Origin of the sequence: Roseovarius sp. D22-M7, assembly GCF_037083785.1 — a bacterium.
Lineage (GTDB): Bacteria > Pseudomonadota > Alphaproteobacteria > Rhodobacterales > Rhodobacteraceae > Roseovarius.
Window position 1 is genome coordinate 1 of record NZ_JBAPKY010000022.1, and the last position, 55,587, is coordinate 55,587.

Sequence of the window (55,587 nt, forward strand, 5' to 3'; positions counted from 1 at the left end):
ATCGACGGTCGCCGCCCAAGTCACCACCGGCCGCGCGCTGCGCTACGCCGGGGGCTCGGCGCGCGGCCTCCTACACCAATCGTTGGGACACTGCCGCGATAACTTGTTCAAGGTTCCGATTTCCGAAGAGACGATCGGACGCTCTAATGGTCTCTGAAACACCGATCAGGCGCGTTGCCTGGAGCTGAGAGCCAAATGTTGGATGGTTCCGTGAGAAGACTCACAACCGGTGTTCAGAGGAAAAGAGGTTCAACGAACCTTTTGCCCAGTTGGTAGAAATCCGTTAAGTATTTTAAATCGTTGGTAGGCCCGGAGGGACTCGAACCCCCAACCAAAGCGTTATGAGCGCTCTGCTCTGACCAATTGAGCTACAGGCCCGACCGAGATTACTGGTACGTGCCGCCTTGCGGCAGGTCAAGGCTTTGACATTGCGCGGCTTGGGGGGATGGTCTAACGCGGGGCGTATCTGAAAACCGGGGGTGCCATGACCGAAACGCGTGACGGGATCACCTATGCCGAGGCCGGGGTCGATATCGACGCGGGCAACGCGCTCGTCGAGCGGATCAAGCCGGCGGCCAAGCGCACGCGGCGCGCGGGCGTAATGGCGGGGCTCGGCGGGTTTGGCGGGCTCTTCGATCTCAGGGCCGCCGGCTACGACGACCCGGTGCTGGTCGCCGCGACCGATGGCGTCGGCACCAAGCTGCGCATCGCCATCGATACCGGTCATGTCGAGGGCGTGGGCGTCGATCTGGTGGCGATGTGCGTCAACGACCTCGTCTGCCAGGGCGCAGAGCCGCTGTTCTTTCTCGACTATTTCGCGACCGGCAAGCTCGATCTCGACCGGGCGACGCGGATCATCGAGGGTATCGCGCGGGGCTGCGAGGAGGCGGGCTGCGCCTTGATCGGCGGCGAGACGGCCGAGATGCCGGGCATGTATCCGGCCGGCGATTTCGACCTCGCGGGCTTTGCCGTCGGCGCGATGGAACGGGGCGCGGCCCTGCCGGCGGACGTGGCGGCGGGCGATGTGCTGCTCGGGCTCGCCTCGGACGGGGTGCATTCGAACGGCTATTCGCTGGTCCGGCGGATCGTGGATCGATCGGGCCTCGACTGGGATGCCGCGTGTCCGTGGGGCGCGGGGACGTTGGGCGAGGTGCTGCTTGCGCCGACGCGGCTTTACGTGCGCCCCGTGCTGGGGGCGATCGCGGCGGGGGGCGTGCATGGGCTTGCGCATATCACCGGCGGTGGGCTGACAGAGAACGTGCCGCGGATCCTGCCCGACGGCCCCGGCGCCGAGATCGACCTTGGCGCATGGGACTTGCCGGGCGTGTTTCGCTGGCTGGCCGAGACGGGCGGCATGGCCGAGGCCGAACTTCTCAAGACCTTCAACGCGGGCATCGGCATGGTGATGGCGGTGGCCCCGGATCGGGCGGCGGAGATCACGCGATCCCTGCAGGCAGCCGGCGAGCGCGTGCAGCGGATCGGCGAGGTCACCCACGGCGATGGCGCCGTCCGCTATACCGGGCAGCTCTTGTGACGAAACGGGTCGCGATCTTCATCTCCGGGGCTGGGTCGAACATGCGCGCGCTGGTCGAGGACATGACCGGCGACCATCCCGCGCGGCCCGCGCTGGTCCTGTCGAACAATGCCGAGGCTGCCGGCATTTCCTGGGCGCGGCAGCGCGGGCTTCACACCGAGATCGTGGATCATCGCGCGCATGGCGCCGACCGGGCCGGGTTCGATGCCGAGATCGCGGCACGGCTGGCGCCTTACGCGGTCGACATCATCTGCCTTGCCGGGTTCATGCGCGTTCTGCCGGACGACTTCGTGACGCACTGGCATGGGCGGATGATCAACATCCATCCGTCGCTCTTGCCCAAATATCGCGGGCTGCACACCCATGCCCGTGCGCTGGCCGCCGGGGACCGCGAGGCGGGCTGCACCGTGCACGAGGTCACGGCGGAACTCGACGGCGGGCCGATCCTGGGGCAGGCGCGGGTCGCGGTGCACCCCGACGACACGCCCGAAACCCTCGCCGCGCGGGTGCTGGCACGGGAACATGTGCTTTACCCCACCGTGCTGCGGCGCTTCGCGGCCGGTGATCGCCGCAAGGTTGCGCTTTGACAGGCGTCGCACGTTGGCATTGCCCGGGATCTGCGCTATGCGACAGGATACCGGGATCGCCGGAATTCACAGAAAGACGAAATCGATCCTCATGAAAACACTCACGACGACAGACGAGCTTGCCGCGTTCTGCGCCAAGGCGCGAACCTATCCGTACGTGACCGTGGACACCGAATTCCTGCGCGAGCGGACCTATTATTCCAAGCTGTGTCTGGTGCAGCTTGCGGTGCCTGACGAGGGTGACGACAGCGCCGTCCTCGTCGATCCGCTGGCCGGCGAGGGCCTGTCGATGTCGCCGCTTTACGAGCTCTTCCGCGACACGTCTGTGGTCAAGGTGTTCCACGCGGCGCGCCAGGACCTCGAGATCTTCCATGTCGATGCCGGGGTGATCCCCGCGCCGCTTTTCGACACGCAGGTCGCGGCGATGGTCTGCGGGTTCGGCGAGCAGGCAGGCTACGAGACGCTGGTCAAGAAGATCACCAAGGGTTCGGTCGATAAAAGCTCGCGTTTCACCGACTGGTCGCGGCGACCGCTCAGCGATGCGCAGAAAAGCTATGCGCTGGCCGACGTGACGCATCTGCGCGACATCTACGAGCATCTTGCCCGCAAGCTGCAAAGCACCGGGCGCGCGAAATGGGTCGAGGAGGAACTGAGCGTCCTCACCGACCCCGAAACCTACCGCGCCGATCCCGAAGAGGCGTGGCGCCGGGTCAAGACGCGCAACACCGCGCCGCGTTTCCTCGGTATCGTGCGCGAACTGGCGCGGTTCCGCGAGCAACACGCGCAGGCCCGCGACATCCCGCGCAGCCGGATCTACAAGGATGACGCGCTGGTCGAGATCGCCGCGACCAAGCCGCAGACTGCGCAGGACCTGGGCCGCGCCCGCCTGCTGATGCGCGAGGCGCGCAAGGGCGAGATCGCCGACGGCATCCTGGCGGCGGTCAAGGCCGGGCTCGACTGTCCCGAGGCGAGCTTGCCGCAGCCCGACAGGACGCTTGACCGTCAGCAGGTGAACCCGGCGCTGGCCGATCTGTTGCGCGTGCTTCTGAAGGCGAAAAGCGAGACCTACGATGTCGCGTCGAAGCTGATCGCGAGTGCTGCCGATCTCGATGCGATCGCCGGCGGTGCGCGCAATGTGCAGGCCCTGCGCGGCTGGCGGCGCGACGTGTTCGGCGCCGATGCGGAGCGGCTGTGCGAAGGCGAGATCGGTCTGGCCGTGCGGGGCACGGCGGTCGAGCCGGTGGAGATTTGAGGCGGTCGCCCCGGCGATCCCTCACCGGTCTGGCCGGTCAGCGGCTGCTGACGCGCTCGTTGCGCAGGCCGCGCACGCGGACACGGGTCGCGCGTTCGATATCCTCTCTGGACACGAAGACGGCCGCATGCACCTGCCGGGTGCGCGGCGGTCCCTGCGGCGTGTCCGAAGGCTGAAGCGCCCGAAGCTCGTAGGACAGAACGCCGCCGGGGGCGTCCTCGGGGCGTTCCGGGACGAGGCGCACGTCGAACGCACCCTGTTGCAGGGTCTGCCCGGTCACACGGATGATCGCGCCTTCGCTGGTACGCTCGACCGACAATTCGGTGATCTGGTCGACGGGGGTGCCCTCGTAGACCTCCGCGCGGGGGGCGCGCCGGAAAATGCTGTCCTCACGCTCGGGGATCAGCGGATTGCCGCCCTCTGCGGTGCTGGCGGCCGCTGTGCGGGGACGCGCGGTGCTGCGCCCGAACCAGTTGCGGGGATTGATCCGCGAGTCGCGGAAACCGCCGCACCCAGACAGGGCGAACGCCCCGGCCATCGATAGGAATACGCGCCTGTGCATGCCGTCTGCCCTCTTGTCTGCCCCTCACGTCGGTAGCGCATCGCGGTCCGCTTGAAAAGGTGCAAGCCGGGGCTGGACCTTTGCCGCCCTGCTGCCTACCTCAAAGGCAAGGATCAAGGAGTACCGCATGGCAAACGCAGCGTTCGAAGAGATCGTCGAGGATTTCGAGTTTCTCGAGGACTGGGAAGACCGGTACCGCTTCGTGATTGATCACGGCAAGGCGATGGAGCCTCTCGATGACGCGCTCAAGGTGCCCGCGACCAAGGTCGACGGGTGCGCCAGCCAAGTCTGGCTGCACCCGCGGATAGAGAATGGCTATTTCACTTTCGACGGCGACAGCGACGCGATCATCGTGCGCGGGCTGATCTCGGTGCTGCGCGATCTCTACAACGGCCTGCCCGTGTCGGAAGTGCCGAGGGTCGACGCCCCGGCCGAGCTTGCACGGCTTGGGCTGCACGATCACCTGTCCGCGCAACGCTCCAACGGGCTGCGCGCCATGATCGAGCGTATCCGGTCGGTCGCCGCCGAAGCCGCGTGACCTCAGCCGCCGGTATGGCTCATGTGGCGGGTGACGCGGCCATCGACTGACTGGCGTGAATAGTCGAAATCGTGACCCTTGGGCTTGCGCCCGATCGCCTCGCGGATCGCCTCCTGAAGCGGCGCGTCATTGCCCGGATTGTTGCGCAGCGGCGCGCGCAAGTCGGCCATGTCCTCTTGACCGAGGCACATATACAACTCGCCCGTGCAGGTCAGGCGCACGCGGTTGCAGCTTTCGCAGAAATTATGCGTCAGCGGCGTGATGAAGCCGATCTTCTGGCCGGTTTCCTCCAGCCTCGCATAGCGCGCCGGGCCGCCGCTGCTCTCGGCCAGTTCGGTCAGCGTGTACTCTTCAGCTAACCGCGCGCGCAGGTCCGACAGTTTCCAGTACTGGTCAAGCCGGTCCTCGTTGCCGATATCGCCCATCGGCATCACCTCGATGAAGGTGAGATCCATGTCGCGGCTGCGGCACCATTCCACGAGCGTGAAAAGCTCATCCTCGTTGAACCCTTTCAGGGCCACGGTGTTGATCTTGATCCGCAGACCCGCAGCCTGGGCGGCGTCGATACCGCGCAGGACCTGCGGCAGGCGCCCCCATCGGGTGATGTCGGCGAATTTCTGCTCGTCGAGCGTGTCGAGCGAGACGTTCACCCGGCGCACGCCGGCGGCGTAAAGCGCCTCCGAGAACCGCTCAAGCTGGCTGCCATTGGTGGTCAGCGTCAACTCCTTCAGATCGCCCGAGTCCAGATGCCGGCCCATGGCGTCGAAGAACGTCATGATTCCCTTGCGCACCAGTGGCTCGCCGCCGGTGATGCGCAGCTTTTCGACACCCATCTGCACGAAGGTGGTGCACATGCGGTCAAGTTCTTCCAGCGTCAGAAGCTCCTTCTTCGGCAGGAAGGTCATGTTTTCGGACATGCAGTAGACGCAGCGAAAATCGCAGCGATCGGTGACGGAGACGCGCAGATACGAGATCGCGCGCTGGAACGGATCGATCAATGGTGCATTCATATTGACAACCTACGTCTGGCTTTCGCCTCGGGCAAGGGCCTTCTCGACAGATTGTCCTTTGCGCGGGGTTCGCGTTAAGGTCTCGACATGTTGAACCAAATCAGACTTCTCGCCCTCTGCGCGCTGCTGGCTGGCTGCGCGCAACCGCAACAGACCCCCGCACCCGACGCCCGACCCTCCGGCGCGCCAGCCACCACGCCAGAGCCCGCCGAGGCCGCACCGGCACGCGCCGACGCGTCCCCCGCGACCGGCGATCTCGGGCTGACCGTCGCCTCGCTCGGCTCGGCCAGGGAACCGGGTCTTTGGCTGAAAACCCCGCTTGTCGCCGCGCCGGGGCGGGGGCGCCTGACCGATCCCGGCTCCGGGCGCTCCGTCGAGGTGGAGCTGATGCCCCTCGACGCCGCGCCCGGCGCGGGCAGCCGGTTGTCGCTGCAAGGCTACCAGGCGCTCGGCCTCTCGCCTACCGCCTTGCCACAGCTTCGCGTCATCGGGCTCGGGGCGTGATCCGTCGATTTCCACGTGTCATTCGCCGCCGGGTCGCGTAAAGCCCTGCGACGACGACGGCGGATGAAGGACAGCACGATGCGCACGGTGGTTTTCGATCTCGACGGCACGCTGGCCGATACCAGCGGCGATCTGATCGCCGCCGCGAACGTGTGTTTCGCGGAGATGGGTGCGCCCGATCTGCTCGATCCGGTGGCGGATGCGGGGGTGGCCCTGCGCGGCGGGCGTGCGATGCTGACCCTCGGCCTGGGGCGGCTGGGGCGTGCCGAGGACAGTGCCGAGATCGACCGTCACTATCCCCTCCTGCTCGAGGCCTATGCCGACGCGATCGCCGTGCACACCACGCTTTATCCCGGCGCGATGGCCGCGGTGGAACGCCTCAGCGCGGATGGCTACAGCGTCGCGATCTGCACCAACAAGCCCGAGCGGCTGGCGCGCCTGCTGATGCAGCGCCTCGGCGTGCTCGATGCCTTCGCGGCGCTCACCGGGGCCGACACGCTGGCGGTGCGCAAGCCTGATCCCGAACATCTGCGCGAGACCGTGCGTCGTGCGGGCGGCGATCCGGTCCGGTCGCTGCTGGTCGGCGATACCGCGACGGATCGCGACACGGCGCGCGCCGCGGGCGTGCCGTCGGTGCTTGTCGGGTTCGGCCCGAATGGCGGGTCTGTCGCCGATCTCGCCCCCGAGGCGGTGATCGGGCATTATGACGAATTGCGCGACGTGGTCACGCGGTTGATCGGCTGAAGGCCCCCCCGCGCCGCGCAGGAAAACATTGACGCGCGCCGCACGGCCCATCAGAACACAGGCCATGACAGAGGTCTTTACCGGCAGTTTCACCCAGCAGGAACCGATCCCCGACGACGGCATCGCGGCGGCGATGGACGTGCTGCGCTCGGGTCGGCTGCACCGCTACAATCTTGCCGGCGACGAGACCGGCGAGGTGGCGCTGCTGGAGCGCGAATTCGCCACGTATACCGGCGCGCGCTACGCGCTTGCGGTGACCTCGGGCGGGTACGCCATGGGATGCGCCCTGCGCGCGCTCGGCGTGGGGCCGGGCGACCGCGTTCTGACCAATGCCTTCACCCTCGCGCCCGTGCCCGGCGCGATCGCCAGTGTCGGCGCCGTGCCGGTCTTCGTCGGCGTGACTCAAGGATTGACCATCGACCTCGACGATCTGGCCGAGAAGGCCGATGAGGCCGGCATCCTGATGCTCAGCCACATGCGCGGACACCTCGCGGACATGGACCGGCTGATGGCGATCTGCGAGGCAAATGGCATCACCGTCATCGAGGATTGCGCGCATACGATGGGCGCGGCGTGGCGCGGAATCCCATCGGGCCGGTGGGGCAGGGTGGGGTGCTATTCGACCCAGACCTACAAGCACATGAACTCGGGCGAGGGCGGGTTGCTGGTCACCGACGACGACGCGGTGATGGCGCGGGCCACGCTGCTGTCGGGGTCCTACATGTTGTATGCGCGGCACGGCACGGTGCCGCCGGAGACGACGTTCGACGCGGTGAAATACGACACGCCCAATGTCTCGGGCCGCATGGATCATCTGCGCGCGGCCATCCTGCGCCCGCAACTGCGCAATCTCGACGCGCAACGTGCGCGCTGGAACGACCGCTACCGCGTGGTCGAGGACGGCCTGCGCGGCACGCCAGGCCTGACCGTGGTCGAGCGCGCCGCCGAGGAAACCTTCGTCGGCTCGTCCATCCAGTTCCTGCTGCTGGACTGGCCGGCGTCGCAGATCGCCGAGGTGCTGACGCGCTGCCGCGCCCGCGGGGTCGAGTTGAAATGGTTCGGAGGGGCCGAGCCGGTGGGCTTCACCAGCCGTTACGACAGTTGGCACTACGCCCCGAGCGACCCGATGCCGGCTACCGATCGGATCCTGCGCGGCACCCTTGACATGCGTCTGCCGCTGACCTTCAGCTTGGCGGATTGCGCGCAGATCGCGCGGATCATCCGATCCGAGGTCGGCGCGGTGTTCCAGGCCGAGGGCTGAGGCGGCGGCGCGGTCACTCGCTCAGGTAGCGCTTCAGCACGACCTTCGGCATCGCCCCGCGCAGCATCCGGTCGCGCATCACGTAACTTGGCGCCATGTCCAGCCCGAGGTCACGGGCGAGATCGGCGTGCTCCGCGATATCGAGGACAGTTGCGCGAAAGCCCAGCCTGTCGGCGAGACCGCGCAGATCCGCGATGGCATCCGCGCAGTCGGGACAGCCGTCGCGGGTGAAGATCGCGATCCGGATCGGCGCGCCCTCGGGGCCGATGCCGGGATGTTTCGGATCGAACAGACGCGGGGCCGTGCGGTCCAGCAGATCGAGGTCGCGCGCGGTATCCTCGGCATAAAGGTCGATGGGCGCGGACGCCGCGCCGGTTAGTCCCGTCAGCACCTCCGGCGTCGCGATCAGCGTCTCGCGGATCGCCTCGCCCAAGGGCGTCCGGGATTGCGGGCCGGCGTCTTGGGCCGCCGCGTCAAGCGACAACGCCAGAAGACAGCCCGCGCCAAGCCACGCGTGCGGTCTCACTCGGTCGCGCGGATCTCGGCGACGACCTGCGCCATCGCGTTCTGCGGGACGAAGCCGCGCACCATCTGGTCGCCGATCACGAAGGACGGCGTGCCGCTGATCTCGAGCCGCCGTGCCAGCGCATGATTGGCGGCGATCACGTCTGACACGCTGTCGCTGTCCATTTCCGCGAGGATCGCGTTGGCATCGAGCCCGAGCGAGTCGGCGAGCCGCGTGAACCCGGCCTCGTTCATGCTGCCGCTATAGTTCATCAGCGCGTCGTGCACCGCCTTGTAGGCGTCGTCGCCCGCGACCTGAAGCGTGGCGATGGCAAAGCGCGAGGCACGCAGCGAGTCCTCGCCGAGGATCGGGAATTCCTTGACGACAAAGCGGATATCGCCGTCCTCCTCCAGCAGGCCTTTCACCTCAGCCGCGGCGCGACGGCAATAGCCGCAGCGGTAATCCATGAACTCGACCAGCGTCACGTCGCCCTCGGGGTTGCCGCCGACCCAGGAATGCCCGTCATCGAAGATCGCCTCGGCGTTGTCGCGTACCAGCGCCACGTCGGCCTGTGCCTGCCCCTGGCTCTGGCGTTCTTCCAGCACCGCGACGGCTTCCATGATCACCTCCGGATTTTCCAGAAGATAGGCGCGGATCTCGTCGTGCAGCGTGGCGCGCTCTGCCTCGCTGAGATTGTCGAGATCGAGCGCATGGGCGGGTAGGGCCAGCCCAACGGCCAGCGCGGCGGCGGTCACAAGGGGTCGAATCACTTTCTAGTTCTCCCGTTTTTCGGCAAGTTTCGCTGCGTTTAGCACATCCTGCGCGCGTTGCCATGCCGCCGATCCGCGCGGCAGCAGATCCGAGGCCCGCTCGGCATGGATTTTCGCATCCTTCAGGCGGCCCTGCATCGCGTAACGCTCTGCCGTCAGCACAGATGCCTGCCCGTTATTGCCCAGCCGGGCCTGCGCCTGCGCCAGGTCGCGCAGGACGCGCGCATCGCGCCCGTCCCGGCTGCGCGCGGATTCAAGGAATTGCGCGGCTTTTTGAACCTGCCCGTCGGCCAGCAGCGCCCGCCCGTAGGATCCGAGGATCAGGGCATTGTTCGAGGATCGGTTGACGGCGCGCGCGTAGGCGTTGACCGCCGCCTTGATCTGCCGGCCTTCCATCAGGATCTGGCCGCGCAGCTCGTGCAGGTAGGGATCGTCGGGGCGCCGCGCGATCGCCCCGTCGATGTCCGACAGCGCCCTCGAAAGATCGGCGCGGCGGTGATGGGCGATGGCCTGGCGCATCAGCCGGACATCGTCGTAGCCGTGCTCGCCGGCGCGCGTCAGCGTCCAGCTGGGCGAGCGTTGAAAGGCCGAAAGCTTGCCCTTGGCGCGGGCGAACCAGTACCGCGCATCGGGGTCGGGCGCGACTGACCGCGATTGCGACTGCGCCAGCGCCCGGACCCGGCGAAATCGGTCGCGCGACAGCGGATGGGTGCGCGCATAGGCGTCCTGGCGCGACAGCGATAGCGATTCCTGCCCGCGAAAGAGGTCCATCACCTGCACCATGCCCGAGAGGTCGATCCCGGCACTGTTGAGAAACCGCGCGCCGCTGGTGTCGGCGGCGTTTTCCTCGGCGCGGGTATGGGCGAAGAAACTGCGCATCGCAGCACCCTGGATGCCGGCGGCGGCCCCGGCCGCGAACTCGCCGCTGCCCGCGGCGATCCCGGCCGCAGCGGCCAGCGCGGTGCCGAGGGCCGCGGCATTACGCGCATTGCGCGCGTTGATGGGGCGGCGCATCAGGTGGCCGTTGGCGATATGCGCGGCCTCGTGCGCGATCACCGATTGCAGCATCTCGGGGTTGTCCATGCGCAGGATCAGGCCGGAATGGATGAAGATGCTGCCCGCGTCCACGACGAAGGCGTTCATGCTGGCATCGTCGATCACCATGATATCCACCCGGTCGGGGTTGAGCCCCGCCGCGCGCAGCACCGGCGCCCCGAGCTGGCGCAGCGCATGCTCGATATCCGGGTCGCGCAGCAGCGTCACCGCCCTTGCAGGGGCGGCCAGCGTCAGGCCGAGGACCAGTGCGATCGCGAAAAATCGAAGAAGCTGCATTGACCTGTCCTGCCATTCGACGTGAAGAAGAAGACCGTGTCTGTCGACAAGGACAAGTGTAATGCGGAACTCCAACCGATCCAAGGTCGCGCCGTTCATCGTGATGGACGTGATGGAGGCTGCGCGCCGCGCCGAGGCGGCGGGGCGCCACATCGTCCACATGGAGGTCGGCCAGCCCGGCACGCCAGCCCCCGAAGGCGCGCGCGCCGCGCTGACCGACGCGATGGCGCGGCAGTCGATGGGCTACACCGTGGCGCTTGGCCTGCCCGAGCTTCGCGCGCGGATCGCGCGGCTTTACCGCGACTGGTATGGGCTCGATCTCGACCCAGACCGCGTGGTGATCACGCCGGGCTCGTCGGGGGCGTTCATCCTTGCCTTCACCGCGCTTTTCGATGCCGGCGACCGGGTGGGGATCGGCGCGCCGGGCTATCCCAGCTATCGCCAGATCCTGCGCGCGCTCGATCTGGTGCCGGTGGATATCGAGACGGCGGCGGAAAACCGCCTGCAGCCCGTGCCGGGCGATCTGGCCGGGCGCGCCTTGAGCGGGCTGCTGGTGGCCAGCCCGGCGAACCCCACCGGCACGATGCTGGGCCGCGACGACCTGTCCGCGCTGGTCGACGCGAGCCGCGCCGCGGGCGCGCGGTTCATCAGCGACGAGATCTATCACGGCATCGAATACGAGGCGAAGGCGGTCAGCGCGCTGGAGGTCACCGATGACTGCTACGTCATCAATTCGTTTTCCAAGTATTTCTCGATGACCGGCTGGCGCGTCGGCTGGATGGTGGTGCCTGAGGACCACGTGCGCATCGTCGAGCGGCTGGCGCAGAACCTCTTCATCTGCCCGCCCCATGCCAGCCAGGTGGCGGCGCTTGCCGCGATGGACTGCGGCGCGGAGCTCGAGGCGAACATGGCGGTCTACCGCCGCAACCGGGCGCTGATGCTCGACGGGCTGCCGCGCGCGGGCTTCGACCGCATCGCGCCGCCCGACGGCGCCTTTTACGTCTATGCCGATGTCAGCCACCTGACCGAGGACAGCCGCGCCTTTGCCGCCGAGATCCTCGAGACGGCCGGCGTCGCGGTGACGCCGGGTCTGGATTTCGACCCGGCGCGCGGGGGCGGGACGCTGCGCTTTTCCTATGCCCGCGCCACCGCCGATATCGAAGAGGGGCTGGCCCGGCTCGCGCGGTTCATGGCGGCGCGCTGACCCGCCGCGACCGCGACGACACGGTCGGATTTTTTTGCACCACTCGCGTTTTGACAAGCCCCGGCAGAGCGGATAGTCACCTTGTGCAACGGGGTTTGGGACTGGATTTGATAGATGGATGACTGGCGCGCAGGCGGGGTGATGCGAAAGCGCGTCGCGACGGCCCTTTGCAGCTTTCTGGTGATGCTGACGGCGGTGGCGGTGCTGGGGCTGCCCGACAGGGCGGTGGCCCAGACCTACCGCTTCGACGCCGTCACGATCGAGGGCAACCAGCGCATCGAGGCTGGCACCATCCTGTCCTATGCCGGGATCGCGCGCGGCGAGACGGTGAACGCTGGGCAGCTCAACGACGCCTACCAGTCGATCCTCGACTCGGGCCTCTTCGAGGAGGTCGAGATCGAGCCGCAGGGCAATCGCCTCGTGATCCGTGTGACGGAATTTCCGACGATCAACCGCATCGCGTTCGAGGGCAACAGCAAGCTTGCCGATGACGATCTGGAGGGCTTCATACAGAGCAGTCCGCGCCAGGTCTTCAGCCCCACGCAGGCCGAGCGCGACGCGGCCACGATCACCGAGGCCTACGCGCAGAACGGCCGCATCGCGGCCCGCGTCAATCCCAAGGTGATCCGCCGCAGCGACAACCGCGTCGACCTGGTGTTCGAGATCTTCGAGGGCGACAATATCGAGGTCCAGCGCATCGGCTTCGTGGGCAACCGCGCCTATTCCGACCGCCGCCTGCGCCGGGTGATCGAAAGCAAGCAGGCCGGCCTGCTGCGCGCGCTGATCGAACGGGACACCTTCGTCGAGGACCGCATCGATTTCGACCGGCAGTTGCTGACCGATTTCTACAATTCGCGGGGCTACGTGGATTTCCGCGTGACTGGCCTCAACGCCGAACTGGCGCGCGAACGCGACGCGTATTTCGTCACCTTCCAGGTGCAGGAAGGCCAGCAGTTCCGCTTTGGCGAGATCACCACCGTCAGCAATTACCAGGGTGTCGAGGCGGAACCCTACCAGGACGCGCTCAAGGTCACGCCCGGCACGGTCTATTCGCCGACGCTGGTCGAGAATTCCATCGCCCGGATGGAGCGGCTGGCGATCCGCAACGGCGTCGATTTCCTGCGGGTCGAGCCGCGCGTCACCCGCAACGACCGCGAACTGACGCTGGATGTCGAATTCGTGCTGCAGCGCGGGCCGCGGGTGTTCGTCGAACGCATCGACATCGAGGGCAACACCACCACGCTCGACCGGGTGATCCGGCGGCAGTTCGACATCGTCGAGGGCGATCCCTTCAACCCGCGCGCCATCCGCCAGGCCGCCGAACGCATCCGCGCGCTGCGCTATTTCGAGAATGTGGACGTGAACGCCCGCGAAGGCTCGCGCCCCGACCAGGTGGTGATCGAGACCGATGTCGAGGAAACCACCACGGGCAGCGTTTCGGTCGGTGCCAGCTTCTCGACCAATACCGGCCTCGGGGTGCAGCTCGGCTTTTCCGAGCGCAACTTCATCGGTCGCGGGCAGCAGCTTTCTGCCAACATTCTCGCCACCAGCGAGACGATCAATTACAGCCTCGGCTTCGTAGAGCCGGCGTTCCTGGGCCGCGACGTGGCCCTCGGTCTGGATTTCGCATTCCGCGAGACCGAAACCGACAACAGCCTTTTTGACACCGCGATCGGCACCTTCCGGCCCAGCCTGACCTTTCCGATCGGCGAGAACAGCCGCCTCGGCGTGTTCTACAATGCCCGCTACGAGGACATGTCGAGCTATCGCGGCAATTCCGGGATCCTGCAGCGCGAGGTGGATCAGGGCGATCTCTGGAGCAGCGGCGTGGGCTACGAGTACTCGTATGACACGCGCCGCACCGGCCTCGATCCCACTGCCGGGGTGCTGCTGTCGTTCCAGCAGGAGTTCGCGGGCCTCGGCGGTGACAACGAGTTCATCAAGACCACGGCGCGCATCGTCGGCCAGAGAACGATCCTCAACGAGGAGGTCACCTTGCGCGCCATTCTGGAAGGCGGCGCGATCCAGTTCGCGGACGGGCAGAACAGCCGCTTCATCAACCGCTTCAACAACCAGGTGATCCGCGGGTTCGAACCCAACGGCATGGGACCCATCGAGGGGGATGAACATCTGGGCGGCGACTATTTCGCGGCCCTCAAGATGGAGGCCGAGTTCCCCCTCGGCCTGCCCGACGAATACGGCATCACCGGCGGGGCGTTCTACGACATCGGCTCGATCTGGGGGATCGACAACAAGGATGCGGCGACCGGCTCGCTCAACTCGACCGGTTTCGAGCCGCGCCACGTGATCGGCCTGTCGATCTTCTGGAGCTCGCCCTTCGGCCCGATCCGCATGAACTTTTCCGAGGCCCTCCAGTCAGAGCCGGGTGACGAGGAACAACAGTTCAACCTGACGGTCCGAACGGACTTCTGATCATGCGCGCGATCCTCGCTCTGACCGGGCTGCTGGCGGCGCTCGCGCTTGGCGGCCCCGATACCGCCCGCGCGCAACAGCTTGGCGTGGTGACCAGCGACATCGTCGTGATCGACACCGAGCGGCTGCTGACGGAAACCGAGTACGGCAAGCGCCTGCAACAGGAGATCCAGGCGGCCCGCGACCGGCTCGTCGCCCGGAACGACCGCATTGCCTCGGAACTCGAGGCCGAGGAGCAGGCCCTGACCGATCGCCGCGCCGACACGCCCCCGGACGAGTTTCGCGAAATGGCGGACGCCTTCGATACCAAGGTCACCCGCCTGCGCAACGAGGCCGAGCGCAACTCGCAACAGCTCGAACGCCGCCGCGAAAGGGCGCCGCTGCAATTCATGCGGGTGGTGCAGCCGGTGCTGTCCGGCCTGCTGGACGAGGCCGAGGCCGTGGTCATGCTCGACCTGCGCAGCACGCTTCTGCATGACAATGTCGCGGACGTCACCGATCTTGCGATCATGCGCATCAATGAAAGCGTCGGCGCGGGGCCCGACACCCTGCCGGAGACCGAAAGCGGCCCGCGCGACGGCGCAGAACTGCCCGACATGCCGGTGCCACAGGATCCGCAGGCGGCCGACGACTGACCCGACCCCCCGGGGGGGCGGCCGACTTGCCCTGCATCCGCGCACTTGCTAAGAGCGCCCGCACGACTGCAAAGGACCTGCCATGACAGAGCCGCTCCGATCCGCGGATATCCACCTGATCCAGCGGCTCATCCCGCACCGCTACCCGTTCCTGCTGGTGGACAAGGTCGTCGATATCGACGACTACGCAAGCGCGCGCGGCATCAAGAACGTGACCTTCAACGAGCCGCATTTCCAGGGCCACTTTCCGGGGCGTCCGATCATGCCCGGCGTCACCATCGTCGAGGCGATGGCGCAGACCGCGGCAGTGATGGTGGGCACGGCCCTCGGGATGGAGGATCGCAACATGCTGGTCTATTTCATGGCCATCGACCGCGCCAAGTTCCGCCGCATGGTGCAGCCCGGCGACGTGCTGGAAATGCGGCTCGAGACGCTGCGCGGCAAGCCCGGCGGCAAGGTCTGGAAATTCTCCGGCGTGGCCGAGGTTGCGGGCGACATGGCCGCCGAGGCCGAGTTCACCGCGATGATGGATCTGCCGAAAGCCTAGCGTCATGCCCGAAACTCCGCTTCTCACCGGTGATAGCGCCGTGCCGATGGATGTCGGGCCATGACGCTGGCGCTGGTCGCCGGGCCGGGCGAGGTGCCGCCGCACCTTGTCAGGACCTGTCTGGCGCGGGGCGAGGTGCCGCTGATCTGTGAACTGGACGGCGACCCGTCCGACATCCTCGGTGACCTGCCACGGCAGCGCTTCCGGTTCGAGACCTTCGGCAGCCTGTTGCACGACCTGACCGCGCGCGGGATCACCCGGCTTTGCATCGCTGGGCACATGGCGCGACCCGGCGTGGATCCGGCGCGGATCGATGCCGCGACGGCGCGTTTCCTGCCGCGCCTGCAGGCTGCTCTCGGCCAAGGCGATGACGCGGTTCGGCGCGAGATCGTCACGATCATCGAAGAGGCCGGGATCGAGGTCGTGGCCGCGCCCGACATCGCCGCGGACCTGCTGCCCGCGCCGGGCGTGCTGACCGGCGCGGTGCCCGACGGGGTCGCCGCGGATCTCGCAACCGCGCAGGCGGAAATGGCGCGCACCGATACAGGGCAAGCGGTCGTGGTGCGCGGCGGGCATGTCGTGGCCAGCGCCGGGGCGCGCGGCACCGACGCGATGCTGCACGACCTCGCGACCCCCGGGGACACGGGCGCGGGCTGGACGCTCGACCCGTTCGACGTCGCCGACCAGCTAATCGGCGGCGCGGCCGACTGGCTGAGCGCGCAGGACGGTGCCGGCGACGAGACCGGCGGCATTTTCTACATCGCGCCGCGCCGCGGACAGGATCCTCGCACCGACCTGCCGGTGATCGACGCGAGTACCGCGCGGTGCGCCACCCATGCGCGGCTTGACGGTATCGTCATCGGCGAGGGGGCCGCCATGCTGCTTGCCCCTGATGACGTGCGCGACATTCTGACCGCCGCCGGCCTTTTCCTGTGGGTGCGCCCCGCCGGGGGCTGAGCGCGCTTGAACCCCCTCGGTGGGGTTGCTATCAGCGGGCGTCCAAGCCCGAGCAAATCTCTCGGAAAGTCAGCAAGAGGCCCTGTGTGCAAACCGCCATTCCCCGGCTTGAAATCAGGGACCTGACGCGTCGCTATGACGGGCGCGTGGTCGTCGAGAACGTGTCGCTGCGCGTCATGCCGGGGCAGGTGACCTGCCTGCTCGGCCCGTCGGGCTGCGGCAAGTCGACGACGCTGCGGATGATCGCGGGCGTCGAGATGCAGGATTCGGGCGAGATCCATGTCGATGGCGACCTGGTCTGCGACACGGTCTTTCGCGTCCCGCCCGAACGCCGGCATATCGGCCTGATGTTCCAGGATTTCGCGCTTTTCCCGCATCTCAGCGTGGCGCAGAACGTGGCGTTCGGCCTGTCGGGCGACAAGGCCGCCAAGGCGGCGCGGGTGTCGGAACTGCTCGACCGGGTGGGGCTGTCGCAATACCACACCGCCTATCCGCACGAGCTTTCGGGCGGCGAGCAACAGCGCGTGGCGCTGGCGCGTGCGCTGGCGCCGCGCCCGCGCATCATGCTGATGGACGAGCCGTTTTCGGGCCTCGACAACCGTCTGCGCGACGGCATCCGCGACGACACCCTCGACATCCTGCGCGAAGAGGACACCGCCGTTCTGCTCGTCACGCACGAGCCGGAAGAGGCGATGCGCATGGCCGACGAGATCGCGCTGATGCGCGACGGGCGGATCGTGCAGCAGGGCGCGCCCTACAACGTCTACAACGCGCCCGTGGATCGCAGCGCGATGGCCTTCTTTTCCGAGATCAACGTGATCCGGGGCACCGTGCGCGGCGCCCTGACGGAAACCCTGTTCGGCCAGTTCCTCGCCCCCGGCGTGCCCGACGAGGGCGAGGTCGAGATCGTGATCCGCCCGCAGCATATCAAGATCGACTTCGACCGCCACGGCAGCGGCCCAAACCCCACCTCGCAAGACGGCACGCCCGCCCGCGGGATCGTCGAGCGGTCGCGCTTCATCGGCTCGGAAAGCCTGGTGGAGTTCCGGATGGACCACGACGGATCGCTGCTGAAGGCGACGGTCCCGAACGTGTTCCTGCCCAAGCCCGGCAAGCCCTTGTGGCTGACGATCCGGCGCGACCGCTGTTTCGTCTTCCCGACGGACGGCTGAGGGCCCCCGCGGCCCCTCACTCGGCTTTGCCGTAGCCGCCGGCGGTGGGCGGGATGACGGTGATCGTCTCGCCCGCCGCAAGCCCGGTCTGCGCGCAGGCGTCGAGTGTTTCCTCGCGGCCATCGAGACGGTGCACGACGGTGCGGCCCGCGCGCCCCGCGCCGCCGCCTTCGATGCCCTGTGGCGGCCGTGTGCGGTGCGATGACAGGATCGCGCAATCCATGTCCTGAAGGAAGCGCAGCCGCCGATGCGTGCCGTCGCCGGCATGGAACGCGCCGCCGCCTCCCGACCCCTGGACCAGCGAGAAATCCTCGAGCAGCACGGGAAAGCGCAGCTCCAGCACCTCGGGATCGGTCAGGCGCGAATTGGTCATGTGCACATGCACCCCGTCGGTGCCGTTGAACCCCGTCCCTGAATTCATCCGCCCCGCGGGCGAACCCGAGCAGATCGTCTCGTAATACTGGTACGTGTCATTGCCGAAGGTGAGGTTGTTCATCGTGCCTTGCGAATTGGCGATCGCGCCGAGGGCCGCGAACAGCGCGTTGGTGACATGCTGCGAGGTCTCGACATTGCCGGCCACCACCGCGCGCGGGTATTCGGGCTTCAGCATGCAGCCGTCGGGGATGCGGATCCGCAGCGGCCGCAGGCAGCCCGCGTTCATCGGGATCGGCGCCTCGACCATCACCCGGAACACGTACAGCACCGCGGCCCGCGTCACCGCTTCGGGCGCGTTGAAATTGTTCTCGACCGCGTCGCTGGTGCCGGTGAAATCGATCAGCGCCTCGCGGGCGTCGTGATCGACGGTGATCTTCACGGCTATCGTCTGGCCGGTATCGGTGGGGTACTCGTATTTGCAATCCTCGAGGCGTCCGATCAGGCGGCGCACCTCCTCGGCGGCGTTGTCCTGTACGTGGCCCATATAGGCCTGCACCACCTCGAGGCCGAATTCGTCGACCATGCGCCGCAACTCGGCGATGCCGCGCGCATTGGCGGCGATCTGCGCCTTGAGGTCGGCGACGTTCTGGTCGGGATTGCGGCAGGGCCAGGGGTGATCGGTCAGCAACTCGCGCAGCGCGTCCTCGCGGAAGCTGCCGCGATGGACCACGCGGAAATTGTCGATCAGCACGCCTTCCTCGTCCACGGTGGTGGCCAGCGGCGTCATCGACCCCGGCGCGGTGCCGCCGACATCGGCGTGATGCCCGCGCGAGGCGACCCAGAAGAGGATCGAGTCGCCCGCCTCGTCGAAGACCGGCGTGACCACGGTGATGTCGGGCAGATGCGTGCCGCCATTGTAAGGCGCATTCAACGCGAAGACATCGCCGGGATGCACGTCGCCCTCGTTCAGGCGGATCACCGTCTCGACCGACCGGTCCATCGAGCCAAGATGCACCGGCATATGCGGCGCATTGGCCACCAGCGCGCCCGAGGCGTCGAAGACCGCGCAGGAAAAATCCAGCCGTTCCTTGATGTTGACCGATTGCGCGGTGTTCTGCAGCGCCACGCCCATCTGCTCGGCGATGTTCATGTAGAGATTGTTGAACACCTCCAGCAGCACCGGATCGGCCTTCTCGGTGCCGATCGCCTGGTCGCGGCGCAACGCCTCGAACCGCGTCAGCAGCACGTGATCGCGCGCGGTGATCGCGGCCTGCCAGCCCGGCTCGACCACGATGGTCTGGTTGGGCTCGATGATCAGGGCGGGGCCGCGCACGTGGTTGCCGGGTCGCAGCCCCGCGCGGTGAAAGACCGCCGCCTCGTGCCACGACCCGCCCGAAAACACCGGGGCGTGACGGTCGCTTTCGGCCTCGCCGCCGGTCTCGGGCTGCGGATCTTCCGGCGCGGCGGCGGGGTCTGCCTCGAAGCCCTCGAGCTCGACCGCCTCGATCATCAGCCGCTTCTCCGGGCTGACGAAGCTGAACTGCGCCTCGTGCGCGGTCTCGAATTCCGCCTGCGCCGCGGCTAGATCCCGGCCGTCGAAGGCGACGGGCAGCGGCGTGTCGGTGCCCTCGTAGCGCAGGTGCAGCCTCGCGCGCGTCTCGACCGCGTCGCGTGCAAGGCCCTGCTTGTGCAACTCCTCCAGAACCTCGGTGCGCAGCGTCGTCATCGCGTCGTCTATCGCGGCGCGGCTGGCCTCTTCCAGCGGCGCCTCCAGCGCCTTCTGGCGGGTGGTGAACACCCGGCTCAACCCGATGCCATAGGCCGACAGCAGCCCCGAAAGCGGGTGGATGAGGATCGATTGCATGCCAAGCGCATCGGCCACGAAGCAGGCGTGCTGCCCCCCGGCGCCGCCGAAGGAATTCAGCAGGTAGCGCGTCACGTCATAGCCGCGCTGCACGCTGATCTTCTTGATCGCGCCGGCCATGTTCTCGATGGCTATATGGATGAACCCCTCGGCGACCTCCTCGGGGCTGCGGCCCTCGCCGGTCTCGGCGGCGATCGCCTTGAAATGTTCGGCCACCGTCTCGCGGTCAAGCGGCTGGTCCTGTCCGGGCCCGAAGATCGCGGGGAAAAGCTCAGGGTTCAGCTTGCCCAGCATCACGTTGGCATCGGTCACGGTCAGCGGTCCGCCGCGCCGGTAACAGGCCGGGCCGGGATCGGCGCCAGCTGAATCAGGGCCGACGCGAAAGCGCCCCGGTTCGGCATGCAGGATCGACCCGCCGCCGGCGGCGACGGTGTGCACGAGCATCATCGGTGCGCGCATCCGCACGCCGGCGACCTCGGTCTCGAGCGCGCGCTCGTAGTCGCCGGCGAAATGCGCGACATCGGTCGAGGTACCGCCCATGTCGAACCCGATGACCCGTCCGAAACCGGCGATCTCGGCGGTGCGCGCCATGCCGACCACGCCGCCCGCCGGGCCCGACAGGATCGCGTCCTTGCCCTGGAACCGCTCGGCCGCCGTCAGCCCGCCCGAGGACATCATGAATTGCAGCGTGGGCCCCGGCGCCTGCGCCGCCGTCGCGCCAAGCGCGTCCTTCACCCGGGCCACGTACCTGCCCAGGGTGGGCGAAAGATAGGCATCGACCACCGTGGTGTCGCCGCGCCCCACCAGCTTTATCAGCGGCGAGACCTCGTGGCTGACCGAGACCTGGCCGAAGCCCATCTCGCGCACATGCCGGGCCAGCGCCACCTCGTGCTCGGGATTGCGCCAGGCATGCATCAGCACGATCGCGACGGCGTCGATGCCATCGGTGCGCAGCGCGTTGAGCTCCGAATCCAGCGACGACGGATCGAGCGAGGTTTCCACCGTGCCGTCGGCATGCAGGCGTTCCGCGACCTCGATCACGCGGTCATACAGCATCTCGGGCAGGACGATCTGCTTGGCGAAGATGTCGGGCCGCGCCTGGTAGCCCAGCCGCAGGGCGTCACGAAAGCCGCGCGTGATCAGCAATGCCGTGCGGTCGCCCTTGCGCTCCAGCAGGCCGTTGGTGGCCACGGTGGTGCCCATCCGTACGGTGGCGATGCGCTCGGGGTCGATGCTGGCGGCATCCGGGGCCTCCAGCAATTGCCGTATGCCCTCGATCGCCGCGTCCTCGTAGGCCTCGTCATTGTCCGACAGCAGTTTCAGCGGGTGCAGCGCGCCGTCCGGGGCGCGGCCGATCACGTCGGTGAAGGTGCCGCCCCGGTCGATCCAGAAATCCCAACGCGTGTCTTCATACCCCATGATCCACCCCCTGACTTCGGTCCGCCGCGGTCAGTTTCAGACGGATGCGCTTCGTTGACAAGCCGAGAGTTTGCGCACAGCATCGACACCACACCAACCAGAAAAAACGAGGGGAGCTATCGATGAGCATCATCAGCCGACAGATGGTCGCGGCCAGTGTCGCAGCAGTGGCGCTGGGCGCGGGGCCGGGCCTCGCGCAGAACTGGGACATGCCGACGCCTTACGGCGACGCGATCTTCCACACCCAGAACATCATGCAATTCGCCGACGACCTGCGCGACGCGACGGATGGCGAGCTCGACATCACCGTGCATTCCGCCAACTCGCTCTTCGGTCATGCCGAGATCAAGGATGCCGTGCGCCAGCAACTGGTGCCCATCGGCGAGATCCTTCTGTCGCGGATGGCCAACGAGGATCCGGTGTTCGGCGTCGACTCCATCCCCTTCCTCGCCTCGAGCTACGCCGAGGCCGAGGCGCTGTGGGAGGCGTCGCGCCCCGCCGTCGAGGAAAAGCTCGCAGCGCAAGGCCTGACCGTGCTTTACGCCGTGCCGTGGCCGGGCCAGAGCCTCTACCTCCGCGAGGAGGTGACAGACCCTGCCCAGATGGAAGGTCTCAGCTTCCGCGCCTATAACGTCGCCACCGAACGGCTGGCAGAATTGCTGGGCGCCAACCCCACCCAGGTCGAAGAGGGCGACATCCCCACGGCCTTCTCGACGGGCCGCGTCGAGGCGATGATCACCTCGCCCTCGACCGGGGCCAACGCGAAGGCGTGGGATTTCGTGTCGCATTACATCGACACGCAGGCCTGGCTTCCCAAGAACATCGTGCTGGTCAACACCGACGCCTTCAACGCCCTGTCGGACGACAAGCAAGCCGCGGTGATGGACATGGCCGCCGAGGCCGAGGCGCGCGGCTGGGAGATGTCGAAGGCCGAGACCGAGGAAAAGATCGCCGCGCTCGAAGAGGGCGGCATGCAGATCTCGCAGCCCTCGAACGCGCTGAGCGAACGCCTGGCCGAGATCGGCGAGACGATGACCGACGAGTGGCTCGAAGAGGCCGGCGACGAGGGGCAGGCGATCATCGACGCCTACCGCGAGAACCTCGACAACTGACCGACAGGCGCGGGCAGGCCGGTTCGGATAGCGGCCTCGCCCGCGCCTTATTCCCGGAAACGAGTGGCAGGAGGGCGCGATGCGCAAGGCGCTGGACACGGTTTACGGTGCCGCCCTTGCGGGCGCGTGCCTTGCCATGGTGACGATCGCGGTACTGGTGCTGATCCAGGTGCTGGGCCGGGTCATCGACCAGGGACTCGACGCCCTCGGGATGGCACGGCTGAACATCTCGATCCCCTCGGTCGCCGAATTCGGCGGGTTCCTGTTCGTCGCGGCGGCCTTTCTGGCGCTGCCCGCGACGCTGCGCGCCGCCGGCCACGTCCGGGTGACGCTGATCCTGCGCGCCTTCGGCCCCTTCGGCAACCGGATGCTGGCCGCGCTCGTGTTGATCCTCGCGGTCGGGCTCGCCGGCTATGCGACGTGGTTCGTGATCCTTGACGTGATCGACGCCTACGGCGCCGGTTCGGTCTCCTACGGGCAGGTCGTCGTGCCGCTCTGGATCCCGAAAAGCTTCATGGCGCTGGGGCTGGCGATCTTCACCCTGGCACTGGTCGACGAGCTTCTCACCACCCTTGGCGGCGATGACCCGGCCTTTCGCGCGGCCGAACGCGCCCGCGACGACCAGCAGGGCCTGAACTGATGGATATCGCCACGCTGTCGATCATCCTTCTGGTGGTGCTCTTCGGGCTGCTGCTGCTGGGGCTCTGGGTCGGCTTCGCGCTTCTGGCCGTGGGCATGGTCGCGATGGAGCTTGCGACCGGCGCGCCCACGGGGTCCATCATGGCGACCAAGATATGGGGGGCCCTCAATGTCTGGGACCTGACGGCGCTGCCGATGTTCATCTGGATGGGCGAGATCCTCTTCCGATCGCGGCTCTCGTCGGATCTCTTCACCGGGCTGTCGCCCTTCACGCGGCGACTGCCGGGCGGGCTGCTGCATGTCAACATCCTCGGCTGTGCGCTCTTCGCGGCCGTCTCGGGCTCGTCGGCGGCGACCACCGCCACCGTGGGCAAGATGTCGCTGCCCGAGCTGAAATCGCGCGGCTACGACATGCGCATGGCGATCGGCACGCTGGCCGGGTCGGGCACCTTCGGCTTTCTCATCCCGCCCTCGATCATCCTGATCGTCTACGGTGCGGCGACCGAGCAGTCGATCGCGCGGCTGTTCCTCGCCGGGCTGCTGCCGGGGCTGATGCTGGCGGTGATGTTCGCGGGCTACGTGATGCTGTGGTCCCTGCTGCACCGTGACCGCGTGCCCGCGCCCGATCCCCGCCCGACGCTGCGCCAGCGGCTGCGCGCGCTGAAGCTGCTTCTGCCCACCGTGCTGCTGATCGTGGCGGTGATCGGGTCGATCTATGCCGGGCTCGCCTCGCCGACAGAGGCGGCGGTGGTCGGCGTCGCCGGCGCGCTGGCGATTTCCGGCCTGAGCGGGGGCCTCGATCGCGACAGCGCGGTCGGCGCACTGCGCGGCGCCGCGATCACCACCTGCATGATCGCCTTCATCCTCGCGGGCGCGTCCTTCCTGACCGTCGCCATGGGGTTCACCGGCATCCCGCGCACGCTGGCCGCGTGGATCGGCGAGCAGGGCTATTCGCAATTCGCACTTCTCTCGGCGCTGCTGGTGTTCTTCATCGTCCTGGGGTTTTTCCTCGACGGGATCTCGATCGTGGTGCTGACCACGTCGGTGATCCTGCCGATGGTGACCGCGGCGGGCATCGATCCGATCTGGTTCGGCATCTTCCTGGTACTCGTCGTCGAGATGAGCCAGATCACCCCGCCGGTGGGGTTCAACCTCTTCGTGCTGCAATCCATCACCGGGCGCGGCATATTCGAGATCGCGCTCATGGCGCTGCCGTTCTTCCTGATCCTCGTGCTGGCCACGGCCATCCTGTCGGTCTTTCCGGAGATCGCGCTGTGGCTGCCAGGCACGATGATTTCGCGATGATCGTGCGGTGAGCGGCAAGGCGGCCTGATGCTGGGCTGGCTGGCACGAAACGGGCGGCTGGTGCTGATCGCCGGGCTGGTCGTGGGCATCGCGGTGCCGCCGCTGGCGCGCGCGATGCAGCCACTGATCGTGCCGCTGATCGTGGCGATGCTGTTTCTCGCCAGCCTGCGCATCGGCCCCGACGCCGCGCGCCCGCGTCTGCGCGACGTGCCGGGCTATCTCGCGGTGACGGTGATCCTGCAGATGGCGATGCCGCTGGCGGCGCTCGGGGTGCTGACGCTCTGCGGCTGGCAGGACAGCATCGTCGGGCTGGGGGTGGTGCTGGCGCTCGCGGCCAGCCCCATCACCGGCAGCCCGGGGCTGGCGATCCTGTCGGGGGCCGACCCGATGCCGGCCCTGCGCGCGCTGGTCGTGGGCACGGCATTGCTGCCGCTGACGGTGCTGCCGGTGTTCTGGCTGATGCCGGTCTTTGCCGACCCGGCCGCGACGCTGATCGCCGCCGGCCGGCTTCTGGCGATCATCGCAGCGGCCGGGGGCGGCGCGCTTCTTGTGCGCCGGGTGTGGCCGGGGCTGCGGACCCCGCGCGCGCAGGCGCGGCTCGACGGTCTGATGGCGCTTGCCATGGGTCTGGTGGTCATCGCGCTGATGTCGGCGGTCGGCCCGGCGCTGGTCTCGGGTGATCCGGCGCTGTGGTGGATCCTCGCGCTGGTGCTGGTGCTCAACTTTTCCACGCAGCTTGCCGTCTGGGGCGCATTTCGCGGGGCAGGGGCCGCGCGTCAGGCGCCGGCGATGGGGATCGTCGCGGGCAACCGCAACCTTGCGCTTTTCCTCGCCGCGGTGCCGCCCGGCACGGCCGAGGAACTGCTGCTCTTCGTGGGCTGTTTCCAGATCCCGATGTACCTGACACCGCTGACGCTGGCGCGGCTTTACGCCCGCGCCACGCCCTGAAGCGGCATTGCGGCTGGACAGGGGGCGCGCAAGATGGCGTAGTCGGACAGATCACAGCAACAAGGGATGGATCCGATGAAACCTTCACACCTGATGCTTGCCACCATGCTGGCATGGCCCTTTGCGGCGCAAGACGCGCAGGCGCGCAGCCTCGGCCAGATGCTCGACCGGTCGGGGCTGGCGCCCGGCGACATCGCGGTGATGGAAACCGCCGCGCTGGATCTGGTCGCGCCATTGGGCCGGACCGGCGACGCCCGCCGCTGGAGCAACCCCGAAAGCCGCTCGAAGGGGGCCGTCACGCTTGGCCGGATCGAGGGGAATTGCGCGGAACTCGTGCACCGCGTGGCGACCGTGCGGCGGCCGCAGCCGGTGACCTACCGCACCTGGCGCTGCCGCACCGAGAACGGCACCTGGCAGGTCAGCCCCGGACCCGAGTGAGGCGCGCCGCCGCTCAGGCCGGGGTCCGGGCTGGCGGGGCCGCGCCCGGCGCGCGGAAATTGGGCGAGATCGCGTTCGCGGTGTCCTGAAGCTTCGGCACGATCTCGGCGACGATCCGGTCGCGCGTCCAGGTATGCGCCGAGACAGAGCATTGCACGGCCGCAAGCCCGCGCCCGTCATGGCCGATGATCGGGCAGGCGACGCCGATCTCGTTGAGGATCATCTGCCCGGTCGAGATCGCGAACCCCTCGGCCGCGGCCGCGTCGAGGCTGCGTGCGATCGCGTCGCGGTCGAGGGTCGTGCTGGGCGTGAAGGTGGTGATCGGCCAGGTCGCGGCCGCGCGGTGCCGCTCGTCCTCGGGAAAGGTCGCCAGCATCGCCCGACCGGCCGATGTCGACAGCGCCGGCAGCCGGCGCCCGATGATGGTGGCCGCGAAATAGGTGCGCTTGCAGGGCAGGCGGCTGACATAGATGATGTGTTCGCCCGAGATCTCGGCAAGGTTCACGGTCTCGCCCAGATCCTGGCTGAGACCGATCAGCTTGGGCATCGCCTGCCCGATCAGCGGGTCCGACCAGTAATAGGCATAGGCCATCTGCAGCCAGCCATGCGAGGGCCGGAAGCGGCGCGTCACCGGATCCTTGTCGAGCATCCCTTCCAGGTGCAGCGTGTTGGCCAGCCGCTGCGTGCCGCTCTTGTCGAGGCCGGTGCGTTGCGCAAGCTCGGCCAGCGACAGCGCGCTGTGGCCCTCGTCGAAGGCCCGCAGCAGGCGCAACCCCTTGGCCAGCGAGCTTACGAACAGCGTATCCTGCTTTGATTTCATGCACCTGTCCCGAAAGTTCCGAGCGCGCCCGAACGACAGGGTTGACGCTGCGACGAATCTTCGCATTAATTGATCACATGGCGATTGTAGGAATTACAATATGATACGTCAAGCAAAAGCCGGGATCCCGCCCCGCGTCACCACGGCGTGCGGTCGACATCCAGAACAGGGAAAAAAGACATGACACCAGCCTCACTGAAACATGCCGTCGCCGGTCTGGCCATCGTCGCGTCGTCGGGCGCGGCCTGGGCGGACAAGGCCAATGACACGCTGCGCGTGGCCTTCACCAAGGAGCTCGAGAACGTCGACAGCTATTTCAACTCGTCGCGCGAGGGCGTCGTGTTGCAGCGCGCGGTCTGGGACGGCCTGATCTACCGCGATCCGATCACCAACGAGTACGAGGGCAACCTCGCCACGTCGTGGGACTGGATCGACGACACCACGATCGAGTTCAAGCTGCGCGAGGGCGTTACCTTCCACAACGGCGAGGCGTTCAACGCCGACGACGTTGTCTACACTGTCAATTTCGTCTCGAAGAAAGAGAACGGCGTCAAGACGCAGCGCAACGTCAACTGGATGGACTCGGCCGAGAAGGTCGACGACTACACCGTGCGCATCCATCTCAAGGACAAGTTCCCGGCGGCGATCGAGTTCCTGTCCGGTCCGGTCTCGATGTACCCCGCCGACTATTACGCCGAGGTGGGCCCGTCGGGCATGGGCCTGGAACCCGTCGGCACCGGCCCCTACAAGGTGACCTCGGTCGAGTCGGGGCAGCATTTCGTGCTGGAGAAATACGAGGGCTATCACGACAGCCCCAAGGGCCAGCCCGAGATCACCAATGTCGATATCCGCACCATCCCGGACGTCAACACGCAGATGGCGGGGCTGTTCAGTGGCACCCTGGACCTGATCTGGCAGGTGCCCGCCGACCAGGCCGGCAAGCTCGCCGAGATGGAGCAGTTCACCGTCGCCAACGAATCCACCATGCGGGTGGGGTATTTGTCGATGGATGCCGCCGGCCGTTCCGGCGAGACGCCGTTCACCGACATTCGCGTGCGCCGCGCGGTCAATCATGCGATCAACCGGCAGGAAATGGTCGATGCGCTGCTCAAGGGCAAGTCGCGGCCGATCTACACGCCCTGCTTTCCCAGCCAGTTCGGCTGTGTCGAGGAGGCGGCCGTGGAATACGACTACGACCCCGAAAAGGCGCGCGCGCTGCTGGCCGAGGCGGGCTATCCCGACGGCTTCACGACCGAGTTCTACGCCTATCGCAACCGCGAATATGCCGAGGCGATCCTGAGCTACCTCAATGCCGTCGGCATCGAGAGCGACTTCAAGTTCCTGCAATATTCCGCGCTGCGCGAGTTGAACATGACGGGCGACGTGCCGCTGGCCTTCCTCACATGGGGCAGCTACTCGATCAACGACGCCTCGGCGATGGTCAGCCAGTTCTTCAAGCACGGGTCACTCGACGATGCGCGCGACGATCAGGTGCTGGCCGATCTTGAGGTCGCCGACAGCTCGACCGATCCCGACACGCGGATCGAACATTACGCCAAGGCGATCGAACGGATCACCGATCAGGCCTACTGGGCGCCGATGTTCTCGTACAACACCAACTACGTGTTCACGAACGAGGTCGCCTACACGCCGACACCCGACGAGGTGCTGCGCTTCACCACGATGGAATGGAAGTGATCCGGCCGATCCGGACCTGACTTGACCTGTCTGGAGGGCCGTGCGCGGCCCTCCGGCGCCCGTCGCCCGCGCATCAGCGACCCGCCAGAAACCGAGGGGCAAAACCCGTGCTGACATTCATCCTCAAGCGCCTGGGGCTTGCCCTTCTGGTGGCCGTCACCGTGTCCTTCATCAGCTTCAGCCTGCTGTTTCTCGCGGGCGATCCCGCGGTGGCGCTGGCCGGCGAGACCGCCAGCGGCGAGGATATCGAGGCGATCCGCGATCTCTACGGCTTTGACCGCCCGATGCTGGTGCAATACGGCGACTGGCTGATCTCGGCGCTGCAATTCGATTTCGGGGAAAGCTATTATTTCCGCCTGCCCGTCTCCACGCTGATCCTCGACCGGCTGAGCGTGACCATGACGCTCGGCGTCTGCGGCATCACCTTCGCGATCCTCACCGCCGTGCCGCTCGGCGTGGCCGCGGCGATCCGCCCCAATTCGCTGATCGACCGGGTGGCGCTGTTCCTGTCGGTGGCCGGGCAGGCGATGCCCAGCTTCTGGTTCGGGCTGATCCTGATCGTGATCTTCGCCATCCAACTGGGCTGGTTGCCGCCCTCGGGGGCGTCCTCGCCCGCGCATTTCGTGATGCCGACCATCGTGCTGGGCTATTACGCGATGCCCGCGATCATGCGCCTGACCCGAGCGGGCATGCTGGACGTGCTGAACTCGGACTATATCCGCACCGCCCGCGCCAAGGGCGCGCCCGAGGGGCGGGTGCTCTTTCGCCACGCGCTGCGCAACGCGATCATCCCGGTGGTGTCGCTGGCGGCGGTGCAGATGGGCTTCATGCTGGGTGGCTCGATCGTGGTCGAGTCGATCTTCGCGCTGCACGGCGCGGGCTATCTCGCCTGGGAAAGCATCGCGCGCAACGACCTGCCGACGGTGCAGGCGCTGATCCTCGTCTTCTCGATGTTCTACATCATCTTCACCTTCCTCGCCGACGTGCTGAACGCCTGGCTCGATCCCCGGATGCGGAGCGCTTGAGATGACCGTCACCGACACGCCCGACCCGATCCTGCAAGAGATCACCGGCCCGACACCGGGCATGATGCTGCGCCGCCGCGTCTTCGGCCATCAGGGCCTGATGATCGGCGCGGTGGTGATCGCGGTGCTGACGCTGGTGGCGATCTTCGCGCCGGTGCTGGCCCCGCACGACCCCTACGCCCAAAGCCTGATGACCCGGATGGAGCCGCCGGTGTTTCTGGGGGGCTCGTGGGAACACCCACTCGGCACCGACCACCTGGGGCGCGATTACCTGTCGCGGCTGATCTACGGCGCGCGCGTGTCGCTGATGATCGGGGTGATCGCCGCGCTGATCTCTGGCGTGATCGGCACCGCCATGGGCGTCGCCGCCGGCTATTTCGGCGGCCGCGTGGACATGGTCGTGACGTTCCTGATCAACGTGCGGCTGGCGATGCCGGTGGTGTTGGTGGCGCTGGCGGTGGTGGCCATCCTGGGGGGCTCGCTGCAGGTGGTGATCGTGGTGCTGGGCCTTTTGTTGTGGGACCGGTTCGCGGTGGTGATGCGTGCCTCGACCCTGCAGGTGCGCAACCGCGAATACGTCTCGGCGGCGCGCGCCATCGGCGCCTCGACCCCGCGCGTGATCCTGTCGGAAATCATGCCCAACATCGCCAACAACCTGATCGTGGTGGTCACGCTGGAAATGGCGCATGCCATCCTGCTCGAGGCCGCTTTGTCGTTTCTCGGCCTCGGCGTGCAGCCGCCCACCCCCAGCTGGGGCCTGATGGTGTCGGAAGGCAAGAACATGATGCTGTTCGAGCCGTGGATGGTGGTCATTCCCGGCGTGGTGCTGTTCGTGCTGGTGCTGGCGATCAACCTGATGGGCGACGGGCTGCGCGACGTCACCGCCCCCGAAAACCGGAGCTGACATGACCGACACCCCCTTGCTGAGCGTCCGCAACCTGGTGCTGGACATCCCCGTCGGCGGCGGCACCCTGCGCGCCGTGCGGGGCATCGATTTCGACCTAGACCGTGGCGAGACCCTGTGCATCGTGGGCGAGTCGGGCTCGGGCAAGTCGCTGACCTCGCTGGCGCTGATGGGCCTGCTGGGCAAGACCATCCGGCGCAGCGCCGACCGGATGGAGTTCGACGGCACGGACCTGTTGCGCGCCGATGCCGGCACGCTGCGCAGTTTGCGCGGCGCGCGCATGTCGATGATCTTCCAGGAGCCGATGACCTCGCTCAACCCCGCCTACACGATCGGCGACCAGTTGACCGAGGCGCTGCTCTTGCACAAATCCGTCGGGCGCGGCGCGGCGCGCGCCCGCGCGGTCGAGCTTCTGGAAAAGGTCGGCATCACCGGGGCGGCCAACCGCCTGGGCCAGTACCCGCACCAGTTGTCGGGCGGGCTGCGGCAGCGGGTGATGATCGCCATGGCCCTGATGTGCGACCCCGAACTGATCATCGCGGACGAGCCGACCACGGCGCTCGACGTCACGATCCAGGCGCAGATCCTGCGGCTGCTCCACGATCTCGGGCGCGAGATGAACATGGCGATGATCCTGATCACCCATGATCTCGGCGTCGTGGCGCGCGTCGCCGACAAGGTCGCGGTGATGTATGCGGGCGAACTGGTGGAAACCGGGCCGGCTGGGGATGTCTTCAACACCCCCTCGCACCCCTACACGCGCGGCCTGCTGCGCTGCATTCCGCAACCCGGCAAGACCGAACGCGGCAGTACCCTCGGCACCATTCCCGGCATGGTGCCCTCGCTCATCGGCGAGGTCGAGGGCTGCGCGTTCCGCACCCGCTGCCCGCATGCCGAACCCGCCTGCCGCGGCACCATCCCCCGTCGCGAGGAGGGCGCCCACGCCTTCCGCTGCATCCATCCCGACGGCAAGCGCCACGCCGAAGAGGAGGCCCTCGCATGAGCACGCACCCCCCCGCCATCCTCGAATTGCGCGGCGTCACCAAGACCTACCGCGTCAAGCAGGGCCTCTTTGGTGCCGCCCGTCCGCTGACGGCGGTCAATGACGTGTCACTGGCATTGCCGCGCGGCGAGGTGTTGGGGCTGGTGGGCGAGTCGGGTTGCGGCAAGTCCACGCTGGCCAAGATCCTGCTGGGGCTCGAGGCCCCGACCGCGGGCCAGGTGCTGGTCGACGGCGAAGAGATCCGCGCCCAGGACCGCCTGACGCTGGCGCGGCGCATCCAGCCGATCTTCCAGGATCCCTATTCGTCGCTCAATCCCCGCAAGAGCATCTTCGACATCGTCTCGCTGCCGCTTCGCGTGCACGGCATCGGTGACCGCAGCCATTGGGAGGCCGAGGTGCGCAAGATCCTCGACATCGTCGGCCTGCCGGCACGGGTGATGAACACCTTTCCCAGCCAGATGTCGGGCGGCCAGCGGCAGCGCGTGGCGATCGCCCGTGCGCTCATCATGAAGCCGGAAATCGTGATCTGCGATGAGCCGACCTCGGCGCTGGACGTCTCGGTGCAAAGCCAGATCCTCAACCTGCTGGGCGATCTGCGGCACGAATTCGGCCTGTCCTACCTCTTCATCAGCCACGACCTCGCCGTGGTCGAGCATCTGGCGACCCGGGTGGCGGTAATGTATCTCGGCCGGATCGTCGAAGAGGCCGACGTGGCCGGGCTTTTCGACGAGGCCGCACATCCTTACACGCAGGCGCTCTTGAAATCCGTGCTGACGCCCGAGCCCGGCCTCGGCGTGCCCGACACGCAGCTCGGCATGGCCTATCCCAACCCGATCGACCCGCCCTCGGGCTGCCATTTCCACCCGCGCTGCCCGCATGCCACGGATCTGTGCAAGACCACGCCGCCGCGCCCGGTTGGCACCAGCGTGGGCCATGTGGAATGCCACCTGCACGACCCCGACGGGCCGATGCATGACAGGCGGGCGGCGTGACATGTCGGTGAACCTGTCGCGCAGCGCGACCACCACCAAGACCGTGATCGAGACCGCGCATGGCGTGGTCGCCGCCCAGCACCGACTGGCCGCCATTGCGGGCGCCGAGGTTCTGGCCGCCGGCGGCGACGCCGCGGATGCCGCGATCGCCACCTCCTTCGTCCTCGGCGTGCTCGAGCCGTGGATGAGCGGCCCGGCGGGCGGCGGCACGCTGATGCTGTGGCGCGCCGAGGACGGCACGGCGCAGGCGCTCGATTACGGGATGCGCGCGCCCGGCGCGCTCGATCCCGCCGAGTACCCGCTCTCGGGCGAGGGCGTGGCCGGAGACCTGTTTCCTTGGGAAAAGGTGGTGGGTGACCGCAACGTGCAGGGCGCCACCGCCGTCGCCGTGCCGGGGCTGGTCGATGGCATGGGCCAGTTGCACGCGCGCTACGGCACGATGCCCTGGGCCGATCTGCTGGCCCCGGCGATCGAGCATGCCCGCGCCGGGCTGCTGGTCGACTGGTATGCCGCCCTGATCATCGCCTCGACCACCCGCGAACTCGCCAAGGATCCGGACGCGGCCGCACTTTTCCTCGAGGACGGGCAATGGCCGATGATCTCGGGCTGGACGGCGCTCGCCGAGAAACGCGTCGATCAGACCCGCATGGCCGACAGCCTCGACCAGATCGCCCGCTTTGGGGCGCGCGCGCTTTACGACGGCGATGTCGGGGCCGCGATGGCCGCCGACATGCAGGCCAAGGGCGGCTCCCTGAGCCATGACGATCTGCGCGCCTACCGCGCCACGTTCCGCGAACCGCTCAAGGTCTCCTATCGCGACGCGCGGTTTCACGTGCCCCCGGGCCTCACCGCCGGGCCTACCTTCGCCCACGCAATGCGCGAGATGGAACCGCGCGATCTCGCCACGAAACCCGACGCTTTCTCAGCCTATGCGGCCGCGCTCAAATCCGCCTATGCTGACCGGCTGGCCAACATGGGCGACACCGGCGAGACCGAGGCGCACCAAGGCTGCACCACGCATTTCTCGGTCGTGGATCGCGCCGGCAACATGGTCTCGCAGACCCAGACGCTGCTGTCGATCTTCGGGTCGCGGGTCGTGTCGCCCTCGACCGGCTTCACGATGAACAATGGCATCATGTGGTTCGACCCGGTCCCGGGCCGCCCAAATTCGCTGACGCCGGGCAAGCGCTGCCTGATGAATGTCTGCCCGATCCTCGGGCAGGCCGGCGACGCGCGTTTTGCCCTCGGCGCCTCGGGCGGGCGCAAGATCGTCTCGGCGATGGTTCAGATGGCGTCCTTCATCGCCGATCACGGCATGGATCTGGGCGCGGCCTTCCACCACCCGCGCATCGACGTATCGGGCGGGCCGACCGTGGTCGCCGACGAGACGCTGCCCGAGGGCGTCCTGGCGCGCCTCGGCGCCGAACATGCCGTGATCACCGCGCGGCGCAGCCCGTTCCCTTTCGCCTTCGCCTGCCCCGCCGGCGTGATGCGGCAGGGCTGGACGAATACCGGCTGCACCGAGATCATGTCGCCCTGGGGCGACGCCGTTTCAGAAGACCAGACAGGATCATCATGACCAGAGACGCCGCAATCGAGACCATCTCAGAGTATTTCGACGCCGGCCGCTTCCAGGCTGACCTTTCGGATCTCGTGGGATACCAGACCGAAAGCCAAAATCCCGACCAGGCCCCGGAACTCCTGCGCTACCTGCAACAGGCGATGCAGCCGCGGCTCGAGGCGATGGGGTTCACCTGCACGCTTCATGACAACCCGGCCAAGGGCGCGGGTCCGATCCTCACCGCCGAGCGGCACGAGGGCGACGACCTGCCCACCGTGCTCAGCTACGGGCATGGCGACGTGATCCGCGCCCAGACCGACCAGTGGCGCGACGGCCTGCACCCCTTCACACTGGTCGAGGAGGGCGAGCGCCTTTACGGGCGCGGCACCGCCGACAACAAGGGCCAGCACCTGATCAACATCGCCGCCCTTCAGGCGGTGATCGCGGCGCGCGGGCGGCTCTGCTTCAACTGCAAGATGGTGATCGAGACGGGCGAGGAAACCGGATCGCCCGGCCTGCATGACTTCTTCGCGGCCCATAAGGACGCGCTTTCGGCCGATGTGCTGATCGCCTCGGACGGCCCGCGCCTGCAACCGGGCACGCCCACGCTCTTCATGGGCTCGCGCGGCGGCGTCACCTTCGATCTGCTGGTCGATCTGCGCGAGGGCGCGCATCATTCCGGCAACTGGGGCGGGCTGCTGGCCGATCCGGCGATGATCCTCGCGCAGGCGCTTGCCACGATCACCGATGCGCGCGGCCAGATCAACATCCCCGAATGGCGCCCCGACAGCCTCTCCAACAGCGTGCGCGCGGCGCTGGCCGACCTGCCGATCCAAAGCGATGACGGTCCTGCCATCGACCCCGACTGGGGCGAAGAGGAGCTGACGCCCTGTGAGCGCGCCTATGGCTGGAACAGCTTTGCCATCCTCGCGATGAAAAGCGGCGTCCCCGAGGCGCCGGTCAACGCCATCTCGGCGCATGCCCGCGCCACCTGCCAGCTGCGCTACGTGGTGGGGACCACGCCCGAGGATATCGTGCCCGCGCTGCGACGCCATCTCGACGCGCAGGGGTTCGAGGCCGTGCAGATCGTCCCGCACGATCGCGGCTTCTTTCGTGCCACGCGGCTCGACCCTGATCACCCCTGGGTGCGCTTCGCCGCCGCGTCATTGCAGGACACCGCGGGGCAGGCGCCGCATATCCTGCCCAACCTCGCCGGGTCGCTGCCCAACGATGCCTTTGCCGAGATCCTCGGCCTGCCCACGGTCTGGGTGCCGCATTCCTATCGCGGCTGCTCGCAGCACGCCCCGGACGAGCACGTGCTGAAACCCGTCTGCCGTGATGCGCTGCGGGTCATGGCCGGGCTGTTCTGGGATGTCGGCGCGGGCCACGCGCCGCGCTAGGCGGGTGGTGCCGACCCCCGTCCCGCCGATGCAGCACCTGCGTAAGTGGCTGGCGCTGGCCGTGCTCTACGGGCTCGGCATCGCCACCGGCTGGCTCTTCTCGCTGCTCGGGGCGCCGCTGCCATGGATGATCGGCCCGCTGCTGCTGTCGGCGGGGCTGTATCTCGGCGGTGTGCTGACCGTGCAGGTGCCGCTGCGGACCCGGCCCTTCGGGCAGATGGTCATCGCGGCGCAGGTGGGGCTTGCCTTCACCCCGGCGGCGCTGGCGGCGCTGCTGGCCTACGCGCCGCTTCTCGTCGGGGCCGCGTTCCTCACGGCGGCGGTCGCCTGCGGCGTGGCGTACCTGACGTCGCGGATGGGGGGGATGCCGCCGGCGCAGGCCTTCCTTGCGACCTTTCCCACCAGCCCGGTCGAGGCCGCGGTGATCGCCGGGAAATTCGGCTGGGATCCCGCCCCGATCGTGCTCACGCAAACCCTGCGGATCGCCGCCGTGGTCATCCTCGTGCCGCTTTTCGTCTACGCGGTGGATGGCTGGCCCGCGCCCGGCGACCTGGTGCGCGGCGGCACGTTCGACCCCGTCGGCAACGGGTTTCTCGCGCTGCTGGCGATCGCCGGCGCGCTGGTCTTCCGCAGGCTGGGCCTGTCGAATCCGTGGTTTCTCGGCCCGCTGGCATTCTCGGCCACCGCCGCCGCGGCGGGGCTGCAACCCGCGCCCTTCCCGCCGGAGATGCTGTCGGCGGCGCAGATCGTGCTCGGCACCTGGCTCGGCAGTTGCTTTCGCCGCGAGATCCTGCTGGGCGGCCGACGGCTCATGCTGACATTGACGGCAAGCACCCTGCTGCTCTTGCTGGTGATTTCCACGTTGGCCCTCGGGCTGGCGGCGCTCACCGATCTGCGATGGGAGGTGCTGGTGCTCGGCATGGCCCCCGGCGGCGTCACCGAAATGGCCCTGACCGCCAAGTTCCTCGGCGTCGATCTGGCGATGGTCACGGCGCTTCAACTGACCCGGATCTTCATCTTCATGCCGAACATCCCGTGGATCATCGGCATGATAGACCGCCACGACAAACGCCCGCACGGGACCTGACTGGCCAGGCGGGCTGGCCGTCCGGCCAGCTATTGCGCGGCGCGGGCATCGCGTATGCTCGGGCAGTTTCGCGCGATGCCGATCCGTTACCCGACATCGCCGGTCAGGAGAGGATCACCAGAGATGAGGCCGGGTTTCATCAGCAACACCAGAGCGCACAAGTCATCCGCAACCGGGCCGGCCCTCGGTGCGCTGCTGCGCGACGCGCGCGGCAGCATCGCGGTCGAGTTTGCCCTCGTCGCCCCCGTCCTGATGGTCGTGCTGGCCGGGGTGATCGATATCGGCAGCGCCGCCCATGCGCGATTGTCGCTGCAGGCCCGGGTGACCGCGGCGACGGAATACGCACTACTGCAGCCTGCGCCGCCCGATCAGCCGGCCGCGGCCGACATGGCGCAACGGCTTGTCGGACTGCTGCAGGGCGGCGGCACGACCGGGGCCGAGGCGGTGGTCAACAACGCCGCAAGCGCTGCGTGGTCCGAAGGGGCCGTGACGCCCTCCGCCGGGCCGGGGGCCGCCACCGCGTGCTACTGTCCGGCCCTGTCGGGCGGGGCCGTCGACTGGGGGTCGCCGGTGGTCTGCGACACGCCCTGCGCCGCGGGCGGCACCGCGGGGCCCTTCGTGCGGATCGCCGCGCAGGCGCGCCATGTCTCGCTTTTTCCGGCATACGGGTTTGTCGCCGGCGACACGCTGCAGGCCAGCGCCGTCCTGCGGTTGAATTGACCCGCCGCGCCGCCCTTCCCAGGCTGATCGCCGCGCGCCGCGGCGCCGTCGCGATAGAGTTCGCGGTCATCGCGCTGCCGTTGATCCTGCTGCTCACCGGCACGATCGAGATCAGCCGCTATACCTGGACGCGCGTCGCGCTGCAGGATGCGGCCTCGGCCGGGGCGCGGTGTCTGGGCCTGCGCCTGTCCCCTTGCGTCGTCGCCGACAGCATGGATGCGGCCGCCACCGCGAGTTTCGTGCGCGGGCAGGCGCAGGACTGGTCGGTCGCGATCACGACCGACACCGTCACCCCGGAAGAAGGCGTCGCGTGCCAGGGCGTCGCCGATTTCGCCCGTGTCGCGATCCGCCACCGGTTCACCAGCGTCGTCGCGGCGCTGCCCGACAGCTGGATCGAGGTCGAGGCCTGCTTCCCGGTCTACCCGTCGGCCTAGCCGGCCCCGGTCGGGGATGCGCCGGGCCGGGGTCACGCGCGGTCCTCCAGCAGCCGCGCGCCGAGCGTTGCCGCCTCGACCCGGTTGGACACCCCGAGGGTCTGGAAGATGAACGACAGGTGAAACTTCACCGTGCTGGGATTGATGCCGAGCTCGCGCGCGATCCCCTTGTTCGGCTGGCCGGCGACCAGCAGCCGCAGCACCTCCATCTGGCGTGGCGTCAGCGAGGCCAGCAAGGCCGCGGTCGGCCGGCGCGCGGGATCGCCCGCCGGCGCGCCCTCCGATTGCGGGGTGAAGGGCGGCACGTAGACCGACCCGTCGGCGATCTGCCGGATCGCCGCCTCGGCCTCGCCGATGCCCAGCCCCTTGTTGATGAAGCCATGCGCGCCGGCCGAAAGCGCCATGACGATGTCCTCGCGCGATCTCGACGCCGACAGCACGACGAGCCGGATGTCGGGTTGCGCGGATTTCAGTGTGGTCAGCAGATCGAGATTGTCGATGCCGGGCATGTTCAGATCGACGAGGCCGAGGCCGAACGCGGTCCCGTCGGAGAGATACGCGAGCGCCTCCTCGGTGCTGGCGCAGGTCACCACCGCATCACTGCCGAACCATTCCCCCAGCACCGCGTCCATGGCAACGCGGAAAAACTCGTCGTCGTCGATCACGATGACGGGGGCGAGCGCCGATAATGGAGTGTGCTGTACCATACGGTCTTGAATGTGATGTCCACGCACGTGCCGTTCAGGCTTACCCGCTCAACCCTTAAGATTGCGTCAAGCGGCGTGGCCTGCGCCCTCCGGGAACCGGTGACCGGGCCTGCCCAGATGGCTAGGCCACCATGCCAGCTAGAGTAACGTCTTAAGATTGCGTACACATATGGAAGGCGGAAAACCGTCGGGAGTGGTGCGAAAATGCCAAAGCATTGCGTGCACCGTTCAGCCGGCAAGGCCGGATCAACCCATGAACAAGGAGCAAAGACATGCTTTATCTCATCACGAAACTCAAGACCAACGACGAGGGCGCGACCGCCATCGAATACGGGCTGATCGCCGCCCTGGTGGCCGTGGCTGCCATCGGTGGGCTGACCCTCATCGGCGGCAACCTTGAGACACTCTTCCAAGATGTCGGCAGCGATCTCAGCTAATGATGTGCCGCGACCCCGCTGCCGCATCGCCACGGCTTGTAAAGGGGCGGTGCGGCCGAGGTTCCGGTCGGGACCCATGCAAGACAGCCTCCTGATCCTCGCCCCTGCCTGGTTCATCGCCGGGCAGGGGATCGCCGCGGCCAATGACGCGGTGCGGATGCGCATTCCGAATGCGCTGATCCTCTACCTGCTGGCGGGGGCGGCGCTTGCCGCGACACTTTCGCCGCCGGGATGGCTCGATCTGGCGGCCAGAACGGCGGTCGGCCTCGCGATCCTCGGCGGCGGTCTGGCCCTCTTCGCGCGGGGCTGGATGGGCGGCGGCGACGTCAAGCTGCTGGCCGTGACCGCCCTTTGGCTCGGGCCGGCGGCGACGCCGGGCCTGCTGATCCTGACCGCCCTCGGCGGCGGGGTCCTGACACTGGCACTGGTCGCGGCGCGCAGCCTGGGCGCGGGTCGCCTTGCGGGCCACCGGATCGCCGCCCTGCGCGACCCGATGGACCGCGTGCCCTACGGCATTGCCATCGCGGCGGCGGCGATCGCCGCGGCACTCCTGCGGCCCGAGGCCCTGTCGATGGGCTGACGGCCCTTCCTCGTCCCTGCCTGGAGGATCCACATGCTTCGACTCCTGATCCTGATCATCGCCCTCGGTGCCGGTGGCGGCGCCGCCTGGATCGCGACACAGCAAACGGCAACGGCCCCCGATCCGGCCCCGGTCGCGGCCCCGCCCGAGCCGGCCATCGAGATGACCTCGGTGCTCGTCGCCGAGATGGATCTCGCGCGCAGCGGCGAGGTGACGGCCGAGGCGCTGCGCTGGCAGGACTGGCCGGTCGAGGCCGTTCCCCCAAGCGCGATCGAGCGCAAGGCGCAGCCCGGCGGGCTGCGCGAGGCGACCGGGCAATACGCCACCCGCCCGATCCTGACCGGCGAGCCGATCGGCCAGCACCTGCTGGCACCGACGCCGGGCAGCTACCTTGCGGCGATGCTCAGCCCCGGCAAGCGCGCGGTCGCCATCGACGCCAATACCCAAAGCACCGCGGGGGGGTTCATCCTGCCCAATGACCGCGTCGACGTGCTTTATACCACCGAGCGCGGCAACGACGCGCCGGAACTGCGCAGCCGCACCATCCTCAAGGGCGTGCGGGTGCTGGCGATCGACCAGTCGACCGACCAGACCACCGCCAACACCGTGCTCGGCAGGACCGCGACGCTGGAACTGACCGAGGCGCAGGCCGAGGTCGTCACCGCCGCCCAGTCGAGCGGCACGCTGTCGCTGTCGCTGCGGCCGATGGTCGAGACACCGGGCGAGCCGTCGATGGACGCGATGGAAGCCCCAAAGCGGATCCGCGTCGGGCGCGGCACCAGTATCGAGGACATCACGCTCAACTGACAGCGCGCCCGCGCCGCGGTCAAGGCAAGGAACGAACAGATGCAACATGCGCCGATCAGGATCGAAGCAGACGCCGCCGTGGAAGCCCGCGCGGCCCCGTCGAGCGCGCGCGTCCCGCATATCACCGTGGCGGCCTTCTGCCTGACGGACGGGACGCGCGACGTGATCTCCCGCGCCAGCGGCGACCGCCGCCTGGTGCGGGTCAAGACCGAGATCGCCGAGGGCGGCATCGCCGCCGCCCTTAAGGCCTTCGACATGCGGCGCACGCCGTCGCTGCTGGTCGTCGAGGTCGCCAGCACCGGCGACACCCTGCTGAAAGAGCTCGATGCGCTGGCCGAGGTCTGCGATCCCGATACCAGCGTGGTGGTGATCGGGACCGAGAACGACATCGCCCTCTACCGCGCGCTGATCTCGCGCGGGATCGCGGAATATCTGGTCGGCACGCTCGGGCCACTCGACGTCGTGGCGACCGTGCAGGCGCTGTTCGCCGAGGAGAACACCAAGACCCTCGGCACCGCCTACGCCTTCGTCGGCGCCAAGGGCGGCATCGGCGCCTCGACGCTAGCGCAGAACGTCGCCTGGACCATCGCCGAGGACGAGACCAGCCCGACGCTGCTGCTCGATCTCGATTTCCGCTTCGGGTCGAGCACCGTCAATCTCGACCTCAAGCCGGTGATGGGGCTCGAGAAATACATCGACGACCCGGACAAGTTCGATGCCGCGCTGCTCGACCGGCTGGCGGTGCCGCGCGGCGACTATCTCAGCGTGCTGCCCGGCTTCGACGACCCGCTGACAGAGGTCGAGCCCGCGCCCGACGCGGTCGCGCGGCTGATCGAGATCGCGCGCGCCTCGTTCCCGCATGTCGTGCTCGACGTGCCGCATGACTGGTCGGCGTGCAGCCGCGACGCGCTGACCTCGGCGGACCAGGTGCTGATCGTGGCCTCGCCGGACCTGCCGAACCTGCGCAACACCCGCGCGCTGCTCGAAAAGTTGCGCGCGCTGCGGCCCAACGATGCGCCGCCGCGCGTGGTGCTCAACACCTGCCGGATCCCCAAGCGCAAGGAGATCCCGGCCGAGAAATTCGCCAAAAGCCTCGGGATCGCGCACTGCACGACCATCGCCTTCGACGCGGCGACCTTCGGGAGCGCCGCCACCGATGGGCGCTTGCTGCGCGAACAGGCGCCGCGCAGCAAGGTGCAGTGCTGCATGCGCGACCTCGCCCAAAGCCTGAGCGGCAGATCCCGCAAGCCCGCCCGTGGCAAGCTGCGCGGGTTCCTCGGGCTCGGCTGACCGCAACGGAAGAGATCCCCCATGACGCACTCCTTTGGAAAACGAACGGCGCTCGAGACCGCCACGGCGGTCACGCCGGCGCGGTCCGACACGCAGCGCGACGCGGTCGCGCCGGATACCGCGCCAGACCCGGCACCCGACACGGCACCCCAACCCGCGCCCGAGGCGGTGACGCCGGACCCGCCGCCGCAACCCGTGAAACGCCCCGTCGCGGCCAAGGCGCCCTCGGCGGACGTGGCCGCCGGCTATCTCGACCTCAAGAAGGAGATCTTTGGCGCGCTGATCGAATCGATCAACATCACGGAACTGGGCCGCATGGACCTGTCGGCGGCCCGGCGCGAGGTCGGCGGTGTCGTGGCCGAGATCCTCGCGGCCAAGCGCGCCGTGCTGTCGAGCAGCGAACAATACGACCTGACCGAGGAGATCTGCAACGACGTCCTCGGCTACGGCCCGCTCGAGCCGCTGCTGGCGCGCGACGACATCGCCGACATCATGGTGAACGGCACCGACCGGATCTACATCGAGGTGAACGGCAAGGTCATCCAGACCAATATCCGCTTTCGCAACAACGAGCAGCTTCTCAACATCTGCCAGCGCATCGTCAGCCAGGTCGGACGCCGGCTCGACGAATCAAGCCCCATCTGCGACGCGCGCCTGCCCGATGGCAGCCGCGTCAACGTGATCGCGCCGCCGCTGGCGATCGACGGGCCCAGCCTGACGATCCGGCGCTTCAAGAAGGACAAGCTGACGCTCGACCAGCTCGTCGATTTCGGCTCGATCACCCCGGCCGGCGCCGAGATCCTCAAGATCATCAGCCGCATCGGCTGCAACGTGGTGATCTCGGGCGGCACCGGCTCTGGCAAGACGACGCTTCTGAACTGTCTCACGCGGTTCGCCGGCGAGGACGAGCGCATCGTGACCTGCGAGGATTCCGCCGAACTTCAACTGCAGCAGCCGCATGTCGTCCGGCTGGAGACCCGGCCCGCCAATGCCGAAGGGTCGGGCGAGGTGACGATGCGCGACCTGATCAAGAACTGCCTGCGGATGCGCCCCGAGCGGATCATCGTCGGCGAGGTGCGCGGCCCCGAGGCGTTCGACCTGCTGCAGGCGATGAATACCGGTCACGACGGATCGATGGGCACGCTGCACGCCAACAGCCCGCGCGAGGCGCTGTCGCGCCTCGGTTCGATGATCACCATGGGCGGCTACGACCTGCCGTCGCTGACCATCCAGCAGATGGCGGTGTCGTCGATCGACGTCATCATCCAGGCCTCGCGCATGCGCGACGGCTCGCGCCGGATCACCCATATCACCGAGGTGCTGGGCCTCGAGGGCGACGTGCCGATCCTGCAGGACATCTTCGTCTACAAGGTCACCGGCGAGGACGAGACCGGGCGCATCATCGGCCAGCACCAGTCGACGGGAATCGGACGCCCGGCCTTCTGGGATCGCGCCCGCTATTTCGGCGAGGACGCGCGGCTGGCGCGCGCGCTCGAAGCGGCGAAAACGACCTCATGACCCGAAAGCCCGTGCCCCATGCCTGACATCCCGCTCACCCTGCTGGTGGCCCCACTCGCCGCGCTGGCGGCGATCGGGCTGGTGCTGATCCTCGCGATGCCGGCGCTCGAGGCGCGCGCGCGGCGCAACCGCCGCCTCGCCGAGGCGCTCGGCGCGGGCCCCGTCGCCGGCCGCGACCAGACCGCGGGCGGCAACGCCCCGGCGCGCCGCAAGGCCATCGAGGACACGCTGAAAGAGATCGAGGAACGCCAGTCGATCCACCGCCAGCGCCGCCGCGCGCCCGGCCTGCCGCAACGCCTGCGCGAGGCGGGGCTCGACTGGCGGCCGCGCGGCTACTGGCTCTTCAGCGCCACGCTCGCCGTCTGCGCCTTCGCCGCGGCCGCGTCGCTGGGGCCCCTTTCGGCGCTCGGCATCGGCGCGGCGGCGGGAGTGCTCGTGCCGCGCCTCTACGTGGCCTTCCGGCGCAAGCGGCGCCTCGCCGCCTTCGCGGCCGCCTTCCCGGACGTGATCGACCTCATCGTGCGCGGTGTGCGCGCCGGCCGGCCGATGGTCGACTGCCTGTCGATCGTCGCCAGCGACACAGAGGATCCGGTCCGGGGCGAGTTCCGGCTGGTCGTCGAGGATCAGTCGGTCGGCATCCCCCTGCAGGATGCCGTCGACCGGCTGGCGCAGCGCGTCCCCCTGCAGGAGGTCGCCTTCCTCGCCATCGTCGTCGCCATCCAGAACCGCGCCGGCGGCAGCCTGACAGAGGCGCTGAGCAACCTCTCGACCGTGCTGCGCGGCCGTCGGCAACTGCACGCCAAGGTCAAGGCGATGAGCGCCGAGGCCAAGACCTCGGCCGGGATCATCGGCGCGCTGCCGGTGATCGTCGCGGGCCTCGTGCAGCTGACCAGCCCCGAATATCTCGCGGTGCTCTACGAGACCGATCTCGGGCTGATGGTGCTGGCCGGCTGCGCGGTCTGGATGTCGATCGGCGTCTTCGTGATGCGCCAGATGATCAATTTCGACATGTGAGGAGGCTGCGAGATGACGATGGATCTGACCGACCCCCTCACGCAGCAGGCGCTGATCCTGCTCTCGGCCCTGTCGGCCATGGGTGCGATCCTCGCGCTCGCCTGGCCCTGGCTCGCCCGCGACCGCATGGCAGAGCGGATGCGCGGCGTCGCGCAGGACCGCGCCTCGGTGCGCCGCCGCGCCCGGCCGGCGCGCGGGCCCGGCCTGACCGATCGTTCGCGGCTTTTCGCCAGAGAGCCGAACCGCCTCTTCGCCGGGATCGTGGAGCGGCTGAACCTGGCGCGCCTCGGCAATGCCGGCGAGGCCGCGCAGCTGTTGCGCATGGCCGGGCAACGCGGGCGCGCGCCGCTGGTGGCCTACCTCGCCTCGCAACTGATCGCGGCCATCGTGATGCCGGGCGTCGCCTTCCTCTACATCGCCTTCGTGGTGCGGCCCGACCTGTCGATGCCGATCATCGCGGCGATGGCCTCGGCGGGGGCGCTGGTCGGCTACATGCTGCCCCGGATCTACGTTCGCAACCTCATCGCGAAACGCCATACCAGTCTGCGCCGCAGCTGGCCCGACGCGCTCGACCTGCTGCTGATCTGCGTCGAATCCGGAATGAGCGCCGAGGGCGCCTTTCGCAAGGTCGCCGAGGAGATCGGCGCGCAGTCAAAGGAACTGGCCGAGGAGATGTCGCTGACCACCGCAGAGCTCGCCTATCTGTCGGATCGCCGGCAGGCCTACGAGAATCTCGGCACGCGCACCGGGCTCGACAGCATCAAGGCCGCGGTGATCGGCCTCATCCAGTCGGAGAAATACGGCACGTCGCTGGGGCACACGCTGCGGATCCTCGCCAAGGAAAGCCGCGATTTCCGGATGTCGGCGGCCGAGAAGAAGGCGGCGGCGCTGCCGCCCAAGCTGACGGTGCCGATGATCCTGTTCTTCCTGCCGGTGCTCTTCGCGGTGATCGCGACGCCGGCAATAATCCAGGCATTGGCGGCATCATGACAACGTCCTGCGCCCAAACGCGCGCGCCGCATTCCCGGTCCCGGCGGGGCCGGGCGGGCGTCATTCCGGCAGGGGCGGCGCATCCGGTGCGCCGGGCGGGATCTCGCTGGCCCGCCGCGCCTGCACGATCCAGCGGTCCAGCGCCGGCGCCACGCCCGCCCCGCGCCGCAGCGCGCCGTCGAGGGTGGCCGACGCCTCGGCCAGGGCGCGAAATCCCAGGAACCCGGCGCGCCCCGCGGTCCGGTGGGCGATATCCTGGATCGTGGCGCGCGTCGGCCGGCCCTGCGCGATCTCGGCAAGATGCTCCGCGAGATCCCTGCGGAACAGCTGCAGCCAGGCACGGGCGCCGTCCTCACCGAACACTTTGCAGGCCTCCCGGTAGACCGCCGGATCCTGGATCCCGCTCACCCCCCGCCGGCTCCGGTTCCGCATCCCCAAGCCGCGTCCGTCGTCCCCATTTCCCATCCCTGATACAACCTTGCGAGTAACAGCCATGAAACTGCCAAAATATTGCGTTCCGGTTAAAGCGACCCTCGAAGACGGCACCGAGTTCTACGGCGGCATCCACGTCGTCCAGGGCCAGCGGGTGCTCGACGTGCTCTGCGATGAACGGCCCTTCCTGCCGTTCAGGCTGCGCGACAGGGCGGTCATCCTCAACAAGTCCAAGATCGTGCAGTTCGATCTGCTGGAGATGACCGAAATCACCGAGAAAGAGGATCTGCTGCCCGAACTGAACCTGTATTACCTGCAGGTGAACAACTGGTGATCCTGCCGACCCCGCACTCCTTGCCAAAAAACAAGAGCCGTGTTTCCCATGACCCCCAAGAATGACAAGCTCGCGGACGAGGCCGGCCGGATCAAGGCGTTCCAGGATCTCGACCTGCAGACCTGCACCTCCGAATCCAGCTTCGACCAGATCACCAGCCTGCTCGGCCTCAGCCTGCGCATGGAGATGGTTGCGCTCAGCCTGATCAGCGCCGATCGGCAGATCCTCAAGGCCCGCCACGGCTTCGATCTCGGGGACGGCCCGCGTCATGCGGGCTTCTGCGAGATCGCCATCCGCGACTACGCCCCGCTCGTGGTCGAGGACACGCATCGCGACGCGCGGTTTCGCGACAAGCCGTTCGTGCCCGGCGGCCCCGTGCCGCGCAGCTATATCGGCGCGCCGCTGACGACGCAGGAGGGCTACAACCTCGGCACGATCTGCGCGTTCGACACACGCCCCCGGCTGTTCTCCGACCGGGCGCGCCGGATCGTTCGCGACTGCGCCCGGATCGTGATGACCCAGCTGGAACTGCGCCGGCAGGCCAGCCGGGACTTCCTGACCGGCGTCTTCAACCGCCGCAGCTTCATGTCGGCGCTGGATCTCGAATTGGCGCGGCTGCGCCGCAGCAAGGGCTGTTCTGTCGTGGCCCTGCTCGACATCGACCGTTTCAAGAAGGTCAACGATACGTTCGGCCACCTTGCCGGAGACCGTGTCCTGCGCGAATTCGCCGCCGCGGTGTCCGGCGAATGCCGCGCGGCCGATCTCTTCGCGCGTCTGGGCGGCGAGGAGTTCGCGGTCATGCTGCATGACACGGATCTGGACACGGCGCGGGTCTGGGCGGACCGGGTGCGCGGCAAGGTGGCCGATGCCCGGTTCAACGGCGAACTTGCGCTCGAGATCACGGTCAGCATCGGTCTCGCGCCGATCGGAGAGACGCGCGCGACCGCCGACGCGGTCACGGGCGTGGCCGACAGCGCGCTGTTCGACGCCAAGCGGCAGGGCCGCAACCGCGTGGTCGCCTGAGAGGGCGGCGGCCATCAGGCCCGATCACTCCTCGGCGATCCTGCCCAGCGGGATCGTCCGGACCTCGCCGGCGCGCTGGCGGCGGATGGCGCTCGCGGCCGGCTCGCCGCGCGCCGGGCCAAGCTGCCGCGGGCTGGTGAGGTCGCGCTTCTCGGCGGCCATGTAGGCGAGGTTCGTCGGGTTTGCGCAGTTCAGCATGGGAAACGGCATCCTCAGCGCGAGATCCGCCTCGCTGTAGCCCCCCGACTTGCAATCGACGCGCACCTGGTCGTGGCGGATGACCTGCACCAGCGCCGCGTCGTGGCGCCGGTCGCGGCGGCTGAAGCCCGCCGACCGCGACATCAGCACCCGCGCGGGCCCGGGCTCGATCGCGCTGAGCAGGCTGTGGCGGCGTTCGCGGTCGCGCCGGTCGGACCCGGTGCGCCCCATATGCACCACGATATCGTCGCCGCGGCGCAATTCCAGCGCCGTCAGGAAGGCCTGCAGCCGCGGCGCCTCGCCCCGGGCAAGGCTGGTGCAGCCCCGGGTGAAGCGCACGTCGTGATGGGCCTGCCCGCCATCGGCAATGAATTGCGCGCGCTCGAAGCTGCCGATCGGCTGCTCGCCGCAGCCGGCCAGCAGGAGCGGCATCAGCGCCGACAAGAGCGCCGCTTTCACCCGTGCCCCGCTCATTCGAACGCGAACCCGGCCGCGCCGTTCAGGCGCCGGTCGCCCATACGCGACCCGGCGCCCTCGAACCGGCCTAGCAGGACCCGTTCGAAATCGTTGGGCGGCGTGAAATCGTCCAGCGGCGTGCGCATGTTGTCCGGCCGCTGCGGCGTGACCAGCGTCGGCGTCACGAGGATCACCAGCTCGGTCTGGCCGCGCTGAAACCCCGTCGAGCGAAAGAGCGCCCCGAGGATCGGGATCGCGCCAAGCCCGGGCACGCTGGCCACGTCCTGCGACGTGCTGTTCTCGATCAGCCCGGCGATCGCGAAGCTCTGCCCGCTGCCCAGATCCACGATCGTCGTCGCGCGCCTTGTATTGAGCGACGGCACCTCGAGCCCCGAGGAGAAATCCAGATCGCTGGCCTCGACCGCGACATTCAGGCTGATGCGGTTGCCGTCGATCACCGTTGGCGTGAAATTCAGCCCGATCCCGAAATCCTTGAACTCGGTTTGCGGGTTGCCGTCCGCGTCGACGCTCTGGAACGGAAACTCGCCCCCCGCCAGGAAGCTGGCCGGCTCGCCGGTGCGCGCGGTCAGGTTGGGCTCTGCGAGGATCGTGGCGAGGCCTTCCTCGGACAGCGCCTCGAGCATGACATTGAGGTTGAGGCCGCCATTGAACGTTCGGTCAACGTCGATGCCGTACCCGTCGGCGGCGCCGGTGCCGCCGCGAAAGCTGATGCCGCTGGCGATCCCCAACTCGTTCCAGCGGATCCCGAGCTGGCGGTCCATGTTGCGGCTGACCTCGGCGATGCGCACCTGCAGGTTCACCTGCATCGGATCGGCGATCGTCAGGCGGTTGATGATCCGTTCTTCCTCGGCGAACTGGCGTGCCACGCGGATCACGTCCTCGGCCTGTCCGGCGGTCCGGACGCGGCCGGTCACGACCAGCGAATTCTCGATGCTGCGCGCCTGCACCGATTGCCCGGGCGCGACCTGCGCCAGCGCCGCCGACAGCGCGCGGGCGTTGTGGGTCACCCGGACACCGGCGGACATCAGGACGCTGTCATCGGCCCCAAGGACAAACACCGTCGTCTCGCCGATGCCCGTGGCGGTGAGGTAAAGCACCCGCGACGAGGCGACCTGGACATCGGCCACCGTGGGATCCGCGACGAAGACGTTGACGAAATCCGCGTCCGTGCGCACCAGTTGCCCGGCACCCACGGAAAGCGCGATCACCTGGTTGTCCTGCGTCTTGACCAGTTCGAAGGCCGCGGCGGCCAGCGGCTGAAGGCACAGTCCCAACATCAGCAGACCCGCCGCGGCCATCCGCCGCGCGGTCGTCATCACGGTGTGTCGCGGTATGCCCAACGCATGATCCCTCGGTCTGTTCAGCGGCGACGCCATTCCCGAATGTCGGTCCTGCCGGGGCGCCTGTGTCCCGTCGACGCGCCGCGGACCGCCAAGGCGCCCGCGCGGCAACATCATCTTCGGCCTTCAAGTGCATGTTATAGCGGCATTGGTTAAAGCGGAGTGAATTTTCACAATCGCAAAGGATGTGTTGTCATTTTGCCGCACAACCCAAGGTAATAGACCGTGATGGCGTGGCCGTGCGGTCAGCGCAGGCGCAGCCCCGCCAGGTCGTCAAGATAGCAGAAGGCCGCCCGCGTCTCGGCCCGTCGCGACCGGTCGAGCCGGGCCAGCAACAGCTCGGGCCCGGCGCCGGCCTCGACCAGCGCCTCGCCCTCGGGGCCGCGGATCGACGACAGCCCGACGAAGTCCAGCCCGCCTTCGTGCCCCGTGCGGTTGCAATAGCCGAGGAACACCTGGTTCTCCATCGCGCGCACCGGCACCATCAGGCGCGCCACGCGGTCATGCGGCGCCATCAGCGCCGTGGGCACCACCACCAGATCGACGCCCGCGCGGGCCTCGGCGCGGATGATCTCGGGAAACTCCACGTCGTAGCAGATCGCGACCCCGACGCTCAGGTCGCCGCAGGCAAAGCGCAGGGCGGCGTCCCCCGCCCGGAAGGTCGCCTTTTCCCACGCCCCGTAAAGCGCGCGCTTGTGATACCGGCCCAGTTCCGCGCCCGTACGGTCGACGACCACCGCGGCGTTGCGCAGGCCGTCATCGGTCTCCAGATGCGTGCCCATGACGATGCACAGACCGGTCTGCGCGGCGATGCGGCCGATCTCGGCCAGCGCGTCCTCGACCCCGTCGAGATCGCCCGGCGCGAGACCGGGAAGGTGATAGCCCGTCAGGTAGCCTTCGGGAAAGACCAGAAGGTCGGCGCCGCGGCGCGCCGCGTCACGCGCGATGCCCGATATGGCCCCTACCGTCGCCGGCATGTCGCCGGGCACGCCTTCGCCCTGCCAAAGGCCCAGTGTCAGTCCCATCAGTCCTGCATCCTTTCCGCGCCAAGCAACCTTGGCAGGTTGCCGAATTTGCCGATCAACCCGAAGATCAGCACCGCCAGCGCGATGAACAGCACCGAGACCACGCCCATGATCGGGGTGTAGCCGTAGCGCAGGCTGTTGAAGATCTTGATCGGCAGCGTCTCGACTGTAAAGCCCGCCACCATGTAGGCGATGATATACTCGTTCAGCGACAGCACGAAGGCGAAGGCATAGCCCGAGATCATGTAAGGCAGGATCAGCGGCAGGATCACCGTGCGCAGGATCTGCCCGCGCGTGGCCCCCATCGTGCGCGCCGCCTCGACCAGCGTGCGGTCGATTCCCGCAAGGCCAAGGCTGATGGTCACCAGCGGCAGCGTCACAAGGAACACCGCGTGCGAGACGATCGTCGCGGTGATCTGGCCGTAAAGCCCGGCCGACACCCAGAACACCAGAAACCCGAGCGCCGAGATCACCGGCGGCAGCATGAAGGGCGCCACGCCCAGCGTGTAAAGCGCGCGCGAGACCCACGTGTCGCGTGCCCAGACATGCAGCGCCAGCGGCAGCGCCACCGCGACCGCCAGCACCGCAGAGCTTGCCGCGATCACCAGCGAGTTGCGCAGCGGGACCATCCAGTCCTCGGCGCTGAAAAGGGCTGCGTACCAGCGCAGCGACAGCTCCGGCGGCGGAAAGCGCAGCGATTGCTGCGCGTTCAGCGACACGCCCGCCACCACCACGATGGGTGCGGCCAGCAGGGCGAGGATGACGATCACGTAGGCTGTCTGCACGCCGCGCGTCATGCCTTGCCCCCGCGTCCGAGGATCAGCGTCAGCCCGACCATCGCCAGCGAGACCAGCAGCAACAGCACTGCCATCGCCGCCGCGAATGGCAGGTTCGACTGGAAGATCGCCTGGTCGGTGATGTGCACCGACAGTGTCCAGTGCTGCGGCTGGCCCAGCACCTGCGGCAGAAGGTAGATCCCCAGCGTGAACACGAAAACGAGGATCAGCGCCCCGAGGATCGGCGCGCGCAGCAGCGGCACGGTGACGGTGCGGAAGGCCGTCAAGGGCGTCGCCCCCATCATCCGCGCGGCCTCGGTCAGTTCCGGGTCCAGCCGCGACACCGGCGGGTAAAGCACCAGCACCGCGTAGGGCAGCGCCAGGTAGCACATCCCCGTCAGCAGCGCGAAGAGGCTCGGCGTGAAGGCCCGCGACGTCTCGAGGATCCCCAGCCGGGTCAGCAGGTTGCCCACCCCGGCGGTCTTCGACAGCAGCGTCGACAGCGCGAAACCGATGATCACTTCGGAAAGCGACAACACGGCCAGCAGCATCACCAGCACCACCGTCTGCGCCCGCCCGCCCATGCGCGCGAGGATCACGGTGAACGGGAACGCCAGCGCCACGCAGATCACCGCGGCGGCCGCCGAAAAGAGGATCGAGGTCAGCAGGATCTGTCCGAAAAAGGCCGAGACGAACCGCCTGTAGCTGTCAAGCTCGAACCCCGGCTCGAAGAACCCGCCGGGCACCCGGTGCGCGACGCTGACCGACAGCATGATCGCGAAGGGGATCAGGAAGAAGATCCCCAGCCACGCCGCCGGCAGCGCGGCCAGCCAGCGCGGGGTGGGGGCGTCCTTCGCGGCGCTCATGCCGGCAGTACCACCCGGCCGCCGGGCGCGAACGTCACCCCCACGCTGTCGCCGAGTTGCGCTGCTGGCCGCGCGCCCGGCGCGAACAGCGCGGTGATCGTCTGGCCGTCACGCTCCAGCACGAATTGCACGCTTTCGCCCAGATCGCGGATGAAGGTAACGCGCGCGGGCAGGCCCTCATCCGCCGCGCCCACGCGCACATCCTCGGGCCGCACCGACAACACGGCCGGGCCCGGATCGGCCCGCACCCGGTCGTCGGGCGCAAGGTCCACGCGCAGGCCCGAAACCTCGACGCTTCGGTCACCGTTCAGCGTGCAATCCATCAGGTTCGACGTCCCGATGAACCCCGCGACAAACGCATTGGCGGGATCGCGGTAGACCTGCATGGGCGTGCCGACCTGCTGCACGCGGCCCTCGTTCATCACGATCACCGTGTCGGCCATGGTCAGCGCCTCTTTCTGGTCATGCGTCACCACCACCGTGGTCACGCCGAGGCGCTGCTGCAACTGCCGCAACTCCACCTGCATATGCTCGCGCAGGTTGGCGTCGAGCGCCGAGAGCGGCTCGTCCAGCAGGAAGACCTGCGGGTCGATCGCCAGACCCCGCGCGATCGCCACGCGCTGGCGCTGCCCGCCGGACAACTGGTGAATGAGCCGCTCGGCCACGTCGGGCAACTGCACCAGATCCAGCAATTCCCCGGCGCGCGCGCGGCACTCCGCCCGCGGCCGGCCGCGGATCCGCAGCGGATAGGCGATGTTCTGCCAGACCGTCAGATGCGGAAACAGCGCCAGCGACTGGAACACCATCCCGAAATCGCGGCGATGGGTGGGCGTGTCGGTGATGTCGCGCCCAGCCACCAGCACCCGCCCCGCGCTCGGCGCCTCCAGCCCCGCCAGCAGCCGCAGCAGCGTGGTCTTGCCACAGCCCGACGGCCCCAGCAGGCAGACGAAACTGCCATCGGCAATGTTCAGTGTCACATCGTCCACCGCCGTGAGCGAACCGAAGCGCTTGGTCAGCCCGTCGAGGGACAGCTCGGTCATCGTGGCTCACCCGCGCGCGGCACGCCTCAGCCCGTGACCATCTCGGACCATTTCTGGTTCACCCAGTCGGCCCGATCCACATACAGATCGTAGCGCGGCAGGATCGGCGGGATCTCCGACGACACGGCGGCGAATTCCGCGTCCGTCAGGTCGGTCATCTCACGCGGCACCGTGGGCGCGGTGCCGACGAAGCGCGACAGCTTCGCCTGGATCGCGGGCTGGGCCATGTAATCGATGAAGACCTGCGCGCGCTCGATCGCGTCCGACGCGCTGGACACCACCCAGGACCCGGAATCGAGCACCGCGCCCTCTTCTGGAAAGGTTGAGCGGACAGGCTTGCCATCGGCCGCCGCAAGCCCCGTGACGTCGTGGTAATACTGGCCCATCGGGATCTCGCCGGTCTCCAGCGCCTGCTGGAACTGACCCTCGTCGCGGTACCAAAGCCGCACGTTGGGCTTCACCTCGGACAGCTTGTCCAGCACCTGCATCACGCCGTCCTCGCTGCCCAGAATATCGGTGCCGCCGAAATAACAGGTCGCGGTGATCTCCAGCAGGAAGGAATTCGAGGCCAGCGCCAGCAGCCCCAGACGCCCCTCGTTGGCGGGATCCCAGAACGCGGTCCAGGATGCGGGCGGCTCGGGATAGACATCGGTGTTGGTCACCAGGCTGATGAACCAGCTGACCGCGCCGGTGCCGTAGAACCCGTCATCCTCGTAGGTGTGACGAAAATGGTCGGGCAGGGCGGCGGTGTTGGGCATCGCGCCCGCATCCAGCTTGGCCCAGAGGTTCGCGCGTTCGCCGCGTATGCGCGCAACCTGCGCCATCATCGACACGTCCGCGGGGGCCTGCCCGGCGCGGGCGGCCTGTTGCAACTGCACCAGCCATGCCTCGCCGGTGGGCTCGGGGATCGATTCCACCTCGATGCCGGTCGCTTCGGTGAAATCGGGATAGATATGGGTCTTGAAGCTTTCCTCGAAATAGCCGCCATAGGTGCCGACCTTCAGCGGCGCGCCTTGCGCGCGCAGGATCCCCGGTGCGGCCAGCGTGCCCAGACCCGCGGCACTCGCGGTGCCCAGGAATTCACGACGTTTCATCATCTCTCATTCTCCCTGTGTTTTTGTTTTTTCCTGCGGCACCCCGGGCAGCACGCACAGCATCTCGTAAAGCAGGCTCGCGGCCACCATGGCCGTGTTCCCAGATGTATCATACGGTGGCGATACCTCGACAAGATCGCAACCCACGAGGTTCAGCCCGGCGCAGCCGCGCACGATCTCGATCGCCTGCCAGATATTCAGGCCGCCGGGCTCGACCGTGCCCGTTCCGGGGGCAAAGGCGGGATCGAGGCTGTCGATATCGAAACTCAGATAGACCGGCGCGTCGCCGATCTGCGCGCGGACTTCGGCCATCAGCGGCGTCAGGGATTGGTGCCAGCACTCTTCGGCCTGCACCACGCGCCAGCCCTTGTCGCGGCCCCAGTCGAAATCTTCGGGCGCATACCCGGTGCCCCGCAGCCCGATCTGCACCACGCGGTCGTCTTGCAGGCAGCCATCCTCCCACGCGCGGCGAAACGGCGTGCCATGCGCCTCGCGCTCGCCGAACATCTGGTCGTTGATATCGGCGTGCGCATCGACATGGATCAGCGCGACCGGCCCGTGCCGCGCGGTCATCGCGCGCAGGATCGGCCATGTCAGCGTGTGATCGCCGCCCAGCGTCAGCGGGATCGCGCCCGCCTCCAGCACGCCCGACAAATGCTGTTCGATGATCGCGACGGATTTCTTCAGATCGAAGGTGTTGATCGGCACGTCGCCGATATCGGCCACCTGCAGATGCTCGAAGGGCGCGGCGCCGGTGGCCATGTTGTAGGGGCGCAGCATCCGGCTTTCGTCGCGGATCTGGCGCGGACCCAGCCGCGTGCCGGGCCGGTTCGAGGTGCCGATATCCATCGGCACGCCGAGAAAGCAGGCATCGAGGCCGTGCGCCGTGTCCTGCACCGGCAGTCGCATCATGCTGCCCGGCCCGCCGAAGCGGGGCATCTGGTTGCCGCCAAGCGGCTGGTTGAAACGTGTCATCGGGACCTCTCCGTTACCAATGCGCGCGGTGGGGGCCCGGAGGCCCGCCACGTGGGGTCATCTGCGGAGAGTATTGAGGATCCCATCCCCCGGGCGCAAGCACGCCCGGGTCCTGGGCCGAACTGCGTACGTTTCGCGCGTACCTCGCGTACACCCTGTACACCGGCGGCAGGACCGCCGGCGCGGGGCGATCACAGCAGGGAAAGCAGCCGTTTCGCAGCCTCTTCCGACGAGGCGGGGTTCTGGCCGGTCACCAGCGTGCCATCGGTGACGACGAACGACGCCCAGTCGGCGCCCTTCTCGTAAGCCGCGCCATTGGCTTTCAGCATGTCCTCGACAAGGAACGGCACCACGCCGGTCAGGCCCACGGCCTCTTCCTCGGTGTTGGTGAAGCCGGTGACTTTCTTGCCGGAAACCAATGGCTTGCCGTCCGAACCTTTGGTGTGGCGAAAGACAGCCGGCGCATGGCAGACGGCGCCCACGGGCCGGGTCTTTGCCGCGAACGCCTCGATCAGCGCGATGCTGTCGGCGTCCTCGGCCAGGTCCCAGAGCGGGCCATGACCCCCGGGATAGAAGATCGCGTCGAAGCCGTCCGCAGCGACGCCCGACAGCGGCACGGTCTGCGCCAATGCTTCCTGCGCCGCTCTATCCCCCTTGAATCGCTTGGTAAAATCCGTCTGAGCATCCTCGGCATCACTGTTGGGATCCACCGGCGGCTGCCCACCCTTGGGCGAGGCCAGCGTGACCTCGGCACCGGCATCCTTGAACGCGTAATAAGGCGCCGCGAATTCCTCGAGCCAGAACCCGGTGCCGTGGCCGGTGTCACCGAGTTTGTCGTGTGATGTCAGTACCATGAGGATCTTCATTGACGTGTCTCCTTAAGAGTTGAGTGTGTCACAGGGTTTTCGTGGGCAGGTCGTGTCAAGGGCGAGGCGTGCTGCCACGCGCGCCCGGTCAGGGGTCGAGATGGTTCAACCGGCGCGACATTTCCACCGGACGGGGCAGCGCCGTCGTGGGCGTACTCTTTGGCAGGGTCGCATGGCAGGCAGCGCAATGCGAGATGTCGATATGGGCCTCGCACTCGGCCCCGGTGCGTATGATCTTGCCGCCGGCGGCGTCAACCAGTTTGCGCAGGCCGCTGTTTTCGCAGGAAAAGTATAGATCGGCGGTTTGCACGCCCATCGCTTCCGCCGCGGCCAGTCCTTCGAGAAACAGCGCCCGGCCATAGCCGCGCCCCTGCGAGGCATCCTCGACCGAGATACCGATCTCGGCATGCCCGTCGGCACCGCGAAACACCTCCAGCACGCCCACGACGCGGCCCTCGGCCTCGATCCCCAGCACGATGTCGGGGCTGGCCCGGTCGGCGATGCGCC

At 68.0% G+C, this 55,587-nt stretch carries 56 protein-coding genes and 1 tRNA gene (1 of these 57 only partly in view); 37 read left to right on the top strand and 20 right to left on the bottom strand.

Annotated elements, in window-relative coordinates:
* Positions 1-301: 301 nt before the first annotated feature.
* Positions 302-378: transfer RNA gene (locus tag V8324_RS11415), tRNA-Ile, on the bottom strand.
* Positions 379-484: 106 nt separating this feature from the next.
* Between V8324_RS11415 and purM the strand changes: the two genes are divergently transcribed.
* From purM to rnd, 3 genes are all read left to right on the top strand, one after another.
* A complete protein-coding gene (purM, locus tag V8324_RS11420; protein WP_336420059.1) occupies positions 485-1,534 on the top strand; it encodes a phosphoribosylformylglycinamidine cyclo-ligase in 1,050 nt (349 codons plus the stop codon).
* Complete coding sequence (gene purN / locus V8324_RS11425) at positions 1,531-2,121, top strand: phosphoribosylglycinamide formyltransferase (RefSeq protein WP_336420060.1); 591 nt, start codon at positions 1,531-1,533, stop codon at positions 2,119-2,121. Before purM ends, purN begins: the two co-directional genes overlap by 4 nt.
* A 91-nt stretch (positions 2,122-2,212) precedes the next feature.
* Positions 2,213-3,373, top strand: a complete 1,161-nt coding sequence (gene rnd / locus V8324_RS11430; protein WP_336420061.1) for a ribonuclease D — start codon at positions 2,213-2,215, stop codon at positions 3,371-3,373.
* Positions 3,374-3,410: 37 nt separating this feature from the next.
* On the opposite strand, the gene V8324_RS11435 is transcribed toward rnd, so the two are convergent.
* Positions 3,411-3,935: a hypothetical protein gene (locus V8324_RS11435; protein ID WP_336420062.1), complete on the bottom strand. Its 525-nt coding sequence runs from the start codon at positions 3,933-3,935 to the stop codon at positions 3,411-3,413.
* Between the two features lie 127 nt (positions 3,936-4,062).
* Here V8324_RS11435 and V8324_RS11440 point away from each other — a divergent pair, with 127 nt between their 5' ends.
* The gene (locus V8324_RS11440; protein WP_336420063.1) at positions 4,063-4,473 is read left to right on the top strand and encodes a SufE family protein; all 411 of its coding nucleotides are present in this window, start codon (positions 4,063-4,065) and stop codon (positions 4,471-4,473) included.
* 2 nt (positions 4,474-4,475) lie between these two features.
* On the opposite strand, the gene moaA is transcribed toward V8324_RS11440, so the two are convergent.
* The gene (gene moaA / locus V8324_RS11445) at positions 4,476-5,483 is read right to left on the bottom strand and encodes a GTP 3',8-cyclase MoaA (protein ID WP_336420064.1); all 1,008 of its coding nucleotides are present in this window, start codon (positions 5,481-5,483) and stop codon (positions 4,476-4,478) included.
* Between the two features lie 87 nt (positions 5,484-5,570).
* On the opposite strand from moaA, the gene V8324_RS11450 reads away from it, so the two are divergent.
* From V8324_RS11450 to V8324_RS11460, 3 genes are all read left to right on the top strand, one after another.
* The gene (locus V8324_RS11450) at positions 5,571-5,987 is read left to right on the top strand and encodes a hypothetical protein (RefSeq protein ID WP_336420065.1); all 417 of its coding nucleotides are present in this window, start codon (positions 5,571-5,573) and stop codon (positions 5,985-5,987) included.
* Positions 5,988-6,065: 78 nt separating this feature from the next.
* The gene (locus tag V8324_RS11455; protein ID WP_336420066.1) at positions 6,066-6,731 is read left to right on the top strand and encodes an HAD-IA family hydrolase; all 666 of its coding nucleotides are present in this window, start codon (positions 6,066-6,068) and stop codon (positions 6,729-6,731) included.
* Between the two features lie 64 nt (positions 6,732-6,795).
* Entirely contained in the window at positions 6,796-7,992 is a 1,197-nt protein-coding gene (locus tag V8324_RS11460) for a DegT/DnrJ/EryC1/StrS family aminotransferase (protein ID WP_336420067.1), read from the top strand.
* A gap of 13 nt (positions 7,993-8,005) precedes the next feature.
* Here V8324_RS11460 and V8324_RS11465 read toward each other — a convergent pair whose 3' ends face one another.
* From V8324_RS11465 to V8324_RS11475, 3 genes are read right to left on the bottom strand one after another with little or no spacing between them, the layout of a single operon-like run.
* Positions 8,006-8,518, bottom strand: a complete 513-nt coding sequence (locus V8324_RS11465; RefSeq protein WP_336420068.1) for a hypothetical protein — start codon at positions 8,516-8,518, stop codon at positions 8,006-8,008.
* The gene (locus V8324_RS11470) at positions 8,515-9,264 is read right to left on the bottom strand and encodes a DsbA family protein (RefSeq protein ID WP_336420123.1); all 750 of its coding nucleotides are present in this window, start codon (positions 9,262-9,264) and stop codon (positions 8,515-8,517) included. Before V8324_RS11470 ends, V8324_RS11465 begins: the two co-directional genes overlap by 4 nt.
* Positions 9,265-9,270: 6 nt before the next feature.
* Positions 9,271-10,599, bottom strand: coding sequence for a M48 family metalloprotease (locus tag V8324_RS11475; protein WP_336420069.1), 1,329 nt, complete (start codon positions 10,597-10,599; stop codon positions 9,271-9,273).
* Between the two features lie 61 nt (positions 10,600-10,660).
* Between V8324_RS11475 and V8324_RS11480 the strand changes: the two genes are divergently transcribed.
* The 6 genes from V8324_RS11480 to V8324_RS11505 all read left to right on the top strand — a co-directional run bounded on the left by V8324_RS11480 (position 10,661) and on the right by V8324_RS11505 (position 17,547).
* Complete coding sequence (locus tag V8324_RS11480; protein WP_336420070.1) at positions 10,661-11,803, top strand: pyridoxal phosphate-dependent aminotransferase; 1,143 nt, start codon at positions 10,661-10,663, stop codon at positions 11,801-11,803.
* Between the two features lie 114 nt (positions 11,804-11,917).
* Entirely contained in the window at positions 11,918-14,236 is a 2,319-nt protein-coding gene (gene bamA, locus V8324_RS11485) for an outer membrane protein assembly factor BamA (RefSeq protein WP_442970520.1), read from the top strand.
* A gap of 2 nt (positions 14,237-14,238) precedes the next feature.
* Positions 14,239-14,871: an OmpH family outer membrane protein gene (locus V8324_RS11490; RefSeq protein ID WP_336420071.1), complete on the top strand. Its 633-nt coding sequence runs from the start codon at positions 14,239-14,241 to the stop codon at positions 14,869-14,871.
* Positions 14,872-14,953: 82 nt separating this feature from the next.
* Positions 14,954-15,418, top strand: coding sequence for a 3-hydroxyacyl-ACP dehydratase FabZ (gene fabZ, locus V8324_RS11495; RefSeq protein WP_336420072.1), 465 nt, complete (start codon positions 14,954-14,956; stop codon positions 15,416-15,418).
* A gap of 60 nt (positions 15,419-15,478) precedes the next feature.
* Positions 15,479-16,375, top strand: coding sequence for a UDP-2,3-diacylglucosamine diphosphatase LpxI domain-containing protein (gene lpxI / locus V8324_RS11500; RefSeq protein WP_336420073.1), 897 nt, complete (start codon positions 15,479-15,481; stop codon positions 16,373-16,375).
* Positions 16,376-16,461: 86 nt separating this feature from the next.
* Positions 16,462-17,547 carry an ABC transporter ATP-binding protein gene (locus tag V8324_RS11505; protein ID WP_336420074.1) on the top strand — a complete coding sequence of 362 codons (1,086 nt, stop codon included), beginning with the start codon at positions 16,462-16,464 and terminating at the stop codon, positions 17,545-17,547.
* Between the two features lie 16 nt (positions 17,548-17,563).
* Here V8324_RS11505 and V8324_RS11510 read toward each other — a convergent pair whose 3' ends face one another.
* Positions 17,564-21,205: a hydantoinase B/oxoprolinase family protein gene (locus V8324_RS11510; RefSeq protein WP_336420075.1), complete on the bottom strand. Its 3,642-nt coding sequence runs from the start codon at positions 21,203-21,205 to the stop codon at positions 17,564-17,566.
* A gap of 122 nt (positions 21,206-21,327) precedes the next feature.
* Between V8324_RS11510 and V8324_RS11515 the strand changes: the two genes are divergently transcribed.
* The 5 genes from V8324_RS11515 to V8324_RS11535 all read left to right on the top strand — a co-directional run bounded on the left by V8324_RS11515 (position 21,328) and on the right by V8324_RS11535 (position 25,647).
* Positions 21,328-22,317, top strand: coding sequence for a TRAP transporter substrate-binding protein (locus V8324_RS11515; RefSeq protein WP_336420076.1), 990 nt, complete (start codon positions 21,328-21,330; stop codon positions 22,315-22,317).
* Positions 22,318-22,396: 79 nt separating this feature from the next.
* Positions 22,397-22,957 carry a TRAP transporter small permease gene (locus tag V8324_RS11520; protein WP_336420077.1) on the top strand — a complete coding sequence of 187 codons (561 nt, stop codon included), beginning with the start codon at positions 22,397-22,399 and terminating at the stop codon, positions 22,955-22,957.
* A complete protein-coding gene (locus V8324_RS11525) occupies positions 22,957-24,261 on the top strand; it encodes a TRAP transporter large permease (protein ID WP_336420078.1) in 1,305 nt (434 codons plus the stop codon). Before V8324_RS11520 ends, V8324_RS11525 begins: the two co-directional genes overlap by 1 nt.
* A 27-nt stretch (positions 24,262-24,288) precedes the next feature.
* The gene (locus tag V8324_RS11530) at positions 24,289-25,209 is read left to right on the top strand and encodes a hypothetical protein (RefSeq protein WP_336420079.1); all 921 of its coding nucleotides are present in this window, start codon (positions 24,289-24,291) and stop codon (positions 25,207-25,209) included.
* Positions 25,210-25,284: 75 nt separating this feature from the next.
* Complete coding sequence (locus V8324_RS11535) at positions 25,285-25,647, top strand: hypothetical protein (protein ID WP_336420080.1); 363 nt, start codon at positions 25,285-25,287, stop codon at positions 25,645-25,647.
* 13 nt (positions 25,648-25,660) lie between these two features.
* Here the strand turns inward: V8324_RS11535 and V8324_RS11540 are convergent, their stop codons facing one another.
* The gene (locus tag V8324_RS11540) at positions 25,661-26,467 is read right to left on the bottom strand and encodes an IclR family transcriptional regulator (protein ID WP_336420081.1); all 807 of its coding nucleotides are present in this window, start codon (positions 26,465-26,467) and stop codon (positions 25,661-25,663) included.
* A gap of 180 nt (positions 26,468-26,647) precedes the next feature.
* Here V8324_RS11540 and V8324_RS11545 point away from each other — a divergent pair, with 180 nt between their 5' ends.
* From V8324_RS11545 to V8324_RS11590, 10 genes are all read left to right on the top strand, one after another.
* Positions 26,648-28,165, top strand: coding sequence for an ABC transporter substrate-binding protein (locus tag V8324_RS11545; protein WP_336420082.1), 1,518 nt, complete (start codon positions 26,648-26,650; stop codon positions 28,163-28,165).
* Between the two features lie 107 nt (positions 28,166-28,272).
* Positions 28,273-29,190 (top strand): ABC transporter permease, encoded by a 918-nt coding sequence (locus V8324_RS11550; protein ID WP_336420083.1) that lies wholly within the window; start codon positions 28,273-28,275, stop codon positions 29,188-29,190.
* A gap of 1 nt (position 29,191) precedes the next feature.
* The gene (locus tag V8324_RS11555; protein ID WP_336420084.1) at positions 29,192-30,094 is read left to right on the top strand and encodes an ABC transporter permease; all 903 of its coding nucleotides are present in this window, start codon (positions 29,192-29,194) and stop codon (positions 30,092-30,094) included.
* Position 30,095: 1 nt separating this feature from the next.
* Positions 30,096-31,097 (top strand): ABC transporter ATP-binding protein, encoded by a 1,002-nt coding sequence (locus V8324_RS11560; RefSeq protein WP_336420085.1) that lies wholly within the window; start codon positions 30,096-30,098, stop codon positions 31,095-31,097.
* Positions 31,094-32,089, top strand: coding sequence for an ABC transporter ATP-binding protein (locus V8324_RS11565; RefSeq protein WP_336420086.1), 996 nt, complete (start codon positions 31,094-31,096; stop codon positions 32,087-32,089). Before V8324_RS11560 ends, V8324_RS11565 begins: the two co-directional genes overlap by 4 nt.
* Positions 32,070-33,668: a gamma-glutamyltransferase gene (locus V8324_RS11570; protein ID WP_442970521.1), complete on the top strand. Its 1,599-nt coding sequence runs from the start codon at positions 32,070-32,072 to the stop codon at positions 33,666-33,668. Before V8324_RS11565 ends, V8324_RS11570 begins: the two co-directional genes overlap by 20 nt.
* Positions 33,665-35,050 (top strand): M20 family metallopeptidase, encoded by a 1,386-nt coding sequence (locus V8324_RS11575; RefSeq protein ID WP_336420087.1) that lies wholly within the window; start codon positions 33,665-33,667, stop codon positions 35,048-35,050. Before V8324_RS11570 ends, V8324_RS11575 begins: the two co-directional genes overlap by 4 nt.
* Before the next feature lie 7 nt (positions 35,051-35,057).
* Complete coding sequence (locus V8324_RS11580; protein WP_336420088.1) at positions 35,058-36,137, top strand: AbrB family transcriptional regulator; 1,080 nt, start codon at positions 35,058-35,060, stop codon at positions 36,135-36,137.
* A gap of 123 nt (positions 36,138-36,260) precedes the next feature.
* A complete protein-coding gene (locus V8324_RS11585; protein WP_336420089.1) occupies positions 36,261-36,857 on the top strand; it encodes a TadE/TadG family type IV pilus assembly protein in 597 nt (198 codons plus the stop codon).
* The gene (locus tag V8324_RS11590) at positions 36,854-37,291 is read left to right on the top strand and encodes a TadE/TadG family type IV pilus assembly protein (RefSeq protein WP_336420090.1); all 438 of its coding nucleotides are present in this window, start codon (positions 36,854-36,856) and stop codon (positions 37,289-37,291) included. Before V8324_RS11585 ends, V8324_RS11590 begins: the two co-directional genes overlap by 4 nt.
* A gap of 32 nt (positions 37,292-37,323) precedes the next feature.
* On the opposite strand, the gene V8324_RS11595 is transcribed toward V8324_RS11590, so the two are convergent.
* On the bottom strand, positions 37,324-37,998 hold the full coding sequence (locus V8324_RS11595) for a response regulator transcription factor (RefSeq protein ID WP_336420091.1): 675 nt from the start codon (positions 37,996-37,998) through the stop codon (positions 37,324-37,326).
* Positions 37,999-38,270: 272 nt separating this feature from the next.
* Between V8324_RS11595 and V8324_RS11600 the strand changes: the two genes are divergently transcribed.
* The 7 genes from V8324_RS11600 to V8324_RS11630 all read left to right on the top strand — a co-directional run bounded on the left by V8324_RS11600 (position 38,271) and on the right by V8324_RS11630 (position 44,634).
* Positions 38,271-38,435 (top strand): Flp family type IVb pilin, encoded by a 165-nt coding sequence (locus tag V8324_RS11600; RefSeq protein WP_336420092.1) that lies wholly within the window; start codon positions 38,271-38,273, stop codon positions 38,433-38,435.
* 76 nt (positions 38,436-38,511) lie between these two features.
* A complete protein-coding gene (locus V8324_RS11605; RefSeq protein WP_336420093.1) occupies positions 38,512-39,015 on the top strand; it encodes an A24 family peptidase in 504 nt (167 codons plus the stop codon).
* A 33-nt stretch (positions 39,016-39,048) separates the two neighbouring features.
* The gene (cpaB, locus tag V8324_RS11610; RefSeq protein WP_336420094.1) at positions 39,049-39,822 is read left to right on the top strand and encodes a Flp pilus assembly protein CpaB; all 774 of its coding nucleotides are present in this window, start codon (positions 39,049-39,051) and stop codon (positions 39,820-39,822) included.
* 39 nt (positions 39,823-39,861) lie between these two features.
* Positions 39,862-41,112: an AAA family ATPase gene (locus V8324_RS11615; protein ID WP_336420095.1), complete on the top strand. Its 1,251-nt coding sequence runs from the start codon at positions 39,862-39,864 to the stop codon at positions 41,110-41,112.
* Between the two features lie 21 nt (positions 41,113-41,133).
* Positions 41,134-42,630, top strand: coding sequence for a CpaF family protein (locus V8324_RS11620; RefSeq protein WP_336420096.1), 1,497 nt, complete (start codon positions 41,134-41,136; stop codon positions 42,628-42,630).
* Between the two features lie 18 nt (positions 42,631-42,648).
* Positions 42,649-43,644 (top strand): type II secretion system F family protein, encoded by a 996-nt coding sequence (locus V8324_RS11625; protein WP_336420097.1) that lies wholly within the window; start codon positions 42,649-42,651, stop codon positions 43,642-43,644.
* 12 nt (positions 43,645-43,656) lie between these two features.
* Positions 43,657-44,634 carry a type II secretion system F family protein gene (locus V8324_RS11630; RefSeq protein WP_336420098.1) on the top strand — a complete coding sequence of 326 codons (978 nt, stop codon included), beginning with the start codon at positions 43,657-43,659 and terminating at the stop codon, positions 44,632-44,634.
* Between the two features lie 60 nt (positions 44,635-44,694).
* On the opposite strand, the gene V8324_RS11635 is transcribed toward V8324_RS11630, so the two are convergent.
* Complete coding sequence (locus V8324_RS11635) at positions 44,695-45,042, bottom strand: Hpt domain-containing protein (RefSeq protein ID WP_336420099.1); 348 nt, start codon at positions 45,040-45,042, stop codon at positions 44,695-44,697.
* 85 nt (positions 45,043-45,127) lie between these two features.
* On the opposite strand from V8324_RS11635, the gene V8324_RS11640 reads away from it, so the two are divergent.
* Positions 45,128-45,400 carry a DUF6812 domain-containing protein gene (locus tag V8324_RS11640; RefSeq protein WP_336420100.1) on the top strand — a complete coding sequence of 91 codons (273 nt, stop codon included), beginning with the start codon at positions 45,128-45,130 and terminating at the stop codon, positions 45,398-45,400.
* Between the two features lie 48 nt (positions 45,401-45,448).
* On the top strand, positions 45,449-46,423 hold the full coding sequence (locus tag V8324_RS11645; protein WP_336420101.1) for a sensor domain-containing diguanylate cyclase: 975 nt from the start codon (positions 45,449-45,451) through the stop codon (positions 46,421-46,423).
* Positions 46,424-46,447: 24 nt separating this feature from the next.
* Here V8324_RS11645 and V8324_RS11650 read toward each other — a convergent pair whose 3' ends face one another.
* The 10 genes from V8324_RS11650 to V8324_RS11695 form a co-directional block, all read right to left on the bottom strand.
* Positions 46,448-47,095, bottom strand: a complete 648-nt coding sequence (locus V8324_RS11650; protein ID WP_336420102.1) for a hypothetical protein — start codon at positions 47,093-47,095, stop codon at positions 46,448-46,450.
* Positions 47,092-48,438 carry a type II and III secretion system protein family protein gene (locus tag V8324_RS11655; protein WP_336420103.1) on the bottom strand — a complete coding sequence of 449 codons (1,347 nt, stop codon included), beginning with the start codon at positions 48,436-48,438 and terminating at the stop codon, positions 47,092-47,094. Before V8324_RS11655 ends, V8324_RS11650 begins: the two co-directional genes overlap by 4 nt.
* Positions 48,439-48,683: 245 nt before the next feature.
* Positions 48,684-49,463, bottom strand: coding sequence for a carbon-nitrogen hydrolase family protein (locus V8324_RS11660; protein WP_336420104.1), 780 nt, complete (start codon positions 49,461-49,463; stop codon positions 48,684-48,686).
* Positions 49,463-50,260 carry an ABC transporter permease gene (locus V8324_RS11665; RefSeq protein WP_336420105.1) on the bottom strand — a complete coding sequence of 266 codons (798 nt, stop codon included), beginning with the start codon at positions 50,258-50,260 and terminating at the stop codon, positions 49,463-49,465. The genes V8324_RS11660 and V8324_RS11665 overlap by 1 nt, the downstream gene beginning before the upstream one ends.
* A complete protein-coding gene (locus tag V8324_RS11670) occupies positions 50,257-51,105 on the bottom strand; it encodes an ABC transporter permease (protein ID WP_336420106.1) in 849 nt (282 codons plus the stop codon). The genes V8324_RS11665 and V8324_RS11670 overlap by 4 nt, the downstream gene beginning before the upstream one ends.
* On the bottom strand, positions 51,102-52,145 hold the full coding sequence (locus V8324_RS11675; protein WP_336420107.1) for an ABC transporter ATP-binding protein: 1,044 nt from the start codon (positions 52,143-52,145) through the stop codon (positions 51,102-51,104). The genes V8324_RS11670 and V8324_RS11675 overlap by 4 nt, the downstream gene beginning before the upstream one ends.
* Positions 52,146-52,171: 26 nt before the next feature.
* On the bottom strand, positions 52,172-53,242 hold the full coding sequence (locus V8324_RS11680) for an ABC transporter substrate-binding protein (RefSeq protein ID WP_336420108.1): 1,071 nt from the start codon (positions 53,240-53,242) through the stop codon (positions 52,172-52,174).
* Between the two features lie 3 nt (positions 53,243-53,245).
* Complete coding sequence (speB, locus tag V8324_RS11685; protein ID WP_336420109.1) at positions 53,246-54,214, bottom strand: agmatinase; 969 nt, start codon at positions 54,212-54,214, stop codon at positions 53,246-53,248.
* A gap of 191 nt (positions 54,215-54,405) precedes the next feature.
* Entirely contained in the window at positions 54,406-55,080 is a 675-nt protein-coding gene (locus tag V8324_RS11690; RefSeq protein WP_336420110.1) for a type 1 glutamine amidotransferase domain-containing protein, read from the bottom strand.
* An 88-nt stretch (positions 55,081-55,168) separates the two neighbouring features.
* Positions 55,169-55,587, bottom strand: the 3' portion of a protein-coding gene (locus V8324_RS11695; protein ID WP_336420111.1) for a GNAT family N-acetyltransferase. It continues 148 nt past the right edge of the window; only the last 419 of its 567 coding nucleotides appear in the window; its start codon lies beyond the right edge, outside the window — the gene reads right to left on this strand; the stop codon is at positions 55,169-55,171.

Bases quoted from the DNA above. Each gene is read 5' to 3' on its own strand.
- purM (WP_336420059.1), top strand. From the start codon at position 485: ATGACCGAAACGCGTGACGGGATCACCTATGCCGAGGCCGGGGTCGAT.
- rnd (WP_336420061.1), top strand. From the start codon at position 2,213: ATGAAAACACTCACGACGACAGACGAGCTTGCCGCGTTCTGCGCCAAG.
- V8324_RS11435 (WP_336420062.1), bottom strand. From the start codon at position 3,935: ATGCACAGGCGCGTATTCCTATCGATGGCCGGGGCGTTCGCCCTGTCT.
- V8324_RS11440 (WP_336420063.1), top strand. From the start codon at position 4,063: ATGGCAAACGCAGCGTTCGAAGAGATCGTCGAGGATTTCGAGTTTCTC.
- moaA (WP_336420064.1), bottom strand. From the start codon at position 5,483: ATGAATGCACCATTGATCGATCCGTTCCAGCGCGCGATCTCGTATCTG.
- V8324_RS11450 (WP_336420065.1), top strand. From the start codon at position 5,571: ATGTTGAACCAAATCAGACTTCTCGCCCTCTGCGCGCTGCTGGCTGGC.
- V8324_RS11455 (WP_336420066.1), top strand. From the start codon at position 6,066: ATGCGCACGGTGGTTTTCGATCTCGACGGCACGCTGGCCGATACCAGC.
- V8324_RS11460 (WP_336420067.1), top strand. From the start codon at position 6,796: ATGACAGAGGTCTTTACCGGCAGTTTCACCCAGCAGGAACCGATCCCC.
- V8324_RS11475 (WP_336420069.1), bottom strand. From the start codon at position 10,599: ATGCAGCTTCTTCGATTTTTCGCGATCGCACTGGTCCTCGGCCTGACG.
- V8324_RS11480 (WP_336420070.1), top strand. From the start codon at position 10,661: ATGCGGAACTCCAACCGATCCAAGGTCGCGCCGTTCATCGTGATGGAC.
- bamA (WP_442970520.1), top strand. From the start codon at position 11,918: ATGGATGACTGGCGCGCAGGCGGGGTGATGCGAAAGCGCGTCGCGACG.
- V8324_RS11490 (WP_336420071.1), top strand. From the start codon at position 14,239: ATGCGCGCGATCCTCGCTCTGACCGGGCTGCTGGCGGCGCTCGCGCTT.
- fabZ (WP_336420072.1), top strand. From the start codon at position 14,954: ATGACAGAGCCGCTCCGATCCGCGGATATCCACCTGATCCAGCGGCTC.
- lpxI (WP_336420073.1), top strand. From the start codon at position 15,479: ATGACGCTGGCGCTGGTCGCCGGGCCGGGCGAGGTGCCGCCGCACCTT.
- V8324_RS11510 (WP_336420075.1), bottom strand. From the start codon at position 21,205: ATGGGGTATGAAGACACGCGTTGGGATTTCTGGATCGACCGGGGCGGC.
- V8324_RS11515 (WP_336420076.1), top strand. From the start codon at position 21,328: ATGAGCATCATCAGCCGACAGATGGTCGCGGCCAGTGTCGCAGCAGTG.
- V8324_RS11520 (WP_336420077.1), top strand. From the start codon at position 22,397: ATGCGCAAGGCGCTGGACACGGTTTACGGTGCCGCCCTTGCGGGCGCG.
- V8324_RS11525 (WP_336420078.1), top strand. From the start codon at position 22,957: ATGGATATCGCCACGCTGTCGATCATCCTTCTGGTGGTGCTCTTCGGG.
- V8324_RS11530 (WP_336420079.1), top strand. From the start codon at position 24,289: ATGCTGGGCTGGCTGGCACGAAACGGGCGGCTGGTGCTGATCGCCGGG.
- V8324_RS11535 (WP_336420080.1), top strand. From the start codon at position 25,285: ATGAAACCTTCACACCTGATGCTTGCCACCATGCTGGCATGGCCCTTT.
- V8324_RS11540 (WP_336420081.1), bottom strand. From the start codon at position 26,467: ATGAAATCAAAGCAGGATACGCTGTTCGTAAGCTCGCTGGCCAAGGGG.
- V8324_RS11545 (WP_336420082.1), top strand. From the start codon at position 26,648: ATGACACCAGCCTCACTGAAACATGCCGTCGCCGGTCTGGCCATCGTC.
- V8324_RS11555 (WP_336420084.1), top strand. From the start codon at position 29,192: ATGACCGTCACCGACACGCCCGACCCGATCCTGCAAGAGATCACCGGC.
- V8324_RS11560 (WP_336420085.1), top strand. From the start codon at position 30,096: ATGACCGACACCCCCTTGCTGAGCGTCCGCAACCTGGTGCTGGACATC.
- V8324_RS11565 (WP_336420086.1), top strand. From the start codon at position 31,094: ATGAGCACGCACCCCCCCGCCATCCTCGAATTGCGCGGCGTCACCAAG.
- V8324_RS11570 (WP_442970521.1), top strand. From the start codon at position 32,070: ATGACAGGCGGGCGGCGTGACATGTCGGTGAACCTGTCGCGCAGCGCG.
- V8324_RS11575 (WP_336420087.1), top strand. From the start codon at position 33,665: ATGACCAGAGACGCCGCAATCGAGACCATCTCAGAGTATTTCGACGCC.
- V8324_RS11585 (WP_336420089.1), top strand. From the start codon at position 36,261: ATGAGGCCGGGTTTCATCAGCAACACCAGAGCGCACAAGTCATCCGCA.
- V8324_RS11595 (WP_336420091.1), bottom strand. From the start codon at position 37,998: ATGGTACAGCACACTCCATTATCGGCGCTCGCCCCCGTCATCGTGATC.
- V8324_RS11600 (WP_336420092.1), top strand. From the start codon at position 38,271: ATGCTTTATCTCATCACGAAACTCAAGACCAACGACGAGGGCGCGACC.
- V8324_RS11605 (WP_336420093.1), top strand. From the start codon at position 38,512: ATGCAAGACAGCCTCCTGATCCTCGCCCCTGCCTGGTTCATCGCCGGG.
- cpaB (WP_336420094.1), top strand. From the start codon at position 39,049: ATGCTTCGACTCCTGATCCTGATCATCGCCCTCGGTGCCGGTGGCGGC.
- V8324_RS11615 (WP_336420095.1), top strand. From the start codon at position 39,862: ATGCAACATGCGCCGATCAGGATCGAAGCAGACGCCGCCGTGGAAGCC.
- V8324_RS11620 (WP_336420096.1), top strand. From the start codon at position 41,134: ATGACGCACTCCTTTGGAAAACGAACGGCGCTCGAGACCGCCACGGCG.
- V8324_RS11625 (WP_336420097.1), top strand. From the start codon at position 42,649: ATGCCTGACATCCCGCTCACCCTGCTGGTGGCCCCACTCGCCGCGCTG.
- V8324_RS11630 (WP_336420098.1), top strand. From the start codon at position 43,657: ATGACGATGGATCTGACCGACCCCCTCACGCAGCAGGCGCTGATCCTG.
- V8324_RS11640 (WP_336420100.1), top strand. From the start codon at position 45,128: ATGAAACTGCCAAAATATTGCGTTCCGGTTAAAGCGACCCTCGAAGAC.
- V8324_RS11645 (WP_336420101.1), top strand. From the start codon at position 45,449: ATGACCCCCAAGAATGACAAGCTCGCGGACGAGGCCGGCCGGATCAAG.
- V8324_RS11650 (WP_336420102.1), bottom strand. From the start codon at position 47,095: ATGAGCGGGGCACGGGTGAAAGCGGCGCTCTTGTCGGCGCTGATGCCG.
- V8324_RS11660 (WP_336420104.1), bottom strand. From the start codon at position 49,463: ATGGGACTGACACTGGGCCTTTGGCAGGGCGAAGGCGTGCCCGGCGAC.
- V8324_RS11665 (WP_336420105.1), bottom strand. From the start codon at position 50,260: ATGACGCGCGGCGTGCAGACAGCCTACGTGATCGTCATCCTCGCCCTG.
- V8324_RS11670 (WP_336420106.1), bottom strand. From the start codon at position 51,105: ATGAGCGCCGCGAAGGACGCCCCCACCCCGCGCTGGCTGGCCGCGCTG.
- V8324_RS11675 (WP_336420107.1), bottom strand. From the start codon at position 52,145: ATGACCGAGCTGTCCCTCGACGGGCTGACCAAGCGCTTCGGTTCGCTC.
- V8324_RS11680 (WP_336420108.1), bottom strand. From the start codon at position 53,242: ATGATGAAACGTCGTGAATTCCTGGGCACCGCGAGTGCCGCGGGTCTG.
- speB (WP_336420109.1), bottom strand. From the start codon at position 54,214: ATGACACGTTTCAACCAGCCGCTTGGCGGCAACCAGATGCCCCGCTTC.
- V8324_RS11690 (WP_336420110.1), bottom strand. From the start codon at position 55,080: ATGAAGATCCTCATGGTACTGACATCACACGACAAACTCGGTGACACC.